Below are 57,671 nucleotides of genomic sequence, written 5' to 3'. Positions count from 1 at the left end.
ATACCATGCGTCAAGGAGCCCGGAGACGTCAGCTGAGGGGGATGGGAAGCCCGGCATAGCACCTGATCTCTTCAATGACTTCGGCGGGATGGCTCACATGCGGGCAATGGCCCGTAACCTTGAGTTCGACGAACTGCGCGTTGGGCATCTGTGCGGCAACATAGCGCCCGGCACTCTGCGGCGCGATAACATCTTCGGAGCACTGGATGACCAGAGCCGGTGTGGTGACGGACGCCAGATCGCTTCGGTTGTCACTCCAGAACGTCAGGGCTGCAAAATGCTGTGCGACACCGGGATCCGTCCGGCAGAAGCTTTCCTCCAGAACCGCCGTCAGTTCCGGGCGTTCCGGATTACCCATGATCAGCGGCGCAATCCCTTTCGTCCAGCCGAGATAGTTCGACCGCATCGCCTCGATCAGGCCTTCGATGTCGGCAGCATTGAAGCCTCCCTGATACGCGCCATCATTCACATAGCACGGGGACGGACCGATCAGCACCAGCTGCCTGAACAGATCCGGCCGCTTCCCGGCCGCCAGAACACCAATCATGGCGCTGACGGAATGGCCAACGAATATGACCGGCTCGGAACAGACATGCTCAATCAGCTCGATAGAGTCATCCGCATAATCGGAAAGCGACTGATACCGTTCATAGCTGAAACAGCTGTGATCCGAATTGCCGAACCCGATCAGGTCAAACAGAATCACCTGGCTGGACGCTTCAAAGGCGGGAGCCACATCCTTCCACATGGTCTGATCACACCCGAGGCCATGGGCAAAGACGATCGGAACGCCGCCCTTGCCGCGCAGCGTCACCGCATATTTCCTTGAAACGTCCTGCACGCTCATACAGCAATCCTCACAACCCACACCCTGCAGTTTAAGGACTTGCAATTAGGCAGGAGTAAAAATTTATCTGCAAACTGCACAATATTCCACAATAAGATTATAAAACAAGCACTTGGCAGGCAAGGCAATCAATAACACTGACACGCCGAAGCCGCACGGAAACAGCACGCCTTGACGCTATGAAGCCGCTGCACCAACGCAGCAAAGGCCAGATCGGCTGATTGTCAGGGAGTTGCTCAAGCACGTGCGTCGCTTGAACATTTTCAAGGCGTGATGCGTCAGCAGTTCGGCGGCTTGGTACAAGATGGTGGGCGGTGAGAGACTCGAACTCCCGACATCCTCGGTGTAAACGAGGCGCTCTACCAACTGAGCTAACCGCCCGGCACTGATGGCCAGCCGGATCTGGGCGATCCGGAAGCCCGTCTTTTAGGGGCAATGATCCGGCTTGGCAAGGGCCAAGGGACCTTCAAGCGCTTTTCCTGAGGGCTCTGGATAACCTGTTGATGGCGGCGCGGCAGACGCGCTGCCGGTGGCGGAAAACCGCGGTTTCTCACCTTCCCGCAATGAGCTTTCCTGATTGCGGCCTGCTCAAGCCCTTGCGGCGTTGGAGCATTTTCAGGGCGGGATACGCCGGCATCGCAAGACCTGGCTTTACAGCCACCGGTGCCTGCCGCAGGTACCCGCCTCTCCCCTGATCGCTTCCCTCTTGCCCGGCGGAACGGAAAAACCCGCGCATGGAGACCATACGCGGGTTTTCGGGCGGGTTGAGCACCAGGCTCCGGATGCAGATGCTGCCGGGACGCGGCGGCTCAGCGCCGCACGGGCTTTACCGTGCCGCCCGAAGGCGGCCCGGTAAAGGCTCCGGAACTGCCTCAGGCGTTCACGGCGTCCTTGAGGCCCTTGCCGGCCTTGAACTTCGGCGTCTTGGAAGCCGGGATCTGGATCGTTTCGCCAGTGCGCGGGTTGCGGCCTTCGGTGGCTGCACGCTCGGAAACCGAGAAGTTGCCAAAGCCGATGATGCGGACTTCGTCACCGCCCTTGAGCGCCTGGGTCACGGCGTCGAACGTGGCGTCGACGGCTTCACCGGCCTGAGCCTTGGTCAGGCCAGTCTTCTCAGCCACGGCCGCGATCAGATCGTTCTTGTTCATAGCAGTCCCTTTCTACAAAACGGCGGAAAGCAGGCGATTCTCGCCAAAGCCGCTGGCCGGAAATTCGTGCGAAACAGACGGCAAAGCAAGCCATTTTTTCGCAGAAAACCGCCGTTTTCACCCGATTCTCCAAGAAAAAAGCCCCGGCACAGGCCGGGGCTCCCATTATTTCATGCATTCACACGTCAATGGGCAATCAAACCGGATGCATCATCGTCGCTGGAACGCTGATCAGAAGTTGCAGCCGCCTGAGCCGCCTCATCCCATTCGATCGCTTCCGGCATGCGCAACAGGGCCGTCTTCAGGACCTGCTCCATGCTGGAGACCGGGATGATTTCCATCCCGTTCTTCACGCTGTCCGGAATATCCGCCAGATCCTTGGCGTTGTCTTCCGGGATCATCACGGTCTTGATGCCGCCGCGCAGCGCGGCCAGCAGCTTCTCCTTCAGCCCGCCAATCGGCAGGATGCGGCCACGCAGGGTGATCTCGCCCGTCATCGCCACATCACGGCGGACCGGAATGCCGGTCATGACCGAGATGACGGCGGTGGCCATGGCGATGCCCGCAGACGGGCCATCCTTCGGCGTCGCGCCTTCCGGCACGTGCACGTGGATGTCGCGCTTGTCGAACAGCGGCGGCTGAATGCCGAAGTCGACGGCACGCGAGCGCACATAGGACGCAGCGGCGGAGATGGACTCCTTCATCACGTCGCGCAGGTTGCCCGTCACCGTCATCTTGCCCTTGCCGGGCATCATGACGCCTTCGATGGTGAGCAGTTCGCCGCCAACTTCCGTCCAGGCAAGACCGGTGACGACGCCGACCTGATCCTCGAGCTCTGCCTGGCCATAGCGGTAGCGCGGCACGCCGAGATACTTCTCGACCAGTTCCTCATCCACGGCGACCGTCTTCACGCCGGTCATGAGGATGTCCTTCACCGCCTTACGGGCCAGCGTTGCCAGTTCGCGCTCAAGATTACGCACGCCCGCCTCACGGGTGTAGCGGCGAATCACGAAACGCAGGGCCTCTTCGCTGACGGAGAACTCGCCGTCCTTCAGGCCGTGGTCCTTTTCGGACTTCGGCAGCAGGTGGCGGCGGGCGATCTCCAGCTTCTCATCTTCCGTGTAACCGGCGATGCGGATGATCTCCATACGGTCCATCAGCGGGCCGGGGATGTTCAGCGTGTTGGCCGTCGTCACGAACATCACATCCGAAAGGTCATATTCGACCTCCAGATAGTGGTCCATGAAGGTGCTGTTCTGCTCCGGATCCAGCACTTCCAGCAGCGCCGAAGACGGGTCGCCACGGAAGTCCATGCCCATCTTGTCGATCTCGTCGAGCAGGAAGAGCGGGTTGGAGCGCTTGGCCTTCTTCATCGACTGGATGACCTTGCCGGGCATCGAGCCGATGTAGGTGCGGCGGTGGCCGCGAATCTCGGCTTCGTCACGCACGCCACCCAGCGAGATGCGCACGAATTCGCGTCCCGTTGCCTTGGCGATGGACTTGCCAAGCGAGGTCTTGCCGACGCCCGGAGGGCCGACGAGGCAGAGGATCGGCCCCTTCAGCTTGTTGGCGCGGGCCTGCACGGCGAGATACTCGACGATGCGCTCCTTGACCTTGTCGAGGCCGAAGTGATCGGTGTCCAGCACCTTTTCAGCCAGTGACAGGTCGTGCTTGACCTTGCTCTTCTTGCCCCAGGGAATGCCGAGAATCCAGTCCAGATAGTTGCGCACCACGGTGGCTTCCGCCGACATGGGGCTCATCTGCTTCAGCTTCTTGACTTCGGCCTGGGCACGCTCGCGCGCTTCCTTGCTGAGCTTGGTCTTCTTGATGCGCTCTTCCAGTTCGGCCAGCTCGTCACGGCCATCCTCGCCGTCGCCAAGCTCCTTCTGGATCGCCTTCATCTGCTCGTTGAGATAGTACTCGCGCTGGGTCTTTTCCATCTGGCGCTTGACGCGCGAGCGAATGCGCTTTTCCACCTGCAGGACGGAGATCTCGCTCTCCATCAGCCCCAGCACGCGCTCCAGACGCTCGGCCACCGAAACGATGGCGAGAATGTCCTGCTTCTCCGGGATCTTGATGGCCAGATGCGAGGCAATGGTATCGGCCAGCTTCGAGTAGTCCTCGATCTGGTTGATGGTGCCCAGAACCTCCGGCGAGACCTTCTTGTTCAGCTTCACATAGTTCTCGAACTCGGCAACGACGGAGCGCGCCAGAGCTTCGATCTCGATGTTCTCGCCGTCCTTCTCGGGCAGCACGACAGCCTCGGCCTCGTAGAAGTCCTCGCGGCCGGTGTAATTGGTGATCTTGGCGCGGGCACCGCCTTCGACCAGCACCTTGACGGTGTTGTCGGGCAGCTTCAGCAGCTGCAGCACCGTCGCCAGCGTGCCGACCTCATAGATCTGGTCCGTCGCCGGATCATCATCCGCCGCGTTGATCTGGGTGGCCAGAAGAATGTGCTTGTCGGACGTCATGACCTCTTCGAGGGCGCGGATCGATTTTTCCCGGCCGACAAACAGGGGCACGATCATGTGCGGAAACACGACAATGTCGCGCAGCGGCAGAACGGGATAAACCGTCTTTTCCGCCTCGTTGAGGGAGCGCGTTTCAGATTCGCTCATGTCCATTCCTTTCTTGCCGCACGCCTGCGTCCCGGGAGGGGGGACCGCATGCAGCGCTTTTGGGATGGCCCTCCGGTCCCGGGGTGGTCCGGATGAGGGCCGGCTGATCCCGCCTCACATGAGCACGAATGTCAGCCGCCAAACCATCGTCATGGTCTATTAGGTGGACACCCGCACCATGGGTGTCAAGGCAAGGCAGCAATATCCCTTCAGCTTGCCTGTTGACGACCGGGCCGCAATCCGCCCTCCCCCGCCAGACGCCGGGAAAAACCGTCATTCTGCGCCCCTGGTGAAACAGAAATGCCGCCCGGAGGCGGCATTTCAGAACTGCGTGAACGCAAGGCCGGAAGGCTCAGGCGCTCGTTGCCGTGGTCTCGGCGCGGTCCTCGTAGATGTAGAGCGGACGGGCCTTGCCATCCACCACTTCCGGCGAGATGACAACTTCCTTGACGCCCTTGAGGCCGGGCAGCTCGTACATGGTGTCGAGCAGGATGGCCTCCAGGATGGAGCGCAGGCCGCGGGCACCCGTCTTGCGCTCGATGGCGCGGCGGGAAATCGCCTTGAGAGCCTCGTCGTGGAAGGTCAGTTCCACGTTCTCCATCTCGAACAGGCGCTGGTACTGCTTGACCAGAGCGTTCTTCGGCTCGGTCAGGATCGTCACCAGCGCTTCCTCATCGAGGTCTTCCAGCGTGGCGATGACCGGCAGACGGCCGACGAATTCCGGGATCAGGCCGAACTTCAGCAGATCCTCGGGCTCCAGCTCGGAGAACAGCTCGCCGATGCGGCGGTCTTCCGGGCCCACCACATTGGCCTTGAAGCCGATGGTGGACTTGCGGCCGCGGTCGGAGATGATCTTGTCGAGACCGGCAAAGGCGCCGCCGCAGATGAACAGGATGTTGGTCGTGTCCACCTGCAGGAACTCCTGCTGGGGATGCTTGCGCCCGCCCTGCGGCGGAACGGAAGCCACGGTGCCTTCCATGATCTTCAGCAGGGCCTGCTGCACGCCTTCGCCCGACACGTCGCGGGTGATGGACGGGTTGTCGGCCTTGCGGCTGATCTTGTCCACCTCGTCGATGTAGACGATGCCGCGCTGAGCCCGCTCGACATTGTAGTCGGCAGCCTGAAGCAGCTTGAGGATGATGTTCTCCACGTCCTCGCCCACGTAGCCGGCTTCCGTCAGCGTGGTGGCATCGGCCATGGTGAAGGGCACATCCAGGATGCGCGCGAGCGTCTGGGCCAGCAGCGTCTTGCCGCAGCCGGTGGGGCCGCAAAGCAGGATGTTGGACTTGGCCAGTTCGACGTCGTTGTTCTTGCTGGCGTGGTTCAGGCGCTTGTAGTGGTTGTGAACCGCGACGGACAGCACCTTCTTGGCGCTGTTCTGCCCGATCACGTAATCATCGAGGACACGGCGAATCTCTTGCGGCGTCGGAATCCCGTCGCGCGATTTCACCAGCGAGGACTTGTTCTCCTCGCGTATGATGTCCATGCACAGCTCGACACATTCATCGCAGATGAAAACAGTCGGACCGGCGATCAGCTTGCGAACTTCATGCTGGCTCTTGCCGCAGAACGAGCAGTAGAGCGTATTCTTGGAGTCGCTGCCGCTGGCCTTCGTCATCTATTCAACCCCGCAGGTTCCGGAAGGGGCACGCCCCTTCCTTTCTGTCTCCCGAAGCTGGCCCGTCCAGCCGCTCCGGTTCCGGTCCGAGACCGCATTTCCGGCCTTTACGAACAAACATGCTCCATGCTTCGCCCGTAAAGATCAACATTCGTTTAAGCCGGTCATCCAAACAATGACCTGTTGAAGGAAGAGGAGCCGGCAAAGCTCCCTTCCCTCATACCCCTCAGGCGCTTTCGCCGCCAGCGAGGCTGTTGCGGTCGGCAATCACATTATCGATGATGCCGAATTCCTTTGCCGTTTCCGCCGTCATGAAGTTGTCGCGCTCAAGAGCCTCTTCCACCTGGTCGAGGGTCTGGCCCGTGTGCTTCACGTAGATTTCATTCAGGCGGCGCTTCAGGCTCAGGATTTCCTTCGCATGCAGCATGATGTCGGACGCCTGGCCACGGAACCCGCCGGACGGCTGGTGCACCATGACGCGCGCGTTCGGCAGCGCAAAGCGGGACCCCTTGTGGCCGGCCGCCAGCAGCAGCGAGCCCATGGAGGCAGCCTGACCAATGCAGAGCGTCGACACTTCCGGCCGGATGAACTGCATCGTGTCATAGATCGCAAGGCCGGCCGTCACGAGGCCGCCGGGCGAATTGATGTAGATCGAGATTTCCTTCGTCGGGTTTTCCGACTCAAGGAACAGCAGCTGCGCGCAGATCAACGTCGCCATATGATCCTCGACCGGGCCGGTGAGGAAAATGATGCGTTCCTTCAGGAGGCGCGAGTAGATGTCGAAGGCCCGTTCGCCGCGGCTGGTCTGCTCGACGACCATCGGCACGAGCGTGTTCGTGTAGAATTCGACAGGATCCTGCATACCTCATCCATCTTCTGGCTTTGCCGCCCGCAGGCCACCAGGGCGCGGGCAGACAGCGTTGAAACGCATCTTCGTCAGTCAGGCACCGCACCGTTGCGCGGCCCTTTGAGTCGAAAAAAGCGACACCCATACATAGGGGATGCCGCCAGCAACTCAAGACTGTTGCAGATGCGGCGTGAAGGCAAGGTTAAAGCCCCCACGCCGCATCGCCAAGTCCCTATGGGATCAGTTCGAGGCAGCCTCGTCCTCGTCCTCGGCGACGAGCTTCTCCAGCTCTTCCTTGGTGACGGTCTTGTCGGTCACCTTGGCGAGGGAGAGGATGAAGTCGACGACCTTTTCCTCATAGATCGGAGCGCGCAGCGAGGCGAGAGCCTGCGGGTTGCTCTTGTAGAACTCGAACACCTGACGCTCCTGGCCGGGGAACTGGCGCACGCGGTCATAAAGCGCGCGCTGGACTTCCTCGTCCGTCACTTCGATCTTGTTCTTCTCGCCGATCTCGGAGAGCACCAGACCCAGGCGCACGCGGCGCTCGGCAATCTTGCGGTAGTCGGCCTTGGCGGCCTCTTCCGTGGTGCCTTCCTCTTCGAAGGTCTTGCCGTTGCGCTTCATGTCGGCCTCGACCTGATTCCAGATGTTCTGGAATTCGGTCTCGAGCAGCTTGGACGGCAGTTCGAACGAATAGGCTTCGTCCATCTTGTCCAGCAGCTGGCGCTTGATGCGCTGACGGGTCATGGCGCCGAACTGGCTCTCGATCTGGCCGCGGATGATGCCCTTCAGGCTGTCCAGCGACTCAAGGCCGAGGCTCTTGGCGAAGTCTTCGTCGATCTTCACGTCACCGGGAGCGGCAACGTCCTTCAGGACGATGTCGAAGGTGACTTCCTTGCCGGCGAGCTGCGCGGCCGGGTAGTCTTCCGGGAAGGTCACGGAGATGACCTTTTCCTCACCCTGCTTCATGCCGAGGACGCCTTCCTCGAAGCCGGGGATGAACTGGCCGGAGCCAAGCACCAGCTGGCCGTTCTCGTCAGCGCCGCCGTCGAAGGGAACGCCGTCGAGCTTGCCGAGGTAGGACATGGTGACGCGGTCGCCGTTTTCGGCAACGGCGCCTTCGCCCTTGCTTTCGAACGGACGGTTGCTCTCGGCGATCGAGGAGACCTGCTCCATCACGCCTTCTTCGGAGATCTCGACGACCGGACGCTCGATCTCGATGCCGGAGAAGTCGATGATGTCGAACTGCGGCAGCAGGTCGTAGCTCATCTTGAAGGCGAGGTCGGCATTGCCTTCCAGGATCGCCTCTGCCTCGTTGTCCGGCAGATCGATCTCGGGCTGCAGGGCCGGGCGCTCGTTGCGCTCTTCAATGGCCTTCTGGCTGGTTTCCTGAATCGTGTTGCTCAGGATCTCTGCCATGGCCTGACGGCCGTACATGCGCTTCAGATGCGCGGCCGGGACCTTGCCCGGACGGAAGCCGTTGATGCGCACCTTGGACTTCAGTTCGTCGAGGTACGTGTCAAGCTTGGCCGCCAGTTCGGTCGCCGGAATAACGACTTTCAGTTCGCGCTTGAGGCCCTCGGAAAGGGTTTCGGTCACCTGCATGGTAGTATGCTTCGTCCTCGGTATGGAACCAGCGTTCCATCTTCGTGTTTTCGATCAGCCCATGACGGGCCTCTTTGAAAGGGGGGCCGCTACGCTCTGGACCAGTTCATCTCTGGACCGGTTGCCCAGATCGGCTGCCTGCGGCCGGCACTCCTCAAGACCCATGACTTGGTGCGGGCGGAGGGACTTGAACCCCCACGGCTTACGCCACCAGAACCTAAATCTGGCGTGTCTACCAGTTCCACCACGCCCGCGACGGCCCTGAACATGATGCAGTCAGGCCTTGCGAGCCGGAACGGCAGGATCATGCCCGGGGCATTGAGTCTGGAACGCTTTCCGGACGGCAGGTCACTTCCCGCCGCAAAAAACGCTCAACAGCGCCCGTAGCCAAGGCGGGGCCTCTATAGCACCCGTCCCTGCCGCATCAAAGCAAAAATGGCGGCAGCGGCCATTTCTACGCGGAAAGCTCCTGCACCACATCCTTCAGAGCCGGCAAAAGGTCATCCGCGATCAGCCCGGCCCCGGCAATCTCCGCCGCGCGGCCGTGCATCCACACCCCCATGGCAGCCGCCTCGAAGGCCGGCAGCCCTTGCGCCAGAAGCCCGGTCACGATCCCCGCCAGCACGTCGCCGGAGCCCGCCGTCGCCAGCCAGGGCGTGCCATTGGCATTGATGACCGCCCGCCCGTCCGGCGCGGCAATCACCGTATCGGCACCCTTGTATATAATGACAGAGCGGCTGCGCTGCGCCGCGGCACGGGCCGCATCCAGCTTGCCGAGACCGGACACGGGCGGCGGCAAATCCGGGAAAAGCCGGCCGAATTCGCCCGCATGCGGCGTCAGCACTGGCGGCTGCGCACCGCCGCGCACCCTTTTTTCAATGGTAACGAAAAGAGGTGTTTCCGTTCCTGCAAAACTCGAAAGCGCATCGGCATCCAGCACCAGCCCCTTGCCGGAGGCCACAAGATCCAGCACCAGCGCCTGCGTCTCCGCCCCCAGCCCTGCGCCGGGACCATAGACAAGCGACGTGATGCGGCTGTCCGACAGAAGTCCGGTCAGCGCCTCTTCCCCGCGCAAGGGGTGCAGCATGACGGTGGTCAGATGGTTCGCCAGAACCATCATGGCGGAAGGCTCGCAAGCAACCGTCACCAGCCCCGCCCCGCTGCGCAGCGCCGCCATGGCCGACAGGCGTATGGCGCCGGTGGCATGAGCCGGACCGGAGAGGGCCACCGCATGACCGCGGGAGAACTTGTGCCCATCCACCCGCGGCCTTGGCACAAGAGCATCCCAGACCTGTGGCCCGTTGCGCCAGCACTCCGGCCCGCCTGCCGTCAGAACTGTTTCATTGGCAATGCCGATATCGCAAACCTCGACCTCACCACACAGAACACGGCCCGGCAGCAGCAGATGCCCGGGCTTCATCCGGCAGAAGGTGACAGTGCGCGCGGCCTTGACGGCAACGCCCCTCACCTCCCCCGTCGCGCCATCAAGTCCGCTCGGCACATCAACGCTCAGCACCGCCAGGCCCGAGGCATTGAGGCCGTTGACCAGTTCCAGTTCATATCCACTGACAGGACGGGAAAGCCCTGCACCAAAAAGCGCATCGATCACCAGCGGAGCGCCTGTTCCTGCACTCTCATGAAAGGGATTGGCACCTGCCTCCAGAAACCGGATGCCATCGGCCGCCTCTTCGCCCATGCGGCGCCAGGCACTCCAGGCATCGCCCGAAAGCTGCTCCGGCTGCCCGCACAGAAGCAGCATCACCGGCACCCCCTCAAGCGCCAGAAGCCGGGCGGCAACGAAGCCATCGCCGCCATTGTTGCCGGGCCCGCAGAGCACCAGCACGCCCTGCCCCGGTGCCAGCATGGCCCGTGCCGCATCGGCCACACCGCGCCCGGCGCGCTCCATCAGTTCGCTCCCCGGCGTTCCCGCCTCGATCGTCAGCGCGTCTGCGCGGCGCATTTCCTGCGGAGTGAGCAATTCAACACCCGGCACCATGACATATCCCCATCCGCCTTCCCTGACGGGCGCCAGAGTTGCCAATAGAAGCCGCACACGCAAGCCCCTTTGCCACGCACCAATCTGCCCTTTCCAGCCCGGCACCAGCACAAGAAATGGCTGACTGCACAATAAGGCATCAACTTGAGCAAAAAACGGGCAGCAAATCCGCTTGGCGGAACCATCAGGATCGGCCACAGTGTCCGCAATGCCCCTTTTTTTGGCGCTTTCGGGTGGTGAGAAAAGTTGGCACGCGTCGTGCAAGAGAGGGGGCAACAACGGGCCTCCCCGATCGCGCGATCCGGACCCCGCCGCAGAAACGTGCCAGCCAATGGCCACCGAAACGGAGAGAGACGCAAGACGATGAAAAAGATCGAGGCGATCATCAAACCCTTCAAGCTCGACGAGGTGAAGGAAGCGCTGCAGGAAGTGGGTCTTCAGGGCATCACCGTGACCGAGGCCAAGGGCTTCGGCCGCCAGAAGGGCCACACCGAACTGTACCGCGGCGCAGAATATGTCGTCGACTTCCTGCCGAAGGTGAAGGTCGAAATCGTCCTCGCCGACGAGATGGTGGAAAAGGCCGTTGACGCGATTCGCAATGCAGCCCAGACCGGGCGCATCGGCGACGGCAAGATCTTCGTCTCCAACATCGAGGAAGCCGTCCGCATCCGCACCGGCGAGTCCGGCGTGGACGCCATCTGAAGCCTCTCAATCCGTTTCGCGGGGATACCCCGCTCCCGAGTTTCGCATCCGCAAAGCCGCTGCGCCCGTGGCGCAGGCCCTCAGGTTGCGAGAATAGCCCACGTGAAAACAGAACACATAGGGAAGTGAATAATGACCACCGCTGCTGATATCCTTAAGGAAATCAAGGACAAGGACATCAAGTTCGTCGACCTGCGCTTCACCGACCCGCGCGGCAAGCTGCAGCACGTCACCATGGACGTTGGCCTCGTTGACGAAGACATGTTCGCTGAAGGCGTTGCCTTCGACGGCTCTTCCATCGCCGGCTGGAAGGCGATCGACGCCTCCGACATGACCCTGGTGCTGGACCCGTCCTCGGCGCACATCGACCCGTTCTTCGCGCAGCCGACCCTTGTCATCCTGTGTGACATCGTCGACCCGCGCACCGGCGAGACCTACAACCGCGATCCGCGCTCCATCGCCAAGAAGGCAGAAGCCTACGTCAAGACCGGCGGCTTCGGCGACACCATCTTCTTTGGCCCGGAAGCTGAATTCTTCATCTTCGACGACGTGCGTTTCGCCTCCGAACCGTACAACACGGGCTTCAAGCTGGACAGCAACGAGCTGCCGAGCAACCTCGACACCGAATATGAAGCGGGCAACCTCGGCCACCGTCCGCGCGTCAAGGGCGGCTACTTCCCGGTCCCGCCGATCGACAGCTGCCAGGACATGCGTTCCGAGATGCTGACCGTCATGGCCGAGATGGGCGTGTCCGTTGAAAAGCACCACCACGAAGTGGCTGCTGCACAGCACGAGCTGGGCGTGAAGTTCAACACCATGACCACCTGCGCCGACCACATGCAGATCTACAAGTATGTGGTTCACCAGGTCGCCAACGCTTACGGCAAGACCGCAACCTTCATGCCGAAGCCGATCTTCGGTGACAACGGTTCGGGCATGCACTGCCACCAGTCCATCTGGAAGGACGGCAAGCCGCTGTTCGCCGGCAACCTCTACGCTGACCTCAGCGAAATGTGCCTGTACTACATCGGCGGCATCCTGAAGCACGCCAAGGCCCTGAACGCCTTCACCAACCCGTCAACCAACTCCTACAAGCGTCTGGTCCCGGGCTACGAAGCTCCGGTTCTGCTCGCCTATTCCTCGGGCAACCGTTCGGCCTCCTGCCGCATCCCGTACACCTCTTCGCCGAAGGCAAAGCGCATCGAAGTCCGCTTCCCGGACCCGACCGCGAACCCCTACCTCGCCTTCGCTGCGCAGCTGATGGCCGGTCTCGATGGCATCAAGAACAAGATCCATCCGGGCGACGCCATGGACAAGAACCTGTACGACCTGCCGCCGGAAGAGCTGGCCGAGATCCCGACCGTCTGCGGCTCGCTGCGTGAAGCCCTGCAGTCGCTGGATGCCGACCGCGAGTTCCTCAAGGCCGGCGGCGTGTTCGACGACGACTTCATCGACAGCTACATCGAGCTGAAGATGGAAGAGAACATGCGCTACGAAATGACCCCGCATCCGGTCGAGTTCGACATGTACTACTCTGCATAAGTCTTTCAGGCAGCAGATGCGGAAAGCCGGGCCTCGCGCCCGGCTTTCTCGTTTCAGGCCCTTCGGCACCCGTCAGGCCGCGCCCGGCAACCTGATACGATTTACAACGGCTGCCTGCCGGTATAGAGCCAGACACACCAAGTCACCTCCCGAACATCCAGCGCGTGGAAACGTTACATGAGCGAGTACAAGTCCGGTTTTCTGAAGGTCCTCAACGAGCGCGGCTTCATTCACCAGATGTCCGACGCAGAGGGCCTCGACAAGCTGCTCTCGACCGAGACCGTGACCGCCTATATCGGCTTTGACTGCACGGCGCCGAGCCTCCATGCCGGTTCGCTCGTCACCATCATGATGCTCTACTGGCTGCAGCAGACAGGTCACCGGCCGATCGCGCTGATGGGGTCTGGCACCACCCGCGTCGGCGACCCGACCGGCAAGGACGAAAGCCGCAAGATCCTGTCCGATGACGACATCGAGACCAACAAGGCCGGCATCCGCAAGATCTTCGACAAGCTGCTCACCTTTGGCGACGGCCCGAAGGATGCCATCATGCTGGACAATGCCGACTGGCTGATGAAGCTGAACTATGTGGAGTTCCTGCGCGATATCGGCCGCCATTTCTCGGTCAACCAGATGATCCAGCGCGACAGCGTGCGTCTGCGGCTGGAGCGCGAGCAGCACCTGTCCTTCCTGGAATTCAACTACATGCTGCTGCAGGGCTACGACTATCTGGAGATCTACCAGCAGACCGGCTGCCGCCTGCAGATGGGCGGTTCCGACCAGTGGTCCAACATTCTCTCAGGCGTCGATCTGGTGCGCCGCAAGGCAGGCGTGGAGGCCTTCGCCCTCACCGCCCCGCTGCTGACCACCGCCTCCGGCGCCAAGATGGGCAAGACCGCCGCAGGTGCGGTCTGGCTCAATGCCGACCAGCTGTCGCCCTATGACTACTGGCAGTACTGGCGCAACACCGAGGACGCGGATGTGGAGCGCTTCATGAAGCTCTTCACCGTGCTGCCGCTGGACGAGATCGCCCGCCTTGCCGCCCTGCAGGGCGCGGAGATCAACGAAGCCAAGAAGATCCTCGCCACCGAAGCCACTGCCATGATCCATGGCCGCGAGGCTGCAGAGGCCGCTGCCGAAACCGCCCGCCGCGCCTTTGAGGAAGGCCAGACGGCCGAGGGCCTGCCGACCGTCGAGCTGCCGCAGGCAGAGCTGGAGGCCGGTCTCGGCGTTCTTGCCGCCTTCGTGCGTGCAGGCCTTTGTGCCTCCAACGGCGAAGCCCGCCGCAACATCACCGGCGGCGCGCTGAAGGTGAATGACGAGGCCGTCACCGATGACAAGCGCAGCCTGTCCATGGCCGACATCACCGGCGAAGGCGTGATCAAGCTCTCCATGGGCAAGAAGAAGCACGTGCTGCTGCGCCCGGCCTGATCTGCTACCACATGGCAATCCAGCAAGGCCCGGCCCGCAAGGTCCGGGCCTTCTGTTTATGCGCAGCCGCTGTGCCGGAACCTGTCTGGCGGCCGGGCCCTCAACGGAACTCGAACATCTTGCGGAAAATGCCCGGTGCAATGGCCGAGACCGGATTGACCGTGAGCTGCGGCGCGCTGATGGGGCCAGCGAGACGGTAGGTCACGCCAAAAAGCCCTTCGTCCGAACCGCCACCGAGGGCAAAGCCAAGCAGCGGTATCTTGCTGAACAGGTTGTTGAGCGCAAAGACCGGCACATAGGTTCCCGTCAGCGCCAGTGTCCGCTGACCGAGATCGACCTCGCCCGTCACGGTCCCGCCGACGACAGCCCCCTGCATCAGCCCTTCCTCGACCGTGATGATTTCGCCCTTGCGCGAGAAGCGCAGATCCAGCCGGTCAAACGAGGCTTCCCCGGCACGCACCGACTGGGTGACCACCACGGCCCCGGTGTCACTGCGCGCGGCGACGGGCAGTTCGGCCAGCTTCCGGATCGCCGGATCTTCCGTGATCGACAGATTGCGCACGCCGAATGTGCCGAACCATTGGGTCTCCTCCGGCATGGAAATCAGCAAGGTACCGGTTCCCCCGCGCATGCGCGGATAGACATCCAGAAAACGCAGGACAGCGCCCGTATCGGCGAAATCACCGCTGGCGGCACGCGTGTCGCCCTTGCCGCTGATCTCGAAACGGAAGGCGCCACGGTTGTTGGTGGCGCCCTTCAGCGCCAGGGTTCCGATGCCCTCCGGGCCGCCGGTCACCTTGCCGTCCACATCCGTCGCCACAACGCCGTTGAAGCCCTGCAGCCGTCCGGCCTTGATGGCTATGTCGTAGACGGTCTTGTCCTTGCCCCCTGCCCCGCCTTTTTTGTCGAGCAAGGTCTTGATCAGCCCGCGCGCGTCGAACTGGGCTCCGTTGAAAACCACCTTGTACTGGTTGCGGCGCTGCTGGGTGATCTTGAGCGAGGCAGAATCACCGGGCCTGATCTGGAAGCCGGCGAAATCGGCCTCCCGGAAGCCGCCATCCTTGCCAAGAACCACCTCGCCGCCGATGGCCACACCATCGGAGGTCAGCTGAAACTCCTTCAGCCGCCGGGTGTCACCCTGCTCACTCAAGATGAACCTGGCTTTGGCCGGCACACCCGGCCCCTTCTCCCAGCCGATCTGCTCCAGCTTGACCGAGGTATCCGTCAGGTCGATGTCAAAGGACTGGCCGCCCGGTGTGTCAGCCAGCTTCAGCACCATCTGCCCGCGGACCAGAGAGCCCAGATCAATGCCGCGTTTGCCGAGTTCTTCCGCGGAGACTTTCAGCTCCACGTCCTGACGGCGCTCGCCCTGGCCTTCCTCCACCGGCACCAGCAGATCAATGTTGGCTTCCAGCCCGTCGATACGGCCCTTGCCCTTGACCGCCACCTCCCTTGGACCGGCTTCAATGGCAACGTCCGCGCCGGAAATCTTGTGCCCGCGCACCGGCTGGGTGGAGGAAAATCCGCTCAGCCGGGCTGCAGCCGTCCAGTCCACATCGGCAACCGCAATGGACAGTCGCAGCGGGAAATGCGCCGTCACATCGAGCTCTCCGGTGCCGCCAAAGGTTCCGCCACCCATCTGCGCCTTGTCGAGCGCGCGGAACGGCGGCCGGTTGATCAGGGTGCCGAGATCCTGCGCCTCACCTGCAAATTTCAGCGAAATATCTGCCGGTTTGATGCTGCGCAGCGCCAGCTGCTGGATCGTGAAGGTGCCTTCCTGCACGGCAACAGGCTTGGCAACGCCCTCGACAATCCTGCCGTTCCGGCCGGAGACGGTCAGGACCTCGTTGTCGATGGTGATCGTCCCGTCAAGTCCGGTGATCGGCGGCAAGGTGTCGAGCGGGGCCACATCCACGTCTTCGAACGTCAGGTCAAGCCGCACATCGTCAGCCCCCCAGCCCGGATCCGGATGGTGCTCGTCAAAGGCAGGGGGACGAATCGAAACGTCGATGCTGGCCTCGCGGATGAGGCCCGACAGCATGTGCTTGCTGATCCAGGCCCTTGCAGGCGGCGTCAGGGTGATGGGCCAGATCTGTTTCAGCAGAGCCACCGGCATGGCGTTGACCTCGACCGCCAGCGCCAGATAGGGGCCATCATCCTTCAGGTCCACAGTGCCAACCGCGCTGAGGCTTGCCGGACCGGATTGCACCTGCGCCCTGTCGATATAGAGGCTGTGTGCGGACGGATCATAATGCGCCTTCAGGTGCACCCGCTCGGCCATGATCGGGTCTTCCTGCACATCGGCAGAACCGAACACCGGATTGTCCGCGCCGATCAGGATCTTCCAGTCAGGCTGCCCGGCCGCAGGCGGCGTCACCACCCCGTCAAAGCTGATGCGTGTATTGCCCCGCACCACATGGGACGGCATCACCTGAATGCGCGGGTCCTCGCCCTCCCAGGCAAGGCCAACCGCCACTTCATCATAGCGGATCGTCGTCGTGCCGATCTGGAACCACCCGTCCACGGCACGGCCCACAAGGGTTGCCCGGTCAAACACCCCGTCCTTGTCCAGCCTTGCCGCGAACTGCAACTCCAGCGGCAGGCCAAGGCCACGGCCGGAGCGCACCTGCTCGTTCAGCGGAAAGAGTTCGGCCAGCGACACATCCTTGATGTAGAGCCCGAGTTCACGGGCGCCGGTTGCCGCATCCGTGCCGCGCCGCAGGGCCAGCTGCCAAGTGCCCATACGCCCCTCGACCGTGCTTTCGGCATAGACGGCACCCGTTGCATCCCGCCCCAGCGAAGCGTCGATGTTGTCGATAAGGCGCGGGGTCGGCCCGGAAATCTCCAGACGACCGTCGCGGACGCGGATCACGTCAAGATTGCGGCGGCTCAGTTCCTCGTCGACCAGAAGTGCAATCCGGTCAACGGCTTCCATCAGGCTGTTCATTTCCGGCATCAAGGCGGGTCCATCCCCGCCTTCCAGCGTGATACGCGGGCGCTCGATATCAAGGCTGCGGAATTTCACCTCGCCGGTGAGCAGCGGCGCGAACTGCAGAACGGCTTCGGTGCGCGGCAGGAGAATGCGGCTTTCGACATCCCCCCCGACCGTAACACCGGCATCATCAATGACCACCTGCGGGCCGCTGGCCGCAAACAGGTCCAGCCGCACCGAGCCCACGGACACATCGGCATTGACCACCCGGACGCGGGCTTCCACCAGTTCCCGGGCAAAAGGAATGGTAACGGGCCCCCAATAGAGCCGCCCGGTCAGCCCGGCAACGGCCACCAGCACCAGAATGCAGAGGAAGCCGCAGACGCGCGTGAGCTTCCGGCCCAATCCAGACCGGCGCTCTTTCCGTATGACAGGAGCTTTCTGCGGTTCTTGCGGCGGAGACAGCGTTCAGGGCCTTTTCGTTTTTTTGTCTCGGGACTGCGAATCCTCCGATCCGCTGTGATACTTCATTATGCAACAAAGCCAGCCGCTAGGCGCGCCTCAAGCACGGACAACTGAATACCGTTCCGGATAAATCCACCGACTATGACAAGAGGAAGGCAGCATGACCGATTTGACAATTTCAGCCCCCGCACCGGACGTGGACCTGCTGCTCAGCGATGATGAGAAAGTGAAGCTTTCCAGCCTCCAGGGCAGCCCCGTGGTGCTCTATTTCTACCCCAAGGCCGACACGCCCGCCTGCACCGAAGAATGCATTGCCTTCAGCCAGGCGCGGGCCCAGTTCGAAGCGCTTGGCGCAAAGATCATCGGCATTTCGCCGGACCCGGTTGCCAAGAACGCCAGGTTCAAGGGCAAGCACGGCCTCACCGTCGACATCGCCTCCGATCCGGACACAGCTGTCTGCCAAGCCTTTGGCGTGTGGGTGGAAAAGTCCATGTATGGCAAGACCTACATGGGTGTGGAGCGCAGCACCTTCCTTGTTGCAGCCGACGGCAAGATCGCCCAGATCTGGCGCAAGGTGAAGGTCAAGGGCCACGTCGACGCCGTGCTAGAGGCAGTGCGCGGGCTCTGAACGCAAGGCGCGGGGGCGGCACGTCCGGCGCCCCCGCCTCTTGCGGATGCTGAAAGGGCTTTTTCGGGCATGAGCGGCATATTTCCATCCTCCGCGCTGGACACGCTGGCCGGGCGCGCCAATGCCATCGTGCGCACGCCGGATCTTTCGGAAAAGGTCCGCCTTGCCTATGAGACCGCCAAGCTCTGGTATGCCCGCAGCCTTGCCCTCGGCTCGCCGTCTGCGTCCGCCCAGATGCCGGACCGGCCCGGCCGGCCGGAGCGTCCGGTGCTTCTGGCCCCGCGTGACATGCCCAAGCGCAGCATTGGCGGCGAAGCAGGCAGAATCGCCCTGCTGCACTCGCTGGCCCATATCGAACTCAATGCAGTGGACCTGACCTGGGACATCATCGGCCGCTTCGTGCATGTGCCGATGCCGCGCTCCTACTATGACGACTGGGTGCGCGTCGGGCTTGAGGAGGCCAAGCACTTCAGCATGCTGGAGGAGCGGCTGCAGGAACTCGGCGCTGCCTATGGCGACCTGCCCGCCCATGACGGGCTGTGGCAGGCCGCACAGGCCACCGGTCATGACCTGACCGCACGGCTTGCCGTCATTCCGCTGGTGCTGGAGGCCCGCGGCCTCGACATCACCCCACCGATGATCGAGAAGGCCGCTGCCCTTGGCGACCATGCAACCGCCCGCATCCTCGGAATCATCTACCGGGATGAAAAGAATCACGTGGCCTTCGGTGCCAAATGGTTCCGCTTCCTGTGCGATCGCCACGGCGAACGGCCCGAACCGCGCTTCCATGAACTGGTGCGCACCCATTTCAGAGGCCCGCTGAAACCGCCTTTCAACGACCGGGCCCGCTCCGAAGCGGGCCTGACGCCGGGCTTTTACCGCCCTCTCGTCAAGCTCGCGCCTTGAGGAAAACTGTCCTGACGGCAAAGTATGAACGGCAGGAAAGGTGTTTGTTAACCTTAACCGTTTCTAATGATTCCTGACCGGGGCAGAACTCGCCCCTTCCGGATGCATGGAAAACGGCATGTCAGACTTTCCTTCAAGAGCCCGTCAGGGGTTCGGCAAGCGCAAGGCACTGCATCACGTCACCATCAGCAATGGCGAGCGTACCAGGACTTTCACCATCCGCCCCTGGCTCGCCGCAGGCACCTGCCTGACCCTCGGCCTTTTCATCACCGGCTATATGGCGGCGGCCGCCTATTTCGTGATGCGCGACGACCTGATCGAAAGCCGCCTGACCCAGCGCACCCAGGAAGCTGCCGTCTACGAGAACCGCATTGCCTATCTGCGTGCCGAAATCGACCGCCTGACCAGCAGCCAGATGTATGAGCGCCGCTCCGTCGAAGGCATGATCGACACATTGCTGCAGCGGCAGAACGAACTTCTGGATCAGCACGGCAAGGTCGCTGCCATTCTCGACAAGGCCGCCCGCAGCGGGCTTGATGTGGTTTCCGGCCCGGCCATTCCTGCGGCCAAGCCCGAACAGCTCTCGGATGCGGGCGCCTCCAGCAGCCTTCTTGCGATCGGCGGCCCGGAAGCACCGCTGGACAATCCCTTCGCGGCTCTCGGCCTGCGCGGCAGCAGCGAAAACGTCCTGATGGACAGCCCTCTTTCCGCCTTTGCCCCCCTGCCCGCAGCACAGGACAGCCTGACGGCCAAACCTCTGCCGGAGCCGGAAGCCCCGCGTGACGATCTGCTGGGCATCGGCGCCGCATTGGACAAGATCAGCGAAGAAAGCAATGCCGCGCTGGATGCCGTGACGCTTGCGGCCGAGCATGAAACCAGCCAGCTGGCCTCTGCCGTCCGCCCTCTGGGCTACCGCGTCAGCGATCTTGCAGGCAGCATGGAAGCCACCGGCGGTCCCTATGTGCCGCTTGCCACGGCCACCCTGGACGACAAGATCGAGCGCGCCGAAGCAGCTCTTGATCTGCGCAACAAGGTCCGCAAGTCTGTCGGCGCCATCCCCCTCGCCCGCCCGATCGCCGCAGCGCAGATCACCAGTGATTTCGGCCCCCGCATCGATCCGTTCCTGGGCGGCCTTGCCATGCACACCGGCATCGATTTCCGCGCCCCTTACGGCACGCCCGTGCGCGCCACGGCTCCGGGCACGGTGATCACCGCCTCCTATCAGGGCGGCTATGGCCGTCTGGTGGAAATCGAGCATCCGGACGGGCACCTGACCCGCTACGCCCACATGAGTGCCATCACCGTCGCCGTGGGGGATGAGGTGCGCGCCGGCGATCAGGTCGGCCGCCTCGGCAACACCGGCCGCTCCACCGGTCCGCATCTCCATTACGAAGTGCGGCGGGACGATGAGGCACTGGACCCCATGACCTTCGTCCGCACCGGAGACAGGGTCTCCAAGCTGCTGAAGCGTTAGTCTCCACCTCCTCGCGATATCAACAAAAACCCCGCCGGACCATTCCGGCGGGGTTTTTGCAGTCTTGCAGTCCGCACGGATCGGCTCAGTCGATGTCCGAGACCTCGGCATCCTTGCCGCCGAAGACGCGCTGCGCGAGAGCGGCTTCGATGAAGTCATCGATCTTGCCGTCGAGCACATCCTGCGGCGAGGAGCTTTCCACGCCCGTGCGCAGGTCCTTCACCATCTGATAAGGCTGCAGAACGTAGGAGCGGATCTGGTGGCCCCAGCCGATCGAGGTCTTGGAAGACGCCTCGGCGTTGGCCGCCTCTTCGCGCTTCTGCAACTCGGCCTCATAGAGGCGCGCCTTCAGCATCGACCAGGCGGTTGCGCGGTTCTTGTGCTGGGAGCGGTCGTTCTGGCACTGCACGACGATGCCGGTCGGGATATGCGTGATGCGCACGGCCGAGTCGGTGGTGTTGACGTGCTGGCCACCGGCACCGGAGGCGCGGTAGGTGTCGATGCGGCAATCGCTTTCGTTGACCTCGATATCGATCGAGTCATCAATCACCGGATAGACCCAGGCGCTGGCAAAGCTGGTGTGGCGGCGCGCCTGACTGTCATAGGGCGAAATGCGCACCAGACGGTGCACGCCCGATTCGGTCTTCAGCTTGCCATAGGCATTCTCGCCCTTGATGAGCAGCGTCGCTGACTTGATGCCGGCTTCTTCGCCATCATGGTATTCGAGAAGCTCGACCTTGAAGCCACTGCGTTCCGCCCAGCGGCGGTACATGCGCAGGAGCATGCTGGCCCAGTCCTGGCTTTCCGTGCCGCCTGCGCCCGAGTTGATTTCCATGTAGGTGTCGTTGCCATCGGCTTCACCGGACAGCAGCGATGCCATCTGCAGCTTCATCACCTCGGCCTTCAGGCCGCGCATCGCCGTTTCGGCTTCCTCGACCACGTCCTTGTCGCCATCGGCACTGCCAAGTTCGATCAGCTCGATGTTGTCGGCAAGTTCCGATTCGAGGCGGCGCACGCCGGTAATGCCATCTTCCAGCTGCTGACGCTCACGCATGAGCTTCTGCGCCTTGGACGGGTCATTCCACATCGCGGGGTCTTCAGACAGGGCGTTCAGTTCATCCAGACGGACCAGAGCGTGATCCCAGTCAAAGATGCCTCCTCAGCAGGCTTATGGCCTGCTTGATTTCGTCGACGATGCCTTCCATCTCGGCGCGCATCGGATACCTCTCAAAGCTGGTTCAGGAATGTCGCGGCCACCGCCTCGTTGCCGGGGCAGTGGCCGCAAATCGGGGCGGAGACTAACGGCGCAGGCAGGCCATGTAAACAGCTAGCCGCGCAGGCAGATCTCCGGAAGGGTCAATAAAGCCCGCCCGTGCCGGTCATCACGGCAGCACCTGCCTCCGGCGAAACGGTGCGCGGCACGCCCATCTCGTCCTCGAAGCCGATGACCGAGTAAGTGTCCGGCGGGGCGGTGCCCGGCTTGAAGGACTCCAGAATGGTGCCTTCGGCCCCGGCAACCGCACGCATGCCGGTGTGCCGGTTGATCGGGATCAGTTGCAGACCCTTCGGAACACGGAATTCGACCGGCGGGCTGCCCGCCAGCGCTTCCTTCATGAACTCGGTGAAGATCGGCGCAGCGACAAGGCCGCCCGTCGCACCGCGTCCCATCGGCCGCGGCTGGTCGTAGCCGATGAAGACGCCGACCGCGAGATCCGGCGTATAGCCGACGAACCAGGCGTCCTTCTCCTCGTTGGTGGTACCGGTCTTGCCGGCAACCGGGCGGCCGACCGCACGCACGCTGGTGGCGGTGCCGCGCTGAACCACGCCTTCCATCATCGAGGTGATCTGATAGGCCGTCATCGGGTCCAGCACCTGCTCGCGCTCGTCGATCAGTTCAGGCTCGGCCTGACCGGTCCAGTCATTGGCATCACAGGTTTCGCAAATGCGGCTGTCATGCTTGTAGATGGTGCGGCCGTAACGGTCCTGGATGCGGTCGATCAGCGTCGGCGTCACCTTGCGGCCGCCATTGGCGAGGATCGAATAGGCCGTGACCATGCGCAGCACGGTGGTCTCGCCAGCACCCAGCGACATGGAGAGAACCGGCATCATGTTGTCGTAGATGCCGAAACGCTTGGCATATTCGGCCACCAGCGGCATGCCCATGTCCTGCGCAAGGCGGATGGTCATGAGGTTACGCGACAGCTCGATACCCGTGCGCAGGGTTGAGGGGCCATAGAACTTGCCGCCATAGTTCTGCGGGCGCCAGGTTGCCTGCCCGGCCTGCGCCAGCTCGATGGGCGCATCCAGAACCACGCTGGACGGGGTGTAGCCATTGTCGAGTGCGGCCGCATAGACGAAGGGCTTGAAGGACGAGCCGGGCTGGCGCCAGGCCTGCGTCGCGCGGTTGAACTCGCTCTGGGCAAAGCTGAAGCCGCCAACCAGCGCCAGCACGCGGCCCGTGAACGGGTCCATCGCGACCAGCGCACCCGAAACACGCGGAACCTGACGCAGCTGGTAGCGGCCGCCGTTCTTCGGGGCCTCGACATAGACCACGTCACCCGGGTTGAGCACGTCATTGGCCGAATTGGGGGCACGGCCGGACACGCGTGCCCATTTCATGTCGTCCAGCTGCAGCGTTGCCGTCTCACGCTCCGGCTCAAGGGCGCCGCTGACAAGCCTGCGCGGCTGCAGGCCAACCTGCGCCGTGTTCTGACCAGCCTCCAGCACAACAGCAAGACGCCACTCCGGCAGATCCGAAAGGGCTTCCACCTTGCCAAGCTCAACGCCCCAGTCGCCCGCGACGGGGATCGTCGTCACCGGCCCGCGCCAGCCGCCGCCGCGCTTCTGGTCGAAATCCAGAAGGCCGTTCATCAGCACCTTGCGGGCTGTCGCCTGCATCTTCGGATCCAGCGAGGAGCGGACCGAGAGACCGCCTTCGTAGAGGCTGTTCTCGCCGTAGATCGATGCGACCTGACGCCGGACCTCTTCCGTGAAGTATTCGGCAGCAAACAGCTGGGAACCGGTTTCACGCGGCTTCACCGTCAGGGGCTTTGCCTTGGCAGCCTCGGCATCGGCCGCGCTCACATAGCCGTTCTCGACCATACGGTCGATCACCCAGTTGCGGCGCTCGATGGCGCGCTCGCGGCCACGGAAGGGATGGTAATTGTTCGGCGCCTTCGGCAGCGCCGCCAGATAGGCGACTTCCTCAAGGCTCAGCTCATGCACCGACTTGTCGAAATAGACGAGCGAAGCCGCCGCCACACCATAGGCGCCGAGGCCAAGGTAGATCTCGTTGAGATAAAGCTCGAGGATCTCGTCCTTGGTGTAGGCCTGCTCGATGCGCAGCGACAGGATCGCTTCCTTGATCTTGCGGTCGACCGACAGTTCGTTGGTCAGCAGGAAGTTCTTGGCAACCTGCTGCGTGATCGTCGAAGCGCCCTCAGGGCGGCGGCCGGACCCGAAATTCTGCACGAAACGCACCACGGCACGGGCAATGCCCTCCGGGTCGATACCCACGTGGCTGTAGAAATTCTTGTCTTCCGCCGAGATGTAGGCTTCCTTCAGGATGTCCGGCATGGCCTGGATCGGCAGGAAGAGGCGTCGCTGCTTGGCATATTCGGCCATCAGGCTGCCGTCGGCGGCATGCACGCGGGTCATCACCGGCGGTTCGTAGTTCTTCAGCGCCGTATAATCCGGCAGGTCTTCGCCCAGCTTCTCCAGATAGATCCAGACGCCGGCCGCGACCAGCAGTCCCAGCACCGTACCGATGCCGAACAGATAACCGAAGAACTTGATCAGAAATTTCATGCCTTGGGCTCGCTTCTTCCCGGCCAGAGTGCTGATGCCGGTCCCCTACCACATTCCGGGCAGGCTGGACACAGGAGCACACAGAAATCCGGGTTTACCTCGGGACCTTAGTCGTCGAGCAATATGGCGATGCTGAGGCACCGGCAAGCACAGGCAGGCCCTGCGGTGCAATTACTTGACCTTTGTCCCCGCCGCAGTCTCTCCAGCCGCCCCCTTGTCCATCGCAAAGCGCGGCTGGAAGAAGGCCTCGATCGCGTCCGCAACAGCGGTTGCCGTGCGCTCACGCCACTCCGGCGAAATCAGCAGCTTCTCGTCCTGCTCGTTGGAGAGATAGCCAAGCTCCACCAGCACGGACGGCACGTCATGGGCTCTGAGCACCATGAAACCGGCGGAACGCTGAGGATTGTTGATCAGCTTCACCGCGCTTCTCAGCTCTTCCACGAGGATCTTCGAGAAATGGCTTGAAAAGATCTTGGTCTCCCGCCGGGCGAGATCGACCAGAATATCGGCGACTTCAGCGGGCTCCTCGCTCAGTTCCACCCCGGCCAGCACATCCGAATGGTTTTCCGAGGCTGCAATCTGGGCAGCGAGCGTATCCGACGCCTTTTCGGAGAGCGTGTAGACCGTGGCGCCGCGCACCTCTTCCTTGTAACTGCGCACCGAGTCCGCATGGATCGAGACAAAGAGATCGGCGTTGTGGCCGCGGGCAAACTGCACCCGCTTGCGCAGCGGCACGAAAGTGTCGTCCTCACGGGTCATGAAGACCGTGTAATGGCCCGTGTCTTCCAGTTTCTTTTTCAGAATCTGCGCAAAACTCAGAACCACTGCCTTTTCCAGCGTGCCATGCACGCCGATGGCGCCCGTATCAATACCGCCATGGCCAGGGTCTAGCACAACGACAGGCTTGGTCTTCCCCGCCGACGAGGTCAGCTTGTTTGCCTTGGGCGCGGCCTGCTGGCCATCCGTTACCAGGGCGCTGAGCGGCTGATGGGTGCGCTCGGCCTCGGCGAGAAATTCCTCACGGCTGGTCTTCACAAGATCGACAACAAGCCGGGCCGGCTGGTCTTCGATGGCTTCCAGAACGAAGCTCTTGTCCACCTTGGCCGGCTCGGTGAGGTCCAGCACGATCCGTGCGTTTCCCCTGGCGAACAACAGGCCATAGCGCCAGCTCCGGATCAGACCGCGCCCATCCGTGCCCGAACCTTCGGGCAGCTTGAACTCCATGGAAGGCAGATCAATGATGACCCGGTAGGGATCGGCGAGGTTCGAAACGATGAAAGGCACCTGCCCCTGCAGGTCCAGAACGAATCGTGTCCGTGTTTCGTCCCCGGCAATCCGGGCATCCGTGGCAGCAGAAGACAGGTCCGAGGCAACCGGCAAGGTCTCCGCCCGAACCGGAGCGCTTGCGGCCACGGCAGGCACAGCCAGAGCGGCCGCAAGCATCACCCTTGCCGCGACACGGCGCAGCGCAGGCAATACAAAATCGCGCAAACCTCCGCGGGCCACGGGCGCGTTCCGCTCGCGGCCTGGCAGAAAGACAGGCAAACTCTGCTGCAATCTGACTGGCAATCCTCTACTCCGGTCCTGTTTGCGGGCTCGGATGCGGCACCTGCCGCGCTCTTTAATCCCTCCGGTGGCGTGCCGTCAAAGGACGGATCCTGATGCAATGACCCTGCCGGTGGATGGTTAACTCCGTGCTAACGGGCCTTGCCGCCGCTTGCAAGCTGGCAGAGATGATTTCCATTGCTTGCCAAGGCGCTTGCTGACCCGTAAAAGAAGAATACGGATTTCGGTTTGCAGCCGATACTGCCTCAGATGATGGGAAGAACAGTCTTTCCACATGTCTTGGCGGCTTTGCCGGACGCGCGGAGCGGAGTGGAGGCCATTTGCCCCGGCCGCGGCGCCCGGCGTTAAGAGACGGCGAAGCATTGGGCGGTATTAGGTGTGACGGGTGCGGGCTGTCCCTGGACAGTCTGGAATTGGCCGGACCAGAAGGCAGTGAGCAGGCTTCAATCCTGCGCGCTCCGCCCGAAGGGTGACCAGAGTGACCTGTCATGGTGTCAGGCCCCAAGGCCGGGCTGCATGCCCCATCCGTGAAAACAGAAGCGCCTCGCAGGCGGCCATCGGGCCTCTTGCGGCAGCACTTCGCGGTGACAACAGTTTAATCAAGGGCAGGCGTTGCCTTGAAGCACAGCGCGATGCAGGCGGAAATGACACAAACGGTGTCCCCGATTTTGCGGGACAGCCGGTCCGCAGGCATAGACGCGCGCACGCCAGCTCTTTCGTCTTTCCATCCAAGTGACAAGAAAACGGTCTGCCGGACCTTCAGCCACGGAGCGCGTCAGCCGCGCCCCGGGCGTCCGGCTGCCGTGGAGACCTTCATCAATGGCAAACAAGATGCTGATCGACGCGGCGCACCCGGAGGAAACCCGGGTCGTCGTGGTGCGCGGCAATCGAGTTGAAGAATTCGACTTCGAGGCAGCTAACCGGAAGCAACTGCGCGGCAATATCTATCTGGCGAAGGTGACGCGGGTCGAACCCTCCCTCCAGGCCGCATTCGTGGAATACGGCGGAAACCGGCATGGTTTCCTCGCTTTCAGCGAAATCCATCCCGACTATTACCAGATCCCCGCCGCTGACAGGCTGGCGCTGATCGAAGACGAGCGTCACGAGGAAGAGCGGCGCGAAGCTGCTGAAAACGCCCGTCATGCCGCCCGCGAGGCTGCGGCCTCGGAAGCGGCCAAGGACGGAGACGACAGCGACGACGACGACGATCACGAGGATTCGGACAAGTCGTCCTCCGACGGCGACGATGATGCCGACCACGTTGAATCGGTCGGCGCCGAAGATGCCATGGAAGAGGTGCCGGAACGCCGCACCCGCCAGCGCAAGCAGTACAAGATCCAGGAAGTCATCAAGCGCCGTCAGGTGCTGCTGGTTCAGGTCGTCAAGGAAGAGCGCGGCAACAAGGGCGCTGCCCTGACCACCTATCTGTCGCTAGCCGGCCGTTACTCGGTGCTGATGCCGAACACGGGCCGTGGCGGCGGCATTTCCCGCAAGATCACCCAGCCTGCCGACCGCAAGCGCCTGAAGAAGATCGCCTCCGAGCTGGAGGTGCCGGAGGGCATGGGCGTCATCCTGCGCACCGCCGGTGCCAGCCGCACCAAGGCCGAAATCAAGCGCGATTTCGAATATCTGATGCGCCTGTGGGAGAACGTGCGCGACCTGACGCTGAAGTCCAGCGCGCCCTGCCTCGTCTATGAGGAAGGCAGCCTGATCAAGCGCTCGATCCGCGATCTCTACAACAAGGACATCGACGAGGTTCTCGTCGCCGGCGAAGACGGCTACCGCGAGGCCAAGGACTTCATGCGCATGCTCATGCCGAGCCATGCCAAGAACGTCCAGCCCTACCGCGAGGCCTCGCCGATCTTCACCCGTTTCGGGGTGGAGCCGCAGCTCGATGCCATGTTCTCCCCGCAGGTCACCCTGCGCTCGGGCGGCTACATCGTCATCAACCAGACGGAAGCTCTGGTCTCCATCGACGTGAACTCGGGCAAATCCACCCGCGAGCACAATATCGAGGACACCGCCCTCCAGACGAACCTTGAAGCCGCCGAGGAAGTTTCGCGCCAGCTGCGCCTGCGCGATCTGGCCGGCCTCATCGTCATCGACTTCATCGACATGGAGGAGAACAAGAACAACCGGACGGTGGAGCGCAAGCTCAAGGATTGCCTGAAGAACGACCGCGCACGCATCCAGGTTGGCCGGATCTCGCATTTCGGCCTCATGGAAATGTCGCGCCAGCGCATCCGCACCGGTGTTCTGGAAAGCTCCACCACGCCCTGCCCGCATTGCCATGGCTCGGGCATGATCCGCTCGGTCGAATCGGTTGCCCTGCATGTGCTGCGCTCGCTGGAAGACTTCCTGCTGAAGGGCGTCACCCACAATCTGATCGTGCGTACGAACACGTCAGTGGCGCTTTACATCCTCAACCAGAAGCGCCGCAACCTGGGTGACCTTGAGGCCCGTTTCGGCCTCGAGATTGCCGTGGTCGCGGATGAGGTGGGCCATGGCCAGCATTACGTGCTGGAGCGCTCGTCCCTGATCGACCGCGACAAGATCCCCCTCCCCGCCCCGCCGCAGATCCAGCCGCATATGGTCGAGATCGAAGAGATCGACGATATCGTCGAGCCGGAGGAAGAGGACGAGGATGACGTCGAGGAGGAACTGGAAGCAGCCTCGGCACGTCCCTCTGCCCGCGAGCAGTCCGAAGACAGCGACCGCCGCAAGCGCCGCCGCCGCAAGCGCCGCCGCAGCCCGGAAGCAGGTGGTGACCGTCAGGCCGGCCCGCGCCAGAACGAAGACGGCTCGGACGCTGATGCCGGCGATGACACAGAAGGCAGCGAAGGCGAAGACGGTGAAGCGTCTCAGGGTGAAGGCGCCCAGGGAGATGGTTCCGACGAGCCCAAGCGCAAGCGCCGCCGTGGCCGCCGTGGCGGCCGCCGCGGCCGCCGCAATGGCGAGCGCGAGGACGGTGAAGAGGGCAGCGACGGCGACGAGGATGCGTCCGGTGAGGATGCAGACGCAGCTGCTGCTTCCGAAGATCTGACCGGTGCCGTTGAAGGGGACGAAGCCGCAAATGGCGGCTCCTTTCCCGAAGCAGCCGAAGCCCCCGCTGCTGCAGAGGCTGACGCAGACGCTCCTGCCCGGGTGGAAGCAGCTCCGGCAGTGGCCGAAACGGCTGAGGAAGCCGTAACGGCCGCTCCCGAGGCAGCGCAGGAAGCCCCGGCGGCTGAAACTCCGGCTGCAGAGGCCCCGGTTCTGGAAACCGTTGCCGCTGAAGCTCCGGCCGAAGCTGCCGCAGAGGCTGCCCCGGCGCCTGAAGTTGAAGCGCCCGCAGAACCGGCAGCCCCGGCCCGCCCGAAGGCACCGGCAACGCCAGTCGTCACCAGCCAGACCGCCGGTGACGGCGAAGGCCCGGATGACGAAGGCAAGCCCAAGCGTTCCGGTTGGTGGCAGCGCCGCTCCTTCTTCTGATCCCCTGATCAGAGGCTAAAAAAGAACCCCTCCGGAAGCATCCTTCCGGAGGGGTTTTGTTTTCTCTCTCTTCGGCGAAGTCCTGCGCCCTCAGCGCCCTTTCAGCCATCCGTCCAGACGCCGCACGGCCTCTGCAATATCCTCACCGGCCCCGGCGAAGGAAAAGCGGGTGTAGCTGGCGCCATGCACCGGATCGAAGTCTGCGCCCGGCGTAGCGGCAACACCGGCTTCATTCAGCATGGCGCGCGTGAAATCGAGGGAGCTTTCGGCGAAACGGCTGGTGTCGGCATAGACATAGAAGGCACCATCCACCGGCAGCAGCCGGTCGAAACCGATCTTCGGCAAGGCCTCCAGCAACAGCGCCCGGTTGGCGGCATATCCGGCCTTGATCCCTTCCAGCTCTTCTGTGGCGTCAAAAGCGGCGGCAGCCGCGATCTGTGACAGTTCGGGCGCGGAGATGTAGAGGCTCTGGGCAATGCGCTCGGCCGGACGCACAAGGCTTTCCGGCAGCACCATCCAGCCAATGCGCCAGCCCGTCATGCAATAATATTTGGAGAAGCTGTTGATGATGATGGCATTCTGCGAGGTCTCCAGCGCGCAGGCCTGCTGCCCGTCATAAACGAGCCCGTGATAGATCTCGTCGGAGATAAACCAGATGCCCGTATCGTCACAGAAGCGGGCAAGACCGGCGAGGGCTGCCGGCGTCATCATCGTGCCGGTCGGGTTGGCGGGGCTCGCCACCAGAACGCCCTTGACCGGGCCATCCTTCAGCGCCGCTGCAATGTGATCCGGCGTCAGGCTCCAGCGGGTGTCCGGCCCCACCTCGATTTCCACCGGCACCAGCCCCAACGCCTTGATGATGTTGCGGTAGGCCGGATAACCGGGCGCCGTCAGAACGATCCGGTCACCCGGATCGAAGGCGGCAAGGAACGACAGGTTGAAGCCAGCCGAAGACCCGGTCGTCACCATGATCCGGCTTTCGGGCACCTCGACGCCATAGGCATCGCGGTAGTGGCGGGCGATGCGCTGGCGCAAGGGCGCGATGCCGCGCGCCTCCGTATAACCGAGGCGCCCGCCCTCCAGCGCCTGCCGGGCGGCGGCAAGAACGGTGGAAGGGGCCGGTGCGCCGGGCTGGCCCACTTCCATGTGGATGAGATGCCGCCCTTCCGCTTCCAGCGCACGCGCCGCCGACAGAACATCCATGGCCAGGAACGGGTCCACGGCACTGCGGGCGGAAGGGATGGTCTTCTGGCTGGTCACGGCGCAAATCCTCACGATGGCTGTTGCCACGCGGTTTACAGCGTTGCCCTGCCTTATGCCAGCCGCCGCTTTGGCGGGCTAAGAACGCACAGCACACCAGAGCGTGACCGGATGCGGCGGCCCGGCCTGTTGACCTGCCCCGGATGCCTCCCCTACTTTCTCCAGCAACACGCAGAAGAGGAAGCACCCGTGCGACACATTTCCACCGTTCAGGAACCCGGCGGCGGCAAGGCAGCCGCCCCTGTCCTTGGCCGGATTCTGCGCAAGGCCGGCACCCTGTTCATGGCAGCGGCGATTGCCCTGCCCTCATTGACCGCACCATCGGCGGCCCAGGGGCGGAAGATTCCGGTCGTGCGCGATGCAGAGACCGAAGAGCTCTTGCGCGATTATGCGGCACCGATCTTCAAGGCTGCCGGTCTGCCGCAGGGACAGGTGGAAATCATCCTCGTCAACGAGAACACCTTCAACGCTTTCGTTCCCGATGCGCGCCGCATGTTCATCAATGTGGGCGTGCTGATGGAAGCCGAGACACCGGGCGAGGTCATCGGCGTGATCGCCCATGAGGCCGGCCATATCGCGGGCCGCCATCTGGTGCGCCTGCGCACCGCGCTTGCCAATGCGCAGATCATGACCGTTGTCGGCATGGTGCTGGGTGCCGGTGCCATGGCGGCAGGCGTCTCCAGCAATTCCTCCGGAGCCACAGGGGGCGGTGCAGCCATTGCCATGGGCGCGCCGGGCATCGGCCAGCGCTCGCTGCTGGCCTATCAGCGCGGCGAAGAGGCCGCTGCCGACAAGGCGGCCCTGCGCTATCTGGAAATGACCGGCCAGAGCGCCAAAGGCATGCTGCGCACCTTCGAGCGCTTTGCCGACCAGCAGCTGTTCTCGGCCAAATACACCGATCCTTATGCCCAGAGCCACCCGATGGCGCGCGAGCGTTACAATGCGCTTGAGGAGCAGGCCCGCAAGAGCAAGTATTTCGACAAGTCCGCCCCGCCTGCCCTTCAGGCACGCCATGACATGGTGCGGGCCAAGCTGACCGCCTTCACCAGTCATCCCAACGCGGTCGCCCGGCTCTATCCGCGCTCGGACACCAGCATGCCCGCTCAATATGCCCGCGCGGTTGCGGCCATGCGCAGCAGCGGCCGGGCTGCGGTGAAGGACATTGACGCGCTGATCGCCAAGCAGCCGGACAACCCGCATTTCCATGAGCTGAAGGGCCAGGCCCTGCTGGAATCAGGAAACCCGAAGGCGGCCATCCCCTCCTTCCAGCGCGCCGTGCAGTTGCGGCCCAATGAGGGCCAGTTCCTGATCTGGCTCGGCTATGCCATGGTCGGTGCCAACGAGCCCTCGCTCCTGGCTGAGGCGGAACGCATCCTGAAGAATGGCATCCAGCGCGACCCGAATTCCGGCATCGCCTTCAGCCAGCTGGCCATTGCGCAGGGGCGCCAGGGCAAGCAGGCAGAGGCGGATGTCTCCACAGCCCAGGGCATGATGATGGCGGGTGACTTCCAGGCGGCGAAACGATATGCCGCACGTGCTCAAAAGAATTTGAAGCCCGGAACGCCTGCATGGATCCTGGCAGATGATATCCTGACCTACACGCCGCCGGCCCTGAATCGCTGAGCTGCAGCAATCCGTTTCCGCACCACGCGCGGCATGCGCGCAGGAGTTTTTTGAATGAACCGCTTTTTCCGCTGTCTCGCTGCGCCCGTGCTGGCGCTTGCCCTTGGCACCCTGGCTCCCGTGACGGCTTCGGCCCAGTCCCCCGCCCTCGACAAGGCGCAGGTGGAGCAGATTGTGCGGGACTATCTGCTGCAGAACCCCGAAGTCATCCGCGACGCTCTTGTCGAACTGGACCGCCGCGACAAGGAAGCCGAAGCCACCCGCGTCAGCGCAATGCTGGCGGACAAGGACGGCGCCCTGCTCAATTCCCGCCATCAGGTGGTGCTGGGCAATCCGGATGGCGATGTCACCATGGTCGAGTTCTTCGACTACAACTGCGGCTACTGCAAGCGCGCCATGGCCGACATGGAACGCCTGCTGGATGAGGATCCGAACCTGCGCGTCGTGCTGAAGGAATATCCGGTTCTGGGCCAGCCCTCCTTCGAAGCCGCACAGATTGCCATCGCCGTGAATGCGCTGGCGCCGGACAGATACCGCGAATTCCACGTCGCCATGCTGACCATGCGCGGCAAGGCCGATCAGGCCAGTACGCTGAAGGTCGCAGAGGCGATGGGCCTTGCCCGTGACGATCTTGCCCGCGCGGTCACCAAGGACGATGTGCGCGCCAATGTGGAAGAAGTCTATGATCTGGCCGACCAGCTCGGCATTTCCGGCACGCCGTCCTATGTGATCGGCGATGCGGTGATCAAGGGCGCCTATGGCTACGACACGCTGAAAGCCGCCATTCAATCCGTGCGCAAATGCGGCAAGGCGAACTGCTGACCGGATCCGGCATGCCACGGGCATTTCCGTAAATTTCACAAAGACCCTGGGGGCGGCCACGGCGCTGCCCCAATCAGGGCTTTTCCTCCCGCGCGCAAATCCCTATAAGGATGCGGAAATCGCGGCGACGGAGAAGGAATGCCCGCCACCTTTTTCATTTTGAACGGCCCCAATCTCAACCGGCTCGGCAAGCGCGAGCCGGAGACCTATGGCCGTACGACCCTCGCCGATATCGAGGCCCAGGCACGCGCAACTGCCGCGCGGCTCGGCTACGACATCGTCTTCCGCCAGACCAACAGCGAAGGGACGCTGGTGGACTGGATTCACGAAGCCGCCGACACCGGCGCTGTGGGGATCATCATCAATCCTGCCGCCTACACGCACACATCCGTCGCCATTCATGACGCGATCCGTGCCGTGGCGCTCCCTACGGTGGAAGTCCATCTGTCCAACGTCCATGCACGTGAGGCCTTCCGCCACCACTCCTATGTCTCACCGGTTGCGGCCGGCGTGATCTGCGGCTTCGGCGCCAAGGGCTATGACCTGGCGATCGAGGCCCTGGCCCACAAGCTCGGCGCCTGAACGACTACAGAAAGCACTTTGAGATGACCAAAGAAAACAACGGTTTCGACAAAAACCTGATCCGTGAGCTGGCGCTCCTGCTCGACGAGACCAACCTGTCCGAGATCGAGCTGGAGCAGAAGGATTTCCGCATCCGCGTTGCCCGCGAGCTGACGATCCAGGCTTCCGTTGCCTCTCATTATGCTCCGGCTCCGGCCGCCGCCCCCGTGGCAGCAGCTGCCCCTGCCGCAGCACCGGCAGAGCCCGCAAAGCATCCGGGCATGGTGCCCTCGCCGATGGTCGGCACCGCCTACCTCTCGCCCGAGCCGGGCGCCCGCGCCTTCGTGGAAGTCGGCGCCGCCGTGAAGGAAGGCCAGACGGTTCTGATCGTCGAAGCCATGAAGACCATGAACCAGATCCCCGCTCCGCGCAGCGGCGTGCTGAAGCAGGTGCTGGTCACCGACGCGCAGCCGGTGGAATACGGCGAACCGCTCTTCATCATCGAATAAGGGGCGCCCCCATGTTCACCAAGATCCTGATCGCAAACCGCGGCGAAATTGCCCTCCGGGTGCTGCGGGCCTGCAAGGAACTGGGCATTTCCACCGTGGCGGTGCATTCCACCGCCGACGCGGATGCCATGCACGTACGCCTTGCCGATGAAAGCGTCTGCATCGGCCCGGCTCCGGCCCGTGACAGCTACCTCAACATCCCGGCCCTCATGGCTGCCTGTGAAATCACCGGCGCCGATGCGGTGCATCCGGGCTACGGCTTCCTGTCCGAGAACGCCCGCTTTGCGGAAATTCTCGAGGCTCACAACATCACCTTCATCGGCCCCACGTCGGAACATATCCGCATCATGGGTGACAAGATCGAGGCCAAGCAGACCGCCAAACGCCTCGGCATTCCTGTGGTGCCGGGCTCTGACGGTGCCGTGACGCCGAAGGACGACGCCCACGCCATTGCCCGCGAGATCGGTTATCCGGTGCTCGTCAAGGCGGCAGCGGGCGGCGGCGGACGCGGCATGAAGGTGGCGCTGACTGAGGCTGACCTCGACAACGCCCTTTCCACGGCCCGTTCCGAAGCCAAGGCAGCCTTCGGTGATGATGCTCTCTACATGGAGAAGTATCTCGCCAAGCCGCGCCACATCGAAATCCAGGTTCTGGGTGACGGTCAGGGCAACGCCATCCATCTGGGCGAGCGCGACTGCTCGCTGCAGCGCCGTCACCAGAAGGTGCTGGAAGAGGCTCCCTCCCCGGCGCTCAACGCCAGCCAGCGCGCGGAAATCGGCGAGATCGTGGCCGATGCCATGCGCAAGCTGAAGTACCGCGGCGTCGGCACGGTCGAGTTCCTCTATGAGGACGGCCAGTTCTATTTCATCGAGATGAACACCCGCCTGCAGGTGGAGCATCCGGTGACGGAAATGGTCACCGGCATCGACCTCGTGAACGAGCAGATCCGCATTGCTGCGGGCGGCACGCTCGGCCTCAAGCAGGAAGACGTGCTGTTCGAGGGCCATGCCATCGAGTGCCGCATCAACGCGGAAAACCCGCGTAGCTTTGCGCCCTCGCCCGGCACGATCACCTATTACCACCCGCCCGGCGGCCTTGGTGTGCGCGTCGATTCCGGCGTGTATCAGGGCTACAAGATCCCGCCGCACTACGACAGCCTCATCGGCAAGCTCATCGTCCATGGCCGCAACCGCGTGGAATGCATGATGCGCCTGCGCCGTTGCCTGGACGAATTCGTGGTCGACGGCATCCAGTCCACCATTCCGCTGTTCCGCGATCTGGTGGACAATCAGGACATTGCCAACGGCCAGTATGACATTCACTGGCTGGAGAAGTATCTGGCTGCCAAGGAGCAGTAAGATACCGCAGAAAAGTTCTCCGCCCGCATGGCCGGGCGGAGACTGCATCTGATCAGATCCGGCGCAAGACCGGACCGTACAGGCCTCGGGATGGCACGCAAGAACAACGACGACGCCGTTCTGGAAATCACGCCGCAGCTTCTGCTGAAGGCCTATGCCTGCGGCATCTTCCCCATGTCGGAATCAGCGGATGACCCGCATCTGTTCTGGATCGAGCCGGAACACCGCGGCATCCTGCCCCTCGACGGCTTCCACCTGCCCCGCCGCCTTGCCCGCACCGTGCGCTCGGACCATTTCGAGATCCGCGTGGACAGCGATTTTGAAGGCGTCATCAACGGCTGCGCCGAGCCGGCACCGGGCCGGGACAACACCTGGATCAACACGGAAATCCGCCGCCTCTATGGCGAACTCTTCGAGCTTGGCCACTGCCACACGGTGGAGGCCTGGCGTGAGGGCAAGCTGGTGGGCGGGCTCTACGGGGTCAGCATCGGCGGCGCCTTCTTCGGCGAAAGCATGTTCGCCCGCGAGCGCGACGCCTCCAAAGTGTGCCTGACCCATCTGGTCGCCCGGCTGATTGCGGGCGGCTACCGCCTGCTCGACACCCAGTTCACCACCAGCCATCTGGAACGCTTCGGCACCATCGAAGTGCCCAAGGCGGACTACAGCCTGCTTCTCGAAGACGCCATGCGCTGCGACGCCAGCTACTTCACCCTCCCCCCCGATGCCACCGGCGAAATGGCGCTGGCTGTGCTGGAGGGGGCGGAAGGGTCAGGGAAGCAGAAGGCGTGAGGCGGCGCGGCTTTGCGAGCGCTCGGGCGCCGATTTTGCGAAAGACTATCCATCTTCGTAAAGACGTTCCATCGCCGCAAAGTCTCTCCACCTTCGTCATGCCATGACTTGATCATGGCATCCATGCCGATCCTGCACAAAGCTTGAGGCGGTTAATATCACTCAAGCAAATCAACGCCCTGAGCGAGCGGAGAAGCAATGGAGTGGATGCCCTGATCAAGTCATGGCATGACGGAGATTGGATTTTTTCGTAGAACTAATCAACTCAACAACGCTTTCGCAGTTTCACGGAATGAAAAAGCCGGAAACTGATCCCAGTTCCCGGCTTCTTTCTCTCAACGTTCCAGTCCGCTCACCCGCGCAGGGCGCGGTCGAGGTGGGTGTAGCCGCCGTCGGGGAAGACCCACTGGCCGGTCGAGTGGGACGAACGGGCAGACAGCAGGAAGACCACCGTATCCGCCAGTTCCCGCGGGGTCGTCATGCGGGCGCCGAAGGGAATGCGCGCCTCGATTTCCGCAAGCCGCTCCTCCGGGTCCGGGAAGGACTTGAGCCAGTTTTCGTAGAGCGGCGTCATCACCTCGGCCGGCAGCACGGCATTGACCCGCACCCCGTCCTTGGCAAGTTCCGCCGCCCATTCCCGCGTCAGGCCCAGCTGCGCGGCCTTGGCCGCCACATAGGCCGAGGTGTTGCCCTGCCCCGTCACCGCCGTCTTGGACGAGACGTTGACCACGGCCCCTTTCGAGGCCTTCAGGTCGGCGAGGGCATGATGCATCAGCGCGTAGTAATGCACCAGATTGCGGTCGAGCGAGGCGCGGAAGGCTTCCGGCCCGGCATCAAGGCCGACGCTGTCATTGGCGCCGGCATTGTTGACCAGCCCGTCGATGCGGCCATAGCGCGCCCGGCAGGTGGAGATCACCGCCGCGCAATCCTCATCGCGCGACAGTTCCGCCTGAATGAAGGAGGCTTCAGGCGACAGGGCGGTGATCCGCGCCATGAACGCCGCCTCCGGCTCCCGCCGGGTGGCGATGACCGGAATGGCCCCTTCCTCGGCGAGAATTTCGGTGACGGCAGCCCCGATGCCCGAAGCGCCGCCCGTGACGATGATGACCTTGCCCTTGAGCCCCAGATCCATCAGTTTGCTCCGAACCGGTAGGCCGCGATGGACGCCGGTTTCATCTCGATGGAGAAGCCCGGCAGCTGCGGCGGCATGTAGGCTGCATCACGGATGAGGCAGGGCTCGACGAAGTGCTCATGCAGGTGATCCACATATTCGATCACCCGGCCCTCATAGGTGCCTGCGATGCACAGATAGTCGATCATCGACAGATGCTGCACATATTCGCAGAGCCCGACGCCGCCCGCATGCGGGCAGACCTTGAGGCCGTGCTTGGCCGCCATCAGCATCACGGCGAGGATCTCGTTGACGCCGCCCAGGCGGCAGCTGTCGATCTGCACCACGTCGATGGCACCGCGCATGATCAGCTGCTTGAAGATGATGCGGTTCTGGCACATCTCGCCCGTGGCCACCTGAATGGGGGCGACGGCTTCGCGGATCTTGCGGTGGCCTTCGATATCGTCGGGGCTGGTCGGCTCCTCGATGAACCACGGACGGGCAAAGGCCAGCTGCTTCACCCAGCCGATCGCCTGATCGACCTCCCACACCTGATTGGCATCGATCATCAGATTGATGTCCGGGCCGACCGTTTCGCGGGCAATCGTCAGACGGCGGATGTCGTCGGCCAGATCGCGGCCCACCTTCATCTTGATGTGGCGGAATCCGGCATCGACCGCCTCGCGGCACAGGCGCCGCAGCTTGTCGTCGTCATAGCCGAGCCAGCCGGCCGAGGTGGTGTAGCAGGGATAGCCGGTGGCTTCGAGCTTGGCCCGCCGCTCCGCCTTGCCTTCCGTCTGTTTCGTCAGGAACTCCAGCGCCCATTCCGGTGTGATGCAATCCGTGAGGTAGCGGAAGTCGATGCAGCGCACCAGCTCTTCCGGGCTCATGTCAGCGACGAGTGCCCAGACCGGCTTGCCCTCGATCTTGGCCCACAGGTCCCAGACCGCGTTGACGACGGCACCGGTTGCCAGATGGATGGCGCCCTTGTCGGGGCCAATCCAGCGCAGCTGGCTGTCGGAGGTGATGTGCCGCCAGAAGCGGCCCATGTCTTCGGCAACCCAGGCCATGTCGAGGCCCACGACCAGCGGACGCAGGGCCTCGATGGCGGCAACGCAGATCTCGTTGCCGCGCCCGATGGTGAAGGTCAGACCGTGGCCCTCGTGAGGGCCATCGGTCTCCAGCACCACATAGGCTGCCGAGTAGTCCGGATCCGGGTTCATCGCATCCGAACCATCGAGATGCTGGCTCGTGGGGAAACGCAGGTCCGCCGTGCGCAGACCGGTGATCCTGGTCATGCCCGCACCACCTTCTGGGTCTGCTCGCCGAGGCCCGCGATACCGAGGCGGATGGTCTCGCCGCCCTTGAGGAACACCGGCGGCTTCTGGCCGAGGCCAACGCCCGGAGGCGTGCCGGTAGAGATGACGTCACCCGGCTGCAGCGACATAAAGCGGCTGAGGTAGGACACGATATGGGCGACGCCGAAGATCATCGTTGCGGTGGAGCCGTCCTGATAGCGCTTGCCGTCGACCTCCAGCCACATGTGCAGGTTGCCCGTATCGGCGATCTCGTCGCGGGTCACCAGCCAGGGGCCGATCGGGCCGAAGGTGTCGCAGCCCTTGCCCTTGTCCCAGGTGCCGCCGCGCTCGATCTGGAATTCGCGTTCGGACACATCGTTGATGACGCAATAGCCGGCCACATGGTCCAGAGCGTCCTTTTCCTCGATGTACTTGCCCCCCTTGCCGATGACGATGCCGAGTTCGACTTCCCAGTCGGTCTTCTGCGAGCCGCGCGGGATTTCGATGGCATCATCCGGGCCGCAGATGGCCGAGGTCCACTTGTTGAAGACGATCGGCTCTTTCGGGATGTCGGCCCCGGTTTCAGCCGCATGGTCGGCGTAGTTGAGACCGATGCAGATGAACTTGCCGACGCGGCCCACGCAGGCGCCAAGGCGCAGGTCCTGCTGCGGGGTGCCCGGCACCACCGGCAGGGACGCCGGATCGATGGCGGCAAGACGCGCCAGGCCTTCCGGCGTCAGGTGGCTGCCGGCAACGTCATCAATGACGCCGGACAGATCCCGCACCTTGCCGTCCTTGTCGAGAAGGCCCGGCTTTTCCTGGCCATTCGGGCCGTAACGCAGCAACTTCATGTCAGTCTCCGTGGGTAAGAACGGGACCGGGCAATCCGCCCGGCCCCAGATTGTCAAAGCTGAGCCTCAAACCAGATCCTGACGAGCTTGCCTCATCAGGTTCTTCTCAAGCCCGTGCGGCGCTTGAGAGCTTCCAAGGCGTGATGCGCAAGCATCTCAGCGCCTTGAAATCAGTCGTAGAGAACGGCAGTGATTTCCGGCGCATCGATGTTCGACTTGTCGTAGTAGTAGAAGCCGGTGTCGATGTTCGGCACCACCGGCTCGCCCTTGGCAGCGGCAACGGCGGCCTTGACGGTTTCATAGCCGATGCCGACCGGGTTCTGGGTGATGGCACCCGCCATCAGGCCGTCGCGGATCGCCTGCTTCTGGGCAGTGCCCGAGTCATAACCGATGATGACCACCTGACGGCCCATCTCGCGCGCGCCGTTGACGACGCCGATGGCCGAGCCTTCATTGGCCCCGAAGATGCCCTTGAGGTTCGGATTGCCCTGCAGGATGGCCTTGGTGATTTCGGTCGACTTGAGCTGATCACCACCGCCGTATTCGATGGCAACGACCTGGATCTTCGGCTTGTTCATGGCCAGCCACTCGACGAAGCCGTCGCGGCGGTCGATGCCGGTGCGGCTGGTCTGGTCATGCACGACCAGGGCCACGTCGCCTTCATCGCCGATCAGTTCGGCCATCTTCTCGGCCGCCAGTGCGGCTGCGGCCTTGTTGTCGGTGGCAGCGGTGGTCACCGGAATGGAGCTGTCCACGCCGCTGTCGAAGGCGATAACCGGGATACCGGCTCCTTCCGCCTGCTTCAGCAGCGGAATGGCGGCCTGGCTGTCCAGCGCGGCAAAGCCGATGGCGGACGGCTTCTTGGCAAGGGCTGCGGAAAGCATGTCGATCTGCCGGTCGACCATGGTCTCGTTGTCCGGGCCTTCGAAGGTCACTTCCACGTTGAACTCGGCGGCCGCCTTGTCGGCGCCTGCCTTCACGGCCTGCCAGAACTGGTGCTGGAAGCCCTTGGAAATCAGCGGGATATACATCTTCTCCTGTGCCATCGGCATGGAAGCCGAGGCGACGAGGACGGCGGCACTGAGCGTGCCCAGCAGCATACGGCGTGTAATCATTTCCATTCCTCCACTTTCAAGGTTTCAAAGATACCGGGGCATTTGCGCCCTCTTCTTTCCTGACCTCAGCTGCGCTCCCTCCGCAGTTGATCGGCATAGACGGCAAGGATGATGATCCCGCCGGTCACAACGGTCTGCCACTCGGGCGCGACCGAAAGAATGCGCAAGCCATTGGTGAGCACGGCCATGATCAGCGCGCCGATCAGCGTGCCAAGCACCGTGCCTCTACCTCCGGCCAGCGACGTGCCGCCAATGACAACGGCGGCAATGGCGTCCAGCTCATAGCCGAGGCCGAGGGCCGGCTGGGCCGAGTTGAGACGCGAGGAAATGAGAATGCCCGCGATGCCGCAGATGCCGCCGGCCAGCGCATAGACGGCCATCTTCCAGGCGCGGGTGTTGACACCGGACAGGCGCACCGCTTCCTCATTGGAGCCGAGCGCATAGGTGTAGCGGCCGAGCACGGTGCGCGACAGCACCCAGGCCATGCCGCCGGCCACGGCAAAGAGCACGAGCACGCCGTTGGGGATCGGCAATCCGGGGATCACCACGCCGATCAGCGAGCCCTGCGAAATGTCGGTATAGCCCGGCGTATCGTTGAAATAGATCGGGCGGGCACCGGTGATGATCAGCGACAGGCCCTTGAGCATCAGCATCATGCCCAGGGTGGCAATGAAGGGCGGGATCTTCATCTGCGCCACGAAGGTGCCCGAGGCGAGGCCGCAGAGCGCGCCCGTGCCGATGGCTGCCAGAATGCCCAGCGGCAGCGGCATGCCGCCCCATGTCAGCACCACGCCGGTGATCACGGCGCAGAAGGTCATCAGCATGCCGATGGACAGGTCGATGCCGCCCGTCAGAATGATGATCGTCGCCGCCACGGCCAGCACGCCATTGACGGACGTGGCCTGCAGGATGGCCATGATGTTGCTCACCTGAAAGAAATTCGGTGAGGCAAGGCTGAAGCCGATGACGAGAATGATCAGGCTGGCAAAGGCCAGAAGCTTCTGCTGGGCAGATGCGGATTGCTGCACGAAGCTTGCGCCCGCTGCGGCCTTGGACTTGTCTTGTGCTGTCACGCGGGTTCCTCCTGACGCGTGGCTTGCCGGGCTGTGGCAAGGTGCATGATGTCTTCCTGGGTGGTGCCGGCCCCGCCGGGCAGCGTGCCGGTCAGCCGGCCTTCGCACATGACGGCGATGCGGTGTGACACACGCAGGATTTCCGGCAGTTCCGAACTGATGACGATGATGGCCTTGCCCTCCGCAGCAAGGTCCGCCAGCAGCTTGTAGATTTCCGACTTGGCGCCAATGTCGATGCCGCGCGTCGGCTCATCGAAGATGAGAATATCGCAGTTGCGCAACAGCCATTTGGCAATGACGACCTTCTGCTGGTTGCCGCCGGACAGAAGCCGCACTTCCTGCCGCTCGGACGGGGTGCGGATGCCGAGGCTCCTGATGAAATCCCGCGCCGTCTTGCGCATGGCTTCATCCCTGACCTGCCCGAGACCGCCGGTGAAACGGTGCATGCTGGCCAGCGCCACGTTGTCGGCCACGTCCATGCCGAGGGCGAGGCCGAAGTGCTTGCGGTCCTCCGACAGATAGCCGATCCCGGCCCGCACCGCGTCCACCGGCGAGCGGATCTCCACCTTGCGGCCATGCACGGTGATCTCGCCGCTGTCCCGCGGATCGGCACCGAAGATGGTCCGGGCGACTTCCGTGCGCCCGGCCCCCATCAGACCGGCAAAGCCAAGCACTTCGCCCTTCTTCAGCGAGAAGCTGACATCACGGATTTCACGCCCCCGGTTCAGGCCCTTCACTTCGAGGGCAACTTCTGCGCCGGTCAGATCAGGGATCGAGACCACCTCATCCGTCAGCGTGCGCCCGACCATCATGGAGATGATCTGCGAGATGGGCGTTTCCTTCGCCCCCACCGTGCCGACATATTCGCCGTCACGCATCACGGTCACCCGGTCGGAAATGCGGCGGATCTCGTCCATCTTGTGGCTGATGTAGACGATGCCCACGCCATCGGCCTTCAGCCGGGCGATCATGGCAAAAAGCTCGTTGATCTCGCTGTCGGTGAGCGCCGCCGTCGGTTCGTCCATGATCAGCACGCGCGAGCGCGCCGACAGGGCCTTGGCGATTTCCACCATCTGCTGGCGGGCGATGGACAGGCCATCCACCTTGCGACGCGGATCGATGGTGATGTTGAGCGTGCGGAACAGCGCCTCGGCATCCCGGATCATCTTTGCATCATCGACGCGGCCGAAGGACAGGCGCGGCTCGCGGCCGATGAAGATGTTCTGCGCGACCGTCAGATCCTTCATCAGAGCGAGTTCCTGATGGATGATGCCGATGCCCTGATCCTGTGCCGCGCGCGGGCTGGGCAGGGTCACTTCCCGGCCCTCGACCAGGATACGGCCCGAGTCCGGCTGATAGACGCCGGAGAGGATCTTCATGAGGGTCGATTTGCCTGCGCCATTCTCCCCCATCAGCGCATGAACCTCGCCCTCCTGTAGGTCGAAGCTCACGGCCTTCAGCGCATGGACGCCGGGAAAGCGCTTGTCGATGCGGTGCATTTCCACGAGGATCTTCATGCGCCAGCCTCCTCCAGACCGTAGAAGCGGATGGCGGTGCCACCCAAAAGGGCCGCACGGTCATCAGCCGAAAGGCCGCCGGTCAACCGCTCCGTCACCTCTTCCCAGAAGCCGTGCGAGCCCGCCAGCGTCAGCACCGGCCAGTCCGATCCCCACATCAGCCGCTCAGGACCGAACCACTCAAGCAGATGATCCATCACCGGCTGCAACAGGGCGGCGGCAGCCTCCACATCCTGCGGGCAGGACGGGCGGATCTCGGTCAGCAGGCCGGACAGCTTGCAAACGATGCGCGTATCCGCCGCCAGCGCCTTCATGTGGTGCTTCCAGTGGGCGCTCAGGCCTTCCGCAACCGTAGGCTTGGCAGCGTGATCAATGACCAGCAGAAGATCAGGATGAGCAGCCGCGAAACGGGTGATGGCGGCAAGCTGCGGTTCCTTCACCAGCGCATCGAAGCGCAGGCCAAGGCGCACCATGGCTGCGATCACGCAAGCCTCGGGCGCGGTGAGGATCCAGTCCGGATCGGCAATATCCTGCAGCATCGGGCGGATGCCCTTTAGGCGCTTGTCCGCCGCCATGCGCGCAAGCCGGTCTTCCGCCAGCGGATCGGTCAGATCCACCCAGCCGATCACACCAGCGATCTGCGGCGCGTCTTTGGCAAGCTCCAGCAGGAACAGGGTTTCCGCCTCGGAGGGCGCGGCCTGCACCACGACAACGCGGCGGCCGCCGTTGAGGCTGGCGAGATCGGCAGGCAGGAAGTCACGGCGCAGCGGGTCAAGGGCGGGACCGCCCTCCTCCAGCCAGCCATAGTCTCCGCGCGCCGGGCGCCAGAAATGGCAATGAGCATCAATTCGTTCCATCCGGCGGCCTCCCGTCCGCGTGTGATGGCTGCGGGCCTCGACCGGCCCGCAAGGCTCAGATCGTGACGCCGCCGTCCACCAGAACGGCCTGGCCGGTCATGAAGCGGCTTTCGTCGCTCAGAAGATAGAGCACCAGCGGCGTGATATCGTCCACGGTTGCCAGACGGCCCATGGGCTGGCGGGCAATGAAGTCCTTCTCCGCCTGCACCGGATCGGCCGCCGAAGCAATACGGCCACGCAGCGAGGGCGTATCCACCGTGCCGGGGCACAGGGCGTTGCAGCGGATGCCCTGCTTCACATAATCGGCCGCCACGGCCTTGGTCAGGCCGATCACCGCCGCCTTGGTGGTGCCATAGGCAGTGCGGTTGACAAATCCCTTGATGGAAGAGGCCATCGAAGCCATGTTGAGAATGGATGCAGAGCCGGTCTTGCCGGCCCGTTCCAGCATCCCCGGCAGGAAAGCCCGGATCATGCGCATCATGGAGGTTACATTGACCGCCAGTGCCTGTTCCCAGTCCTCGTCAGTGATGTCGAGCACCGCGCCGTTGTGCACCATGCCCGCGCAGTTGAACAGCCCATCCAGCGGCCCCACCTCCCGCGCCAGCGCATCGATGGCAGCCCGGTCCGTCACATCCAGCTTCAGCGTTTCAAGGCCGGTGAGGCCGCTCAGCAGCGAGGCATCCCGGTCCGTTGCAATCACGCGCGCGCCTTCCGCAGCAAGTGCCAGTGCCGAAGCCCGGCCCATACCCTGACCGGCAGCCGTCACGAGAATAGTCTTGCCTGCAAGGCGCATCGCAGTCCTCCCAGATACCGGCTCCGCCTGACGGCCGCCGGCTTTTCCTCCACCAGCCGCTCTTTGTGGCTACCGTTCATATACGAACACCCTATTCACAAATGAACTGATATGCAAGACTGTAGATCAAGAGAACAGAATATCCTTGCGTCAGATACCGCGCAGGACCGGGAGGACTGAAAGATGAGCGACACGGAGACTGGCTCTGAGCGCTACCGCGCCCCTGCGCTGGACAAGGGGCTCGATATTCTCGAATTGCTGTCGGAGCAGTCCGCCGGCATGACGCGGGCGGAAATCGTCAAGGCCATGGGCCGCAGCCCCTCGGAAATCTACCGCATGCTGGAGCGGCTGGTGGCGCGCGACTATGTGGTGCGCTCCTTTGGCGGCGACCGCTACGCCCTGTCGATGAAGCTGTTCGTGCTGGCCAACCGGCACCCGCCGGTGCGCCGCCTTGTGGCACAGGCCACGCCAAAGCTGGATCTGTTCGCCCGCGACAGCCGCCAGTCCTGCCATCTCGCCGTGCCGGAACGGGCTGCCGCCGTTGTGGTGGCGCAGGCAAGCCCGATGGACAGCTGGGAATTCCGCGTGCGCATCGGCGCAAGGCTGGATCTTCTGGACACCGGCTCAGGCATCGCCCTGCTCGCCTTCCAGAACCCGGAGCGGCGTGCCGAAACGCTCGCCACCTGGGGCAGCAGCACCCAGACCGCCCGCCTGCATGAGGTGGAAGAGGAACTCGAACGGGTGCGGTCTGCCGGTTACCGCATTGCCGAAAGCGGCCAGCTTCTCGGCGTGCAGGATATTTCCGTGCCCGTGCTGGCCCCGGACGGCGACGCCATCGCCGTCCTCACCTGCCCTTACCTCGGCCGCCCCGCCAGCGACCCTTGCGCCAGCATCAGCGAGGTTCTGGACCGGTTGAAGGTGCTAGCGGGGGAACTCTCTCTAGCTTAGCACTTACTACATTTTTGGCATTAATACAGTATCCTAGACGAATTCCATAGAATTAACAAACGATCGAAGCGAAAGGAACTCTCATACATCGATATAAAATTTTACACAATTATTAAAATAAATTAAAATAACAAATTAACATAGATCACCACTCACTCTATCGTAAGAAAATACCTGAACAATCCCACCCCCCTCAGGAGTTACTTCAACAAAAATATCCCCACTACCGCTCTCGGCCAAAGAGGCAGCCCTTTTCTTAGCTTCATCCAAGCTACCACAGCGATATTCGATATTATCAGCGTAACCTACTAAAATTAGATCAGACATCTCACAAAAATCCTGCCGCTAAGTTTGAAATTAAACAACAATTAACCACAAGAAGAAAATAAATTCAAATTTACTTTATGCTCCCGCCAGCGACCCTTGCGCCAGCATCAGCGAGGTTCTGGACCGGCTGAAGGGTCTGACGGGGGAACTGTCCCTCGCCTGACCCGGACTTCCTTTCACCCGAAGATTACGCCCTTGCGGATGATGAAGTTGCCATAGGCGCGCAGTTCGGTGGTGAGGACCACGGCATAGCATTCCTTGGCACGGGCGTAGAAATCATAGCGCTCCAGCGAGGCCATGGACGCTTTTTCCGCGTCGAACAGGGGCTTGGCCTCGGCCACGACCGGCGGAATGGCCGCAGCATCGCCCACCACCTGCATGGTGAAGACCGGATCGCCGTCGAATGTATCGACCGGCAGCAGGGTGAGAATGGCTTCCACCGCTTTCACCGCCGGGCAATCCATGCGCAGCGGCACGCCATGCACCGTATGGCGGGCGGTCGATTCGGCCGGAAAATTGGCATCGACGATGGCAATCTCGTCCCCATGCCCCATGGCGGCCAGAACCATCAGCAGTTCCGGGCTGATGAGCGGATGAATGCCCTTGAGCATGACGAAAACCCTCCCTGCCCGCAGAATTGGAATCTCTGAACAGCTGCGCGGGCGGGCGGCAGATTAGCGGGATGCGGGATGAGGTCAACGGGGACGCGGTGTGAGAAGGGAACTCTGTCTGACCAGCAGTTCTGCCCGCGGCCTCTCATCTTGTCATCCCCGCGCATGCGGGGATCCAGTAGCTCCGGTGTCCACATCTTTGACGCGGGGGTACTAGATCCCGGTCTTGCCGCTGCGCGGCAAACCGGGATGACACGGAGCCAACGCTGCAAACCACCGCAGAGAAAACCGCAAGCCCCTGCGCCCCTGACGGGTCCCCGCACAAGGCGGGGACGGCGCGGAGCGAGAGGAAAACCCGGTGTGAACAGCAGTTCTGCCTGCGGCCTCTCATCTTGTCATCCCCGCGCATGCGGGGATCCAGTAGCCCCGGTGTTCACATCTGTGACGCAGGGGGTACTAGATCCCGGTCTTGCCGCTGCGCTGCAAACCGGGATGACACGGAGCAAGGCTGCAAACCACCGCCGGGGGCATTCACCCCGGCGTGTAGGCCAGGCTTGCAATGTCCACGGCCTTGCCGGTCATGGCGGATTGCTGGGCGGCGAGGCCCATGGCGACGGCCCACCAGCCATCCTTCAGCGCCACTTCAACCGGCGCACCGGCGGTGACGGCCTTCTGGAAGCGCAGGTGCTGGTAGAAGGTGGAGCCGTTGTGGTCGCCGGCATCCAGGAGCTGCGGATCGACCGGCACTTCCAGCACCACGGGCCCCTGCGGGTGTCGCGGCGAAACGATGACCTGCGGCACCGGCGGTTCGCCCAGATGCTCCGGCCAGAAGCGGCCCGGACCCGGAACGAGGCATTCGATCTTGCCCTTCGGCCCGACAGCGGAAATCTCCTCCTGATAGCGCGAGCCTTCCGCGAACATGCAAAGCTCCAGCATGGCGCGGGCACCGGAGGCGAAATCGACGATCACATAGGCATGGTCCCAGATGTCAGACCGCTCGCCCGCATAGACCTCGTCCAGATGGTTCACCGCCTGCCCGCCGGAGGCCATCACCCGCACCGGATCGGACTTCAGGATGTGCCGCATGAGATCGAAGAAGTGGCAGCACTTTTCCACCAGCGTGCCGCCGGTGTTGCGGTTGAAGCGGTTCCAGTCGCCGACCTTTTCAAGGAACGGAAAGCGGTGCTCGCGGATCGTCAGCATGCGGATGCCGCCGGTCACCTTGTCCGCTTCCTCGATCATCCTGGCGACCGGGGGCATGTAGCGGTACTCCATCGCCACCCAGATGGGCGCGGGATAGGCAGCGCGCAGGGCGGCAAGACGCGGGGCATCTTCCGGTGCGGTGAACAGCGGCTTTTCCACGATCACCGGCAGTGGCCGCACGGAGGCGATTTCCTCGAGCTGGCTGAGATGCAGGAAATTGGGGCTGGCGATCAGCAGGCAGTTGATCTGCGGCACCTCCAGAAGATCGGCGACCGAGTCCACCATCCGGGCGCCGGGCACAGCTGCGGCGGCACGGGCGCGCATGTCTGCATCGGGCTCGTAGATTGCGGCAACAGACGCCCCCTCCAGCAGGGCAATGTTGCGCAGATGCTCCTGCCCCATCATGCCGCAGCCGATGATTCCATACGTCAGGCTCAAGGTATTTCCCCCTATTTCAGACGCGCCACGTAGCGCGCCACGTTATGATCGAACCAGGTGCGGGAAACCTCCGCCCGCTGCCCGTCCTGTCCATGACTGATGCGAAGGATGTGCGGCACCGGCGCACCCGGCGCATGGCCGAAATTGGCAGGCGCCCAGTCCGGCACATGATCCAGCCCCACCTGATCCTCGGCCTTGACGATCCACAGGCCGAGCCGGGTGCGATAGAAGAGATAGAGCGACTCCGACAGCTCTTCTGCCGTCACGTGCTGCACATAGGAGCCGTCGAGCCAGATCTCCTCGACAGCTGCAATCTGCCCCGAAAGGCGGCGCAGGCGGCGGATGCGGTGGCCTTCACTGCCCTGCCCGAAAGGCGGCAGGTAATCCGGCTTGGCCTGCCGGGTGACGGACAACACCTCCGCCGTCGGCAGGCCGCCGCCCTTGATCAGTTCCAGCCGGAACATGGCGTAAAGGCTCTTCGGGTCACTCACCGCCCGGATGTAGTTTCCCGAGCCCTGAACGCGCTCCAGCAGTCCGCGATTTTGCAATTCCGCCAAGGCCTTGCGCAGGGTTCCGACAGCAATGCCCATCTCCGCCGCCATGTCCCGTTCCGGCGGCAGGCGCATGCCGTCGATCAGCCGTCCGGCAGCAATATCGCGCACCAGCAATTCGGCGATCTGCATGTAGATCGGAAGGCTGCCCTTGCTCTGTGTCATCGCGCTCCGGCCGTGGGATGAGGTGTTCGAGGAGTGGGTCACAAGAAAATTGATACACTATTGATTTACATCAATGCAGGTGTTACGCAAGTGGAAACTGCGGCTCAAAAGGGGAGTATGATGACCGTTGTTCCCGTGACCTCCGCCGATCTCGACGCATCCGAAGTGTCCTGGTTTGCGGCTCTTTGTTCCGATGATTACGCCTATCTCGGCGTGCCGGACGGCAGCCTGCGCTCCAGCTGGGAGCACTGCTCCTCCATCGTGCAGAAGGCGGAAAGCCTCGGCTTCCGCAACATCCTGTGCCCCTCGTCCTATCAGGTGGGGCAGGACACGCTGAGCTTCGTGGCCGGCTGCGCGCCCATCACGGAGCGCATCAACATGCTGGCGGCCATCCGCTGCGGCGAAATGCAGCCCATCATGCTGGCGCGCACGGTGGCAACGCTCGATCACATGCTGAAGGGCCGCCTGACGCTCAACGTCATCAGCTCCGATTTCCCCGGAGAAGTCGCCGACAGCGCCTACCGCTACAAGCGCAGCCACGAGGTGGTTCAGATCCTGCGGCAGGCCTGGACGCGCGAGACCATCGACCATGAGGGCGAGGTCTATCAGTTCAAGGGCGTTTCGACAGAACCGGCGCGGCCCTATCAGCAGAACGGCGGCCCCCTGCTCTATTTCGGCGGCTACTCGCCGGATGCGCTGGAGCTGTGCGGCGCCCAGTGCGACGTCTATCTGATGTGGCCCGAGACGAAGGACCAGCTGGCGGAGCGGATGAAGGCCGTGCATGCACGCGCCGCCACCCATGGCCGCACCCTCGACTATGGCCTGCGCGTCCACATGATCGTCCGCGACACGGAAGCCGAAGCGCGCGAATATGCCGAGCATCTTGTCTCGAAGCTCGATGATGAATACGGCAAGCTGATCCGCGACCGCGCCCACGATTCCATCTCGCTGGGCGTTGCCCATCAGGCCCGCGCCCGCGAACTGGCGGACAAGTTCGGCTACATCGAGCCGCATCTGTGGACCGGCATTGGCCGGGCCCGCTCCGGCTGCGGTGCGGCACTCGTCGGCTCCACCGATCAGGTGCTGTCGGAAATTGAATCCTACCGGAAGATGGGCATCCGTGCCTTTATCTTCTCCGGCTATCCGCATCTCGATGAAGCCGGTCACTTCGGAACCAAGGTCCTGCCGCAGCTCAAGACCTGTTCCCTGCCCCATGAATATGGCCGTGTGCCAAGCGAAACGCCCGCCACTCCGCTGGGCGTGGGAGAACGCCGCTGATGAACCGCATTGACCTCACCAAGGACCTGAGCCTCAGCCGCATCGTCTATGGCATGTGGCGCATCGGCGACGACAGCAACACCAGCCCGGCGCATGTTCAGGCCAAGATCGAAAGCTGTCTGGCGCAGGGCATCACCACGCTGGATCAGGCCGACATTTACGGCGGCTACACGGCAGAGGCGATCCTCGGCGGTGCGCTGAAGGCGTCGCCGCAGCTGCGCGACAAGGTGGAACTCGTCAGCAAATGCGGCATTGTCGCGCCGGTTGGCCGCTATGCAGACCGCCGGGTGAAGTACTACGACACCACCGAAGGTCACATCACCGCCTCGGTCGAAGCCTCCTTGCGCGACATGGGCACGGACCGGATCGACCTCCTGCTGATCCACCGCCCCGATCCGCTGATCGACCACGAGGAAACCGGCAAGGCGCTGGATGGCCTTGTGGCTTCCGGCAAGGTGCGCAGCGTTGGCGTCTCCAACTTCCGCCCCTGGGATTTCTCGCTGCTGCAGTCGGCGATGAGCAGCAAGCTCGTCACCAACCAGATCGAGATCAGCCTTGTGGCGCCTGAGTGTTTCATCAACGGCGATCTGGCCTATCTGCAGGAACGCTCGATTGCGCCCATGGCCTGGTCACCGCTGGGCGGCGGCTCGCTCTTCGGCGAGGACAACCGCCAGCTTCTGGCAGCACTGGAGCGGATCGGCGCGGCGCAGGGCGTTGATGCCACCGCCGTTGCGGTCGCCTGGCTGCTGCGCCATCCGGCGCGGATCATCCCGGTGATGGGCACCAACAACATCGAGCGGATCAGCAAGATCGGCGAGGCAGCCAAGGTGGAGATGGACCGGCAGACCTGGTTCGAGCTCTACACCCTCGCCATCGGCAGGAATGTTCCGTGATGATGGCGGCAAACGGACACCTCTCCGGACGGGATGAGCGGCTGTTCGTGCCGGGCGCGGAGACATCGCGCGAGTTCCGCACTGCGCTGGGCACCTTCGCCACGGGCGTCACCGTGGTGACGGCGATGGGCGATCAGGGCCCCATGGGCATGACGGCCAACAGCTTCACCTCGCTGTCGCTGGACCCGCCGCTGGTGCTCTGGTCGCCGGCAAAAAGCTCATCCAAGCACGGCGGCTTCACCACCGCCGCGCATTTCGCCATCCATGTGCTGGGCGAGGAGCAGGACGGGCTCAGCACCAGCTTCACCCGGGGCGGCACCGCCTTCGACGGGCTGGCATGGCAGTTCAATGCGGAAGGCGCGCCGGTCATCCCCGGCACCCTCGCCCGCTTCGAGTGTGCCCTGCAAGCCGTGCACGATGGCGGGGACCATTCAATTGTCATAGGGCGGGTGCTACGCGTGGCACAGCGCGATGGCGCACCGCTTTGCTTCTCGCAGGGCGCTTTCGGACGGTTTGCCAGAATAACCTGAGAGACCAGGCCATTCGGGTGTGGCAGCCGCGCCGGGAGACCGCGGCTGGTGGGAGGAAAATGATGGCGTTCATTCTGGCACTTGCCAGATACCTCAGCCTTGTCAACGGCGCGGCGCTGGCCGCAGGCCGCTGGATCGGGGCAGGCTGCGTCGGGCTGATGGTCATCATCATCCTGATCCAGGTGTTTTTCCGTTACGTGCTCAACGACGCCCCGGCCTGGACGGAAGAGGCGGCACGTTTCCTCATGCTCTGGATGACCGGCCTGATGGTGCCCACGGCCTTCCGCCGGGGCGGCTTCGTCGGCATCGACATGCTGGTGGTCCTGCTGCCGCGCCTCGTGGCCGGAGTGCTCAATCTCGTTCTGCTCCTCCTGATTGCCGGCCTCCTGTTCTACGCCACACGGCTGGGCTGGAAGGAAGTCACCGGCATCGGCGGACGCTTTGCAATGGCGGCGATTTCCGTGCCCGTGACGCTGGACCTCTCCGTGTGGATGAAGGTGCCCCGCGCGTGGATGATGGCCTCGCTCGCGGTTGGCTGCACGGCGATGTTCGCCGTCTGCATCGAGCTGATCCTGCGCAGCCTCATCACGCTCATGGGCGGTGAACGCCAGCTTGCACCGATTACCGAAACTCAGTCTCTGGGAGCGGAGTGATGCTCAGCCTTTTCCTGCCGCTCTTCCTCCTGCTGCTGTTCCTCGGCCTGCCCGTGGTCTTCGGCCTCATCATGGCGCCCGCCGCCCTGCTCTGGGCCAATGGCCAGGAGCGCGAAATCGCCCTGCTCTACCGCAATGTCTACAACGGCATGGACAGCTTCCCGCTGATGGCGATCCCCTTCTTCATGCTCGCGGGCGAGCTGATGAACCGGGCCGGCATCACCATGCGCCTCGTGGAATTTGCGCAGGCCATGATCGGCCACCTGCGCGGCGGGCTGGCGCATGTGAACATCATGTCCTCCATGCTCTTTTCCGGGCTTTCCGGCTCGGCGGTGGCGGATGTCTCGGCGCTGGGCTCCATGCTGATCCCGGCCATGGAAAAGCAGGGCTACACCCGGCGCTTTGCCGCCGCCGTCACAGCCGCCTCCTCCATCATCGGCCCGATCATTCCGCCCTCCGGCATCATGATCATCTATGCCTATGTGATGAACCAGAGCGTTGCCGCCCTGTTCCTTGCGGGCATCGTGCCGGGCATTCTCATTGGTCTCAGTCTGATGGTCATCGTCTGGCTGCAGGCGGACCGGGAAAACCTGCCCGCCGCCACCGCCCGCGCCTCATGGGGAGATAGAGGCAAAGCCAGTCTCGCGGCCTTCTGGCCGCTGCTGACGCCGGTGATCATTCTCGGCGGCATTCTGGGCGGCGTCTTCACGCCGACGGAAGCCTCGGCCGTAGCGGTGGGCTATGCCTTCTTCATCGGCCTCTTCGTCATGCGCACGCTGAAGCTGCGCGAGATCCCGGACGTGCTGACCCGCGCCGGCATGACCTCCGCCGTCGTTCTGCTGCTGGTGGGCGCCGCCATGGCCTTCAAGACCGTGGCCAGCCTTGCCCACACGCCGGAACTGCTGGCCGATATCATCCTCGGCCTCAGCAACAACCCGCTGGTGCTGCTGTTCCTGATCAACGTGCTGCTCTTCATCGTCGGCATGTTCCTCGATGCGGGGCCCGCCATCATCATCCTCGGGCCGATCCTAGGACCCATCTTCACCTCCATGGGCGTGGACCCGATCCATTTTGCCATCATCATGGCGGTGAACCTCACCGTTGGCCTGCTCACCCCGCCCATGGGCCTCGTACTCTTCGTCACCTCGTCCGTCTCGGGCCTGAGGGTGGAGACCATTGCCCGGGCAACGCTGCCGTTCCTGGCGGCGGAAGTGGCCGTGATCTTCCTGATCACCTACTTCCCCGCCATCTGCCTCACCGTCCCCCGCCTTCTGGGGTTCGTGAACTGACTTGAGTGAAAGGGAGGAACTGAATGCTCAAGGCACTTCTGAAGACCGTGCTGCTGGCCAGCACGCTGTCCATGGCCACCATGGCGCAGGCCGCAGACATCACCCTGCGCGCCACCGCCAATTCCAACACGGATGACGAGGACTATGACGGCCTCGTCGTCTTCAAGAACTACGTCGAGAATGCCTCGAACGGCGCGATTGCCGTGGAGCTGTTCATCGGCACCCAGCTCTGCGCCACCGGCGAGGAATGCCTTCAGGGCGTCGCCGACGGCAACATCGACATCTACATCTCCACCTCCGGCGGTGCGGCGGGTCTCTTCCCCTATATCCAGGTGCTGGACCTGCCCTATCTGATGAGCGATGACCGGGTGGCCGAAACCGTGCTGACCGGCCCCTTCACCCGCGAGCTGCGCGCCAAGGCACTGGCCGACAGCGGCAACACCATCCGCCTGATGACCATCGGCAACACCGGCGGCTGGCGCAACTATGCCAACACCAGGGGCACGGTGAAGACCCCGGCAGACCTCAAGGGTCTGAAGATGCGCACCGTGCCGGCCGACCTGCCGCAGCAGGTGGCCACCGCCGTCGGCGCTTCTCCCACGCCCGTTCCGTGGCCGGAACTCTTCACCGCCCTGCAGACCGGCGTTGTCGAAGGCACGGCCAACGGCATCACCGACATCATGAACATGAAGTTCACCGACGCGGGCGTGAAATACATCACCCTGGATGGCCACTCCTACATGGGCGCCTTCTGGTGGATGTCGAACGAGCGTTTCCTGTCGCTGACACCGGAACAGCGCACGATTGTCGCCGATGGCTTCGCCGCCCTGCAGCAGGCCACCTTCGCCAGCCCGAAGCGCAAGGAAATCGCCGCCTATCAGGATTTCCTGAAAGCCGGCGGCGAGATCTACGTGCCGACGGCTGAAGAAAAGGCCGCCTTCAAGGAGGCCGTCACGCCGGTGTTCGACTGGTTCAAGACCAAGGTCACGGGCGGCGAGGAAGTCTTCGCCATGTTCACCACCGCCGTGGCCGAAGCCGAAGAACAGGTCAACGCCGAGCGTGCCGCCGAAACGGCCGACTGATAGTGGATCCTGCAGGACGGAGCCCTCTCCGTCCTGCTTTTGGGGGGCCTCCGATATGGCCGGAGTGGCCTTTCTCTGAAATGCGCCGGTTTAAAATATCAGTTGCAGAGAGAACCCCACAGAGCTGCATCTGGTTTATGGCAGTGCGCGTCCGCCCCCCTCGTGGGGAGGGGTAAGGGGTGGGGGGCTCTGAACCTGCAAGGGTCCCAAAAACCGAACGTTTCCTGAAGAGGAGTAACTGTCTGGAATCAATGAATACTCTGCCAGCCGGAAAGGCCTTTCCCCCCACCCCTACCCCCTCCCCACGAGGGGGAGGGGGGCTGAAACGCCTTGCAGGAATGACCAGAACGCAGCCTTTCCTCAAACCGTAACCGGGGAGCCTGACTGGCTGTCTGTTGTAAACAATGCCGCACAAGAGGGAGGGGGCTGAAACGCCTTGCCGTAGATACCAGCCACAAACCGCAACCGCAAACAGGCCCGGATAAGATATCCTTTCACCTGCCCTGAAACGAAATTGCCTGCCCCGCAAAAACAACGGCCCTCAAGACAGGCACCGGAACATCCGGTGCGTCTCTTTTGCGCCCAATCCTGAAGGTTCACATCATGGCCACTCCAGATCAGGCCTTTCCAGCCGAAAAGGACGGAGAGACTTCGCTTGCGGCGCGCATGCGCCTGCGCTTCCCCGGCCTTTCCATCGCCGTGCTGATCGCGCTCGCCTCCGCCTTCCTGTCGGAGCATTACGGCGCACCGGCCATGCTGCTGGCGATCCTCATCGGGCTGGCGCTGCATTTCCTCTCCGATGACCCGCGCATGCTGCCGGGACTGGAATTTGCCGCGAAAACCCTCCTGCGCGCCGGGATCACGCTGCTCGGCCTCAGGATCAGCCTCGGCATGTTTGCCGATCTCGGACTGCCCATGCTGCTGGTGCTGGCCGCAGCCGTTGCCCTGACCATCGGCTTCGGCATGGCCGTCTCGCGCCTCGTCGGGCAGGAAAGCCGCTTCGGCCTGCTCACGGGCGGTGCCGTCGCCATCTGCGGGGCGTCCGCCGCCATGGCCATCGCCGCCGTGCTGCCGCGCAAGTCCGCCAGCGAGGCCGAGCGCGACATGGTGTTTGCCGTCTTCGGCGTCACCATGCTGTCCACACTCGCCATGATCGGCTACCCCATCATCGCCTCCGCTCTGGGCATGAGTGATCCGGTCACCGGCGTCTTCCTCGGCGCAACGATCCACGATGTGGCACAGGTGGTGGGTGCGGGCTTCTCCGTGTCCGACACGGCGGGTGACATGGCCGTGCTGGTGAAGCTGATCCGCGTCACCATGCTGGCGCCCGTGGTGCTGCTGATCGCCCTCGCCTTCCGTCGCTCCGTGCCCTCCGGTGCCAAGCGCCCGCCGCTGGTGCCGCTGTTCGTCCTCGGCTTTCTGGCGCTGGCCATCCTCAATTCCCTCATCGAAATCCCGGCCTTCGTCGCAGAAGGCGCCAATGCGGCCTCCCGCTGGGCGCTGCTGGCGGCCATCGGCGCGGTCGGCGTCAAGACCTCCCTGCCCAACATCATGAGCGTCGGCCGCCGCGCCATTGCGCTGCTGGTGGCCGAAACCGTGTTCCTCGCAGGCTTCATCCTGATCTGCGTCGAGTTCCTGCCGCTCGACCGGCTGCATTAAGGCTCTCCGCCCTTGCCCTTGCCTGCCAGTTTTGCGAGGGTCACGGTCTGCTGCTTCATGGGGGGCGAACAAAACGCCGCAAGCAGGCAGCATGGGAGGGGAGAATGAACACCAGCACGGCACTGGCCAGCGCTGCGCCGAAGACGGGCTTTGATCAGGCGCTGAGGGAAGCCTCGATCCTCGTCATCGATGACGAGCCGGGCATGCGCAACTTCCTTGACCGGACCCTGCGCCCGCGCTGCCGCCATCTGGATCTGGCCGCCAGCGTCGAAGAGGCCACAGGCCTGCTGGATGCAGCGCATTTCGATATCGTCATCCTCGACAATATCATGGGCGGCCAGCGCGGCGTCGACTGGCTGGCCGAGCAGCGCGACACCGGCTTTCTGCCCGCCGCCATCCTGATCACCGCCTATGCCGACCTCGAGACGGCCATTCAGGCGCTGCAGGCGGGCGCGGCGGATTTCGTGCTGAAGCCCTTCCGCTCCAACCAGATCCTCAATGCGGTGGCCCGCTGCCTCGACCGGATGCAGCTGCAGCGGGAAAACACGGTGCTGCGCCATGAGCTGAAGGCAAGCTCCGATCTCATTCTCCTGCGCGACAAGCTGATCGGCGAATCTCCCGCCATCGAGGACATCCGCGCCACCATCGCCCGCGTTGCCCCGCTCCCCTCCTCCGTGCTGCTGACCGGCCAGTCCGGCACGGGCAAGGAAGTGGCGGCGCGCATGATCCATGAGCTGTCCGACCGGGCGGCCAAGCCCTTCGTTCCGGTCAACTGCGCGGCCATGCCCTCCGACATGGTGGAGAGCGAGCTTTTCGGCCATGTGAAGGGCGCCTTCACCGGCGCGCAGAATGGCCGTGAGGGGCTGTTCCTGCATGCCCGCGGCGGCACGCTGTTTCTGGACGA

The 57,671-nt window shown here is 63.3% G+C and carries 47 protein-coding genes and 2 tRNA genes (2 of these 49 running past the window's edge); 22 read left to right on the top strand and 27 right to left on the bottom strand.

The genetic code is table 11. The features are described from left to right. The 10 genes from AC0CMF_RS01815 to AC0CMF_RS01770 form a co-directional block, all read right to left on the bottom strand. Positions 1–57, bottom strand: partial view of a diguanylate cyclase domain-containing protein gene (locus AC0CMF_RS01815; RefSeq protein ID WP_374629878.1) — the start only. 1,251 nt of this gene lie to the left of the window's left edge; the window shows 57 of its 1,308 coding nt (coding positions 1–57); the start codon lies at positions 55–57; the stop codon falls past the left edge of the window. Continuing rightward, the gene (locus tag AC0CMF_RS01810) at positions 29–847 is read right to left on the bottom strand and encodes an alpha/beta fold hydrolase (protein ID WP_374629879.1); all 819 of its coding nucleotides are present in this window, start codon (positions 845–847) and stop codon (positions 29–31) included. The genes AC0CMF_RS01815 and AC0CMF_RS01810 overlap by 29 nt, the downstream gene beginning before the upstream one ends. Before the next feature lie 305 nt (positions 848–1,152). Beyond that, positions 1,153–1,228, bottom strand: a tRNA-Val gene (locus AC0CMF_RS01805). A gap of 491 nt (positions 1,229–1,719) precedes the next feature. Beyond that, positions 1,720–1,995, bottom strand: coding sequence for an HU family DNA-binding protein (locus tag AC0CMF_RS01800; RefSeq protein WP_019964686.1), 276 nt, complete (start codon positions 1,993–1,995; stop codon positions 1,720–1,722). Positions 1,996–2,180: 185 nt separating this feature from the next. Next, positions 2,181–4,619, bottom strand: coding sequence for an endopeptidase La (gene lon, locus AC0CMF_RS01795; RefSeq protein ID WP_371328622.1), 2,439 nt, complete (start codon positions 4,617–4,619; stop codon positions 2,181–2,183). Between the two features lie 346 nt (positions 4,620–4,965). Further along, entirely contained in the window at positions 4,966–6,231 is a 1,266-nt protein-coding gene (clpX, locus tag AC0CMF_RS01790) for an ATP-dependent Clp protease ATP-binding subunit ClpX (protein ID WP_019964688.1), read from the bottom strand. A 226-nt stretch (positions 6,232–6,457) separates the two neighbouring features. Next, positions 6,458–7,093, bottom strand: coding sequence for an ATP-dependent Clp endopeptidase proteolytic subunit ClpP (clpP, locus tag AC0CMF_RS01785; RefSeq protein WP_050473194.1), 636 nt, complete (start codon positions 7,091–7,093; stop codon positions 6,458–6,460). A gap of 225 nt (positions 7,094–7,318) precedes the next feature. Beyond that, positions 7,319–8,683 (bottom strand): trigger factor, encoded by a 1,365-nt coding sequence (tig, locus tag AC0CMF_RS01780; RefSeq protein WP_050473193.1) that lies wholly within the window; start codon positions 8,681–8,683, stop codon positions 7,319–7,321. Between the two features lie 169 nt (positions 8,684–8,852). Then, positions 8,853–8,937, bottom strand: a tRNA-Leu gene (locus AC0CMF_RS01775). Between the two features lie 200 nt (positions 8,938–9,137). Continuing rightward, a complete protein-coding gene (locus tag AC0CMF_RS01770; RefSeq protein ID WP_472480865.1) occupies positions 9,138–10,679 on the bottom strand; it encodes an NAD(P)H-hydrate dehydratase in 1,542 nt (513 codons plus the stop codon). A 363-nt stretch (positions 10,680–11,042) separates the two neighbouring features. Between AC0CMF_RS01770 and AC0CMF_RS01765 the strand changes: the two genes are divergently transcribed. The 3 genes from AC0CMF_RS01765 (at position 11,043) to tyrS (ending at position 14,354) form a co-directional block, all read left to right on the top strand. Next, complete coding sequence (locus AC0CMF_RS01765) at positions 11,043–11,381, top strand: P-II family nitrogen regulator (RefSeq protein ID WP_019964692.1); 339 nt, start codon at positions 11,043–11,045, stop codon at positions 11,379–11,381. Positions 11,382–11,513: 132 nt separating this feature from the next. Further along, positions 11,514–12,923 carry a type I glutamate--ammonia ligase gene (gene glnA / locus AC0CMF_RS01760; RefSeq protein ID WP_050473191.1) on the top strand — a complete coding sequence of 470 codons (1,410 nt, stop codon included), beginning with the start codon at positions 11,514–11,516 and terminating at the stop codon, positions 12,921–12,923. A gap of 177 nt (positions 12,924–13,100) precedes the next feature. Beyond that, positions 13,101–14,354, top strand: a complete 1,254-nt coding sequence (tyrS, locus tag AC0CMF_RS01755; protein ID WP_374630614.1) for a tyrosine--tRNA ligase — start codon at positions 13,101–13,103, stop codon at positions 14,352–14,354. A gap of 100 nt (positions 14,355–14,454) precedes the next feature. On the opposite strand, the gene AC0CMF_RS01750 is transcribed toward tyrS, so the two are convergent. Then, the gene (locus AC0CMF_RS01750; RefSeq protein WP_374630612.1) at positions 14,455–17,691 is read right to left on the bottom strand and encodes an AsmA-like C-terminal region-containing protein; all 3,237 of its coding nucleotides are present in this window, start codon (positions 17,689–17,691) and stop codon (positions 14,455–14,457) included. A 220-nt stretch (positions 17,692–17,911) separates the two neighbouring features. On the opposite strand from AC0CMF_RS01750, the gene bcp reads away from it, so the two are divergent. The 3 genes from bcp (at position 17,912) to AC0CMF_RS01735 (ending at position 20,759) form a co-directional block, all read left to right on the top strand. Further along, positions 17,912–18,379 carry a thioredoxin-dependent thiol peroxidase gene (gene bcp, locus AC0CMF_RS01745; protein WP_094461857.1) on the top strand — a complete coding sequence of 156 codons (468 nt, stop codon included), beginning with the start codon at positions 17,912–17,914 and terminating at the stop codon, positions 18,377–18,379. A 69-nt stretch (positions 18,380–18,448) separates the two neighbouring features. Next, positions 18,449–19,285, top strand: coding sequence for a ferritin-like domain-containing protein (locus AC0CMF_RS01740; RefSeq protein WP_374630611.1), 837 nt, complete (start codon positions 18,449–18,451; stop codon positions 19,283–19,285). Positions 19,286–19,403: 118 nt separating this feature from the next. Beyond that, positions 19,404–20,759 (top strand): M23 family metallopeptidase, encoded by a 1,356-nt coding sequence (locus tag AC0CMF_RS01735; protein WP_374630609.1) that lies wholly within the window; start codon positions 19,404–19,406, stop codon positions 20,757–20,759. A gap of 85 nt (positions 20,760–20,844) precedes the next feature. Here the strand turns inward: AC0CMF_RS01735 and prfB are convergent. The 3 genes from prfB to AC0CMF_RS01720 form a co-directional block, all read right to left on the bottom strand. After that, positions 20,845–21,976 (bottom strand): peptide chain release factor 2 gene (prfB, locus tag AC0CMF_RS01730; protein WP_099052115.1). Its coding sequence is split into 2 segments (ribosomal slippage): positions 20,845–21,906 and positions 21,908–21,976, totalling 1,131 coding nucleotides; the frame shifts between segments, so codons are not numbered across the junction. 139 nt (positions 21,977–22,115) lie between these two features. Further along, positions 22,116–24,566 (bottom strand): penicillin-binding protein 1A, encoded by a 2,451-nt coding sequence (locus tag AC0CMF_RS01725; protein WP_050473184.1) that lies wholly within the window; start codon positions 24,564–24,566, stop codon positions 22,116–22,118. A gap of 171 nt (positions 24,567–24,737) precedes the next feature. After that, on the bottom strand, positions 24,738–26,072 hold the full coding sequence (locus AC0CMF_RS01720; protein WP_374630607.1) for an N-acetylmuramoyl-L-alanine amidase: 1,335 nt from the start codon (positions 26,070–26,072) through the stop codon (positions 24,738–24,740). 879 nt (positions 26,073–26,951) lie between these two features. Here AC0CMF_RS01720 and AC0CMF_RS01715 point away from each other — a divergent pair. Further along, positions 26,952–29,603 carry an Rne/Rng family ribonuclease gene (locus AC0CMF_RS01715; protein ID WP_374630605.1) on the top strand — a complete coding sequence of 884 codons (2,652 nt, stop codon included), beginning with the start codon at positions 26,952–26,954 and terminating at the stop codon, positions 29,601–29,603. A 90-nt stretch (positions 29,604–29,693) separates the two neighbouring features. On the opposite strand, the gene AC0CMF_RS01710 is transcribed toward AC0CMF_RS01715, so the two are convergent. After that, positions 29,694–30,806 (bottom strand): aminotransferase class I/II-fold pyridoxal phosphate-dependent enzyme, encoded by a 1,113-nt coding sequence (locus AC0CMF_RS01710; protein ID WP_200901746.1) that lies wholly within the window; start codon positions 30,804–30,806, stop codon positions 29,694–29,696. Between the two features lie 246 nt (positions 30,807–31,052). On the opposite strand from AC0CMF_RS01710, the gene AC0CMF_RS01705 reads away from it, so the two are divergent. The 6 genes from AC0CMF_RS01705 to aat all read left to right on the top strand — a co-directional run bounded on the left by AC0CMF_RS01705 (position 31,053) and on the right by aat (position 36,525). Then, positions 31,053–32,486, top strand: a complete 1,434-nt coding sequence (locus AC0CMF_RS01705; protein ID WP_374630603.1) for a M48 family metalloprotease — start codon at positions 31,053–31,055, stop codon at positions 32,484–32,486. Positions 32,487–32,540: 54 nt separating this feature from the next. Continuing rightward, positions 32,541–33,308, top strand: a complete 768-nt coding sequence (locus AC0CMF_RS01700; RefSeq protein WP_050473180.1) for a DsbA family protein — start codon at positions 32,541–32,543, stop codon at positions 33,306–33,308. 138 nt (positions 33,309–33,446) lie between these two features. Continuing rightward, complete coding sequence (gene aroQ / locus AC0CMF_RS01695) at positions 33,447–33,890, top strand: type II 3-dehydroquinate dehydratase (protein WP_019964708.1); 444 nt, start codon at positions 33,447–33,449, stop codon at positions 33,888–33,890. 23 nt (positions 33,891–33,913) lie between these two features. Next, positions 33,914–34,378 carry an acetyl-CoA carboxylase biotin carboxyl carrier protein gene (accB, locus tag AC0CMF_RS01690; protein WP_019964709.1) on the top strand — a complete coding sequence of 155 codons (465 nt, stop codon included), beginning with the start codon at positions 33,914–33,916 and terminating at the stop codon, positions 34,376–34,378. Between the two features lie 11 nt (positions 34,379–34,389). Then, positions 34,390–35,736 carry an acetyl-CoA carboxylase biotin carboxylase subunit gene (gene accC, locus AC0CMF_RS01685; protein ID WP_050473179.1) on the top strand — a complete coding sequence of 449 codons (1,347 nt, stop codon included), beginning with the start codon at positions 34,390–34,392 and terminating at the stop codon, positions 35,734–35,736. A gap of 90 nt (positions 35,737–35,826) precedes the next feature. Beyond that, complete coding sequence (aat, locus tag AC0CMF_RS01680; RefSeq protein ID WP_374630600.1) at positions 35,827–36,525, top strand: leucyl/phenylalanyl-tRNA--protein transferase; 699 nt, start codon at positions 35,827–35,829, stop codon at positions 36,523–36,525. Positions 36,526–36,877: 352 nt separating this feature from the next. Here aat and AC0CMF_RS01675 read toward each other — a convergent pair whose 3' ends face one another. The 8 genes from AC0CMF_RS01675 to AC0CMF_RS01640 form a co-directional block, all read right to left on the bottom strand. Then, positions 36,878–37,657 carry an L-fucose dehydrogenase gene (locus AC0CMF_RS01675; protein WP_374630598.1) on the bottom strand — a complete coding sequence of 260 codons (780 nt, stop codon included), beginning with the start codon at positions 37,655–37,657 and terminating at the stop codon, positions 36,878–36,880. Continuing rightward, positions 37,657–38,934 (bottom strand): L-fuconate dehydratase, encoded by a 1,278-nt coding sequence (locus AC0CMF_RS01670; protein WP_122520244.1) that lies wholly within the window; start codon positions 38,932–38,934, stop codon positions 37,657–37,659. Before AC0CMF_RS01670 ends, AC0CMF_RS01675 begins: the two co-directional genes overlap by 1 nt. Then, positions 38,931–39,785: a fumarylacetoacetate hydrolase family protein gene (locus AC0CMF_RS01665; RefSeq protein ID WP_050473175.1), complete on the bottom strand. Its 855-nt coding sequence runs from the start codon at positions 39,783–39,785 to the stop codon at positions 38,931–38,933. Before AC0CMF_RS01665 ends, AC0CMF_RS01670 begins: the two co-directional genes overlap by 4 nt. A gap of 170 nt (positions 39,786–39,955) precedes the next feature. After that, the gene (locus AC0CMF_RS01660) at positions 39,956–40,900 is read right to left on the bottom strand and encodes an ABC transporter substrate-binding protein (RefSeq protein ID WP_050473303.1); all 945 of its coding nucleotides are present in this window, start codon (positions 40,898–40,900) and stop codon (positions 39,956–39,958) included. Between the two features lie 65 nt (positions 40,901–40,965). Further along, positions 40,966–41,973, bottom strand: coding sequence for an ABC transporter permease (locus tag AC0CMF_RS01655; protein WP_374630595.1), 1,008 nt, complete (start codon positions 41,971–41,973; stop codon positions 40,966–40,968). Then, positions 41,970–43,490 carry a sugar ABC transporter ATP-binding protein gene (locus AC0CMF_RS01650; RefSeq protein ID WP_374630593.1) on the bottom strand — a complete coding sequence of 507 codons (1,521 nt, stop codon included), beginning with the start codon at positions 43,488–43,490 and terminating at the stop codon, positions 41,970–41,972. Before AC0CMF_RS01650 ends, AC0CMF_RS01655 begins: the two co-directional genes overlap by 4 nt. Then, positions 43,487–44,347: an amidohydrolase family protein gene (locus AC0CMF_RS01645; protein ID WP_374630591.1), complete on the bottom strand. Its 861-nt coding sequence runs from the start codon at positions 44,345–44,347 to the stop codon at positions 43,487–43,489. Before AC0CMF_RS01645 ends, AC0CMF_RS01650 begins: the two co-directional genes overlap by 4 nt. A gap of 55 nt (positions 44,348–44,402) precedes the next feature. Then, a complete protein-coding gene (locus AC0CMF_RS01640) occupies positions 44,403–45,140 on the bottom strand; it encodes an SDR family oxidoreductase (protein ID WP_374630589.1) in 738 nt (245 codons plus the stop codon). Positions 45,141–45,323: 183 nt separating this feature from the next. Between AC0CMF_RS01640 and AC0CMF_RS01635 the strand changes: the two genes are divergently transcribed. Next, a complete protein-coding gene (locus AC0CMF_RS01635; protein WP_058899679.1) occupies positions 45,324–46,088 on the top strand; it encodes an IclR family transcriptional regulator in 765 nt (254 codons plus the stop codon). 135 nt (positions 46,089–46,223) lie between these two features. On the opposite strand, the gene AC0CMF_RS01630 is transcribed toward AC0CMF_RS01635, so the two are convergent. The 4 genes from AC0CMF_RS01630 to AC0CMF_RS01615 form a co-directional block, all read right to left on the bottom strand. Then, the gene (locus AC0CMF_RS01630) at positions 46,224–46,415 is read right to left on the bottom strand and encodes a hypothetical protein (RefSeq protein ID WP_374630587.1); all 192 of its coding nucleotides are present in this window, start codon (positions 46,413–46,415) and stop codon (positions 46,224–46,226) included. Between the two features lie 176 nt (positions 46,416–46,591). Further along, positions 46,592–47,026, bottom strand: a complete 435-nt coding sequence (locus AC0CMF_RS01625) for an RbsD/FucU family protein (protein ID WP_019964721.1) — start codon at positions 47,024–47,026, stop codon at positions 46,592–46,594. A 531-nt stretch (positions 47,027–47,557) separates the two neighbouring features. Next, positions 47,558–48,667 (bottom strand): Gfo/Idh/MocA family protein, encoded by a 1,110-nt coding sequence (locus AC0CMF_RS01620; RefSeq protein WP_374630584.1) that lies wholly within the window; start codon positions 48,665–48,667, stop codon positions 47,558–47,560. Positions 48,668–48,678: 11 nt separating this feature from the next. Continuing rightward, on the bottom strand, positions 48,679–49,383 hold the full coding sequence (locus tag AC0CMF_RS01615) for a GntR family transcriptional regulator (protein ID WP_058899677.1): 705 nt from the start codon (positions 49,381–49,383) through the stop codon (positions 48,679–48,681). Positions 49,384–49,503: 120 nt separating this feature from the next. Here AC0CMF_RS01615 and AC0CMF_RS01610 point away from each other — a divergent pair, with 120 nt between their 5' ends. The 8 genes from AC0CMF_RS01610 to AC0CMF_RS01575 form a co-directional block, all read left to right on the top strand. Continuing rightward, complete coding sequence (locus tag AC0CMF_RS01610; RefSeq protein ID WP_472480851.1) at positions 49,504–50,661, top strand: LLM class flavin-dependent oxidoreductase; 1,158 nt, start codon at positions 49,504–49,506, stop codon at positions 50,659–50,661. Then, on the top strand, positions 50,661–51,554 hold the full coding sequence (locus AC0CMF_RS01605) for an aldo/keto reductase (protein ID WP_050473167.1): 894 nt from the start codon (positions 50,661–50,663) through the stop codon (positions 51,552–51,554). The genes AC0CMF_RS01610 and AC0CMF_RS01605 overlap by 1 nt, the downstream gene beginning before the upstream one ends. Then, a complete protein-coding gene (locus AC0CMF_RS01600) occupies positions 51,554–52,084 on the top strand; it encodes a flavin reductase family protein (RefSeq protein ID WP_374630285.1) in 531 nt (176 codons plus the stop codon). Before AC0CMF_RS01605 ends, AC0CMF_RS01600 begins: the two co-directional genes overlap by 1 nt. 62 nt (positions 52,085–52,146) lie before the next feature. Continuing rightward, complete coding sequence (locus AC0CMF_RS01595) at positions 52,147–52,737, top strand: TRAP transporter small permease (protein ID WP_209004853.1); 591 nt, start codon at positions 52,147–52,149, stop codon at positions 52,735–52,737. After that, a complete protein-coding gene (locus AC0CMF_RS01590; protein ID WP_050473165.1) occupies positions 52,737–54,026 on the top strand; it encodes a TRAP transporter large permease in 1,290 nt (429 codons plus the stop codon). The genes AC0CMF_RS01595 and AC0CMF_RS01590 overlap by 1 nt, the downstream gene beginning before the upstream one ends. Before the next feature lie 23 nt (positions 54,027–54,049). Continuing rightward, complete coding sequence (locus AC0CMF_RS01585; RefSeq protein ID WP_094461871.1) at positions 54,050–55,108, top strand: TRAP transporter substrate-binding protein; 1,059 nt, start codon at positions 54,050–54,052, stop codon at positions 55,106–55,108. A 603-nt stretch (positions 55,109–55,711) separates the two neighbouring features. Continuing rightward, positions 55,712–56,767 carry a YeiH family protein gene (locus AC0CMF_RS01580; RefSeq protein ID WP_374630286.1) on the top strand — a complete coding sequence of 352 codons (1,056 nt, stop codon included), beginning with the start codon at positions 55,712–55,714 and terminating at the stop codon, positions 56,765–56,767. A 104-nt stretch (positions 56,768–56,871) separates the two neighbouring features. Then, positions 56,872–57,671: the 5' portion of a sigma-54-dependent transcriptional regulator gene (locus AC0CMF_RS01575; RefSeq protein ID WP_374630287.1), read on the top strand. Its footprint extends 625 nt past the window's final position; only the first 800 of its 1,425 coding nucleotides appear in the window; the start codon lies at positions 56,872–56,874; its stop codon lies off the right edge, out of view.

It is taken from the genome of Pannonibacter sp. CBAS1226 (genome assembly GCF_055685825.1).
Note: the sequence above shows the minus strand (reverse complement) of the source record. Positions and strands in the feature narration are given on the sequence as shown.

Bases quoted from the DNA above. Each gene is read 5' to 3' on its own strand.
- AC0CMF_RS01595 (WP_209004853.1), top strand. From the start codon at position 52,147: ATGGCGTTCATTCTGGCACTTGCCAGATACCTCAGCCTTGTCAACGGC.
- AC0CMF_RS01710 (WP_200901746.1), bottom strand. From the start codon at position 30,806: ATGGATGTTCTGTCGGCGGCGCGTGCGCTGGAAGCGGAAGGGCGGCAT.
- AC0CMF_RS01770 (WP_472480865.1), bottom strand. From the start codon at position 10,679: ATGGTGCCGGGTGTTGAATTGCTCACTCCGCAGGAAATGCGCCGCGCA.
- clpX (WP_019964688.1), bottom strand. From the start codon at position 6,231: ATGACGAAGGCCAGCGGCAGCGACTCCAAGAATACGCTCTACTGCTCG.
- AC0CMF_RS01605 (WP_050473167.1), top strand. From the start codon at position 50,661: ATGAACCGCATTGACCTCACCAAGGACCTGAGCCTCAGCCGCATCGTC.
- aroQ (WP_019964708.1), top strand. From the start codon at position 33,447: ATGCCCGCCACCTTTTTCATTTTGAACGGCCCCAATCTCAACCGGCTC.
- AC0CMF_RS01725 (WP_050473184.1), bottom strand. From the start codon at position 24,566: ATGAAATTTCTGATCAAGTTCTTCGGTTATCTGTTCGGCATCGGTACG.
- lon (WP_371328622.1), bottom strand. From the start codon at position 4,619: ATGGACATGAGCGAATCTGAAACGCGCTCCCTCAACGAGGCGGAAAAG.
- AC0CMF_RS01735 (WP_374630609.1), top strand. From the start codon at position 19,404: ATGTCAGACTTTCCTTCAAGAGCCCGTCAGGGGTTCGGCAAGCGCAAG.
- AC0CMF_RS01615 (WP_058899677.1), bottom strand. From the start codon at position 49,383: ATGACACAGAGCAAGGGCAGCCTTCCGATCTACATGCAGATCGCCGAA.
- AC0CMF_RS01675 (WP_374630598.1), bottom strand. From the start codon at position 37,657: ATGGATCTGGGGCTCAAGGGCAAGGTCATCATCGTCACGGGCGGCGCT.
- AC0CMF_RS01665 (WP_050473175.1), bottom strand. From the start codon at position 39,785: ATGAAGTTGCTGCGTTACGGCCCGAATGGCCAGGAAAAGCCGGGCCTT.
- AC0CMF_RS01580 (WP_374630286.1), top strand. From the start codon at position 55,712: ATGGCCACTCCAGATCAGGCCTTTCCAGCCGAAAAGGACGGAGAGACT.
- AC0CMF_RS01800 (WP_019964686.1), bottom strand. From the start codon at position 1,995: ATGAACAAGAACGATCTGATCGCGGCCGTGGCTGAGAAGACTGGCCTG.
- AC0CMF_RS01810 (WP_374629879.1), bottom strand. From the start codon at position 847: ATGAGCGTGCAGGACGTTTCAAGGAAATATGCGGTGACGCTGCGCGGC.
- AC0CMF_RS01740 (WP_374630611.1), top strand. From the start codon at position 18,449: ATGAGCGGCATATTTCCATCCTCCGCGCTGGACACGCTGGCCGGGCGC.
- accB (WP_019964709.1), top strand. From the start codon at position 33,914: ATGACCAAAGAAAACAACGGTTTCGACAAAAACCTGATCCGTGAGCTG.
- aat (WP_374630600.1), top strand. From the start codon at position 35,827: ATGGCACGCAAGAACAACGACGACGCCGTTCTGGAAATCACGCCGCAG.
- AC0CMF_RS01640 (WP_374630589.1), bottom strand. From the start codon at position 45,140: ATGCGCCTTGCAGGCAAGACTATTCTCGTGACGGCTGCCGGTCAGGGT.
- AC0CMF_RS01585 (WP_094461871.1), top strand. From the start codon at position 54,050: ATGCTCAAGGCACTTCTGAAGACCGTGCTGCTGGCCAGCACGCTGTCC.
- glnA (WP_050473191.1), top strand. From the start codon at position 11,514: ATGACCACCGCTGCTGATATCCTTAAGGAAATCAAGGACAAGGACATC.
- bcp (WP_094461857.1), top strand. From the start codon at position 17,912: ATGACCGATTTGACAATTTCAGCCCCCGCACCGGACGTGGACCTGCTG.
- AC0CMF_RS01715 (WP_374630605.1), top strand. From the start codon at position 26,952: ATGGCAAACAAGATGCTGATCGACGCGGCGCACCCGGAGGAAACCCGG.
- clpP (WP_050473194.1), bottom strand. From the start codon at position 7,093: ATGCAGGATCCTGTCGAATTCTACACGAACACGCTCGTGCCGATGGTC.
- accC (WP_050473179.1), top strand. From the start codon at position 34,390: ATGTTCACCAAGATCCTGATCGCAAACCGCGGCGAAATTGCCCTCCGG.
- AC0CMF_RS01650 (WP_374630593.1), bottom strand. From the start codon at position 43,490: ATGAAGATCCTCGTGGAAATGCACCGCATCGACAAGCGCTTTCCCGGC.
- AC0CMF_RS01600 (WP_374630285.1), top strand. From the start codon at position 51,554: ATGATGGCGGCAAACGGACACCTCTCCGGACGGGATGAGCGGCTGTTC.
- tyrS (WP_374630614.1), top strand. From the start codon at position 13,101: ATGAGCGAGTACAAGTCCGGTTTTCTGAAGGTCCTCAACGAGCGCGGC.
- AC0CMF_RS01590 (WP_050473165.1), top strand. From the start codon at position 52,737: ATGCTCAGCCTTTTCCTGCCGCTCTTCCTCCTGCTGCTGTTCCTCGGC.
- AC0CMF_RS01630 (WP_374630587.1), bottom strand. From the start codon at position 46,415: ATGTCTGATCTAATTTTAGTAGGTTACGCTGATAATATCGAATATCGC.
- AC0CMF_RS01670 (WP_122520244.1), bottom strand. From the start codon at position 38,934: ATGACCAGGATCACCGGTCTGCGCACGGCGGACCTGCGTTTCCCCACG.
- AC0CMF_RS01635 (WP_058899679.1), top strand. From the start codon at position 45,324: ATGAGCGACACGGAGACTGGCTCTGAGCGCTACCGCGCCCCTGCGCTG.
- AC0CMF_RS01660 (WP_050473303.1), bottom strand. From the start codon at position 40,900: ATGATTACACGCCGTATGCTGCTGGGCACGCTCAGTGCCGCCGTCCTC.
- AC0CMF_RS01765 (WP_019964692.1), top strand. From the start codon at position 11,043: ATGAAAAAGATCGAGGCGATCATCAAACCCTTCAAGCTCGACGAGGTG.
- AC0CMF_RS01645 (WP_374630591.1), bottom strand. From the start codon at position 44,347: ATGGAACGAATTGATGCTCATTGCCATTTCTGGCGCCCGGCGCGCGGA.
- AC0CMF_RS01625 (WP_019964721.1), bottom strand. From the start codon at position 47,026: ATGCTCAAGGGCATTCATCCGCTCATCAGCCCGGAACTGCTGATGGTT.
- AC0CMF_RS01700 (WP_050473180.1), top strand. From the start codon at position 32,541: ATGAACCGCTTTTTCCGCTGTCTCGCTGCGCCCGTGCTGGCGCTTGCC.
- AC0CMF_RS01610 (WP_472480851.1), top strand. From the start codon at position 49,504: ATGACCGTTGTTCCCGTGACCTCCGCCGATCTCGACGCATCCGAAGTG.
- tig (WP_050473193.1), bottom strand. From the start codon at position 8,683: ATGCAGGTGACCGAAACCCTTTCCGAGGGCCTCAAGCGCGAACTGAAA.